Source organism: Caproicibacterium sp. NSD3 (assembly GCF_053613275.1).
Window position 1 is genome coordinate 1,952,842 of record NZ_CM132119.1, and the last position, 57,671, is coordinate 2,010,512.

The 57,671-nt window shown below is 44.7% G+C and carries 50 protein-coding genes, 4 tRNA genes and 2 rRNA genes (2 of these 56 only partly in view); 15 read left to right on the plus strand and 41 right to left on the minus strand.

The features are described from left to right. The 3 genes from ACVS9P_RS09660 to ACVS9P_RS09670 form a co-directional block, all read right to left on the minus strand. Positions 1 to 178: the 5' portion of a tripartite tricarboxylate transporter substrate binding protein gene (locus tag ACVS9P_RS09660; RefSeq protein ID WP_452103337.1), read on the minus strand. It extends 875 nt beyond the left edge of the window; the window shows 178 of its 1,053 coding nt (coding positions 1–178); the start codon lies at positions 176 to 178; the stop codon falls past the left edge of the window. Positions 179 to 241: 63 nt separating this feature from the next. Further along, on the minus strand, positions 242 to 943 hold the full coding sequence (locus tag ACVS9P_RS09665; protein WP_452103338.1) for an RraA family protein: 702 nt from the start codon (positions 941 to 943) through the stop codon (positions 242 to 244). A 17-nt stretch (positions 944 to 960) separates the two neighbouring features. Beyond that, positions 961 to 1,836, minus strand: a complete 876-nt coding sequence (locus ACVS9P_RS09670; RefSeq protein WP_452103339.1) for a DUF1932 domain-containing protein — start codon at positions 1,834 to 1,836, stop codon at positions 961 to 963. A 139-nt stretch (positions 1,837 to 1,975) separates the two neighbouring features. Between ACVS9P_RS09670 and ACVS9P_RS09675 the strand changes: the two genes are divergently transcribed. After that, positions 1,976 to 2,932 (plus strand): LysR family transcriptional regulator, encoded by a 957-nt coding sequence (locus tag ACVS9P_RS09675; RefSeq protein ID WP_452103340.1) that lies wholly within the window; start codon positions 1,976 to 1,978, stop codon positions 2,930 to 2,932. A gap of 141 nt (positions 2,933 to 3,073) precedes the next feature. Here the strand turns inward: ACVS9P_RS09675 and ACVS9P_RS09680 are convergent. From ACVS9P_RS09680 to ACVS9P_RS09730, 11 genes are all read right to left on the minus strand, one after another. After that, positions 3,074 to 3,149, minus strand: a tRNA-Lys gene (locus tag ACVS9P_RS09680). 80 nt (positions 3,150 to 3,229) lie between these two features. Beyond that, positions 3,230 to 6,061 (minus strand): 23S ribosomal RNA (locus ACVS9P_RS09685). Positions 6,062 to 6,226: 165 nt separating this feature from the next. After that, positions 6,227 to 6,303, minus strand: a tRNA-Ile gene (locus ACVS9P_RS09690). A 62-nt stretch (positions 6,304 to 6,365) separates the two neighbouring features. Beyond that, positions 6,366 to 6,441, minus strand: a tRNA-Ala gene (locus tag ACVS9P_RS09695). A 134-nt stretch (positions 6,442 to 6,575) separates the two neighbouring features. Next, positions 6,576 to 8,103: ribosomal RNA gene (locus ACVS9P_RS09700) — 16S ribosomal RNA — on the minus strand. The 16S and 23S rRNA genes sit together here with 3 tRNA genes alongside, the layout of an rRNA operon. 392 nt (positions 8,104 to 8,495) lie before the next feature. After that, entirely contained in the window at positions 8,496 to 9,143 is a 648-nt protein-coding gene (locus ACVS9P_RS09705; protein WP_452103341.1) for a sigma-70 family RNA polymerase sigma factor, read from the minus strand. After that, entirely contained in the window at positions 9,136 to 9,579 is a 444-nt protein-coding gene (gene spoIIAB / locus ACVS9P_RS09710) for an anti-sigma F factor (RefSeq protein ID WP_452103342.1), read from the minus strand. The genes ACVS9P_RS09705 and spoIIAB overlap by 8 nt, the downstream gene beginning before the upstream one ends. Further along, positions 9,563 to 9,901: an anti-sigma factor antagonist gene (locus tag ACVS9P_RS09715; RefSeq protein WP_452103343.1), complete on the minus strand. Its 339-nt coding sequence runs from the start codon at positions 9,899 to 9,901 to the stop codon at positions 9,563 to 9,565. The genes spoIIAB and ACVS9P_RS09715 overlap by 17 nt, the downstream gene beginning before the upstream one ends. Before the next feature lie 165 nt (positions 9,902 to 10,066). Beyond that, entirely contained in the window at positions 10,067 to 11,011 is a 945-nt protein-coding gene (gene metA, locus ACVS9P_RS09720) for a homoserine O-acetyltransferase MetA (RefSeq protein WP_452103344.1), read from the minus strand. Between the two features lie 22 nt (positions 11,012 to 11,033). Next, entirely contained in the window at positions 11,034 to 12,188 is a 1,155-nt protein-coding gene (locus tag ACVS9P_RS09725) for a toxic anion resistance protein (RefSeq protein WP_452103345.1), read from the minus strand. A 25-nt stretch (positions 12,189 to 12,213) separates the two neighbouring features. Continuing rightward, complete coding sequence (locus ACVS9P_RS09730) at positions 12,214 to 13,434, minus strand: 5-bromo-4-chloroindolyl phosphate hydrolysis family protein (RefSeq protein ID WP_452103346.1); 1,221 nt, start codon at positions 13,432 to 13,434, stop codon at positions 12,214 to 12,216. Positions 13,435 to 13,865: 431 nt separating this feature from the next. On the opposite strand from ACVS9P_RS09730, the gene dhaS reads away from it, so the two are divergent. Continuing rightward, positions 13,866 to 14,477 carry a dihydroxyacetone kinase transcriptional activator DhaS gene (gene dhaS, locus ACVS9P_RS09735; protein ID WP_452103347.1) on the plus strand — a complete coding sequence of 204 codons (612 nt, stop codon included), beginning with the start codon at positions 13,866 to 13,868 and terminating at the stop codon, positions 14,475 to 14,477. A 27-nt stretch (positions 14,478 to 14,504) separates the two neighbouring features. On the opposite strand, the gene ACVS9P_RS09740 is transcribed toward dhaS, so the two are convergent. The 4 genes from ACVS9P_RS09740 to ACVS9P_RS09755 form a co-directional block, all read right to left on the minus strand. Beyond that, positions 14,505 to 15,539 (minus strand): hypothetical protein, encoded by a 1,035-nt coding sequence (locus ACVS9P_RS09740; protein ID WP_452103348.1) that lies wholly within the window; start codon positions 15,537 to 15,539, stop codon positions 14,505 to 14,507. 134 nt (positions 15,540 to 15,673) lie between these two features. Continuing rightward, the gene (locus tag ACVS9P_RS09745; RefSeq protein ID WP_452103349.1) at positions 15,674 to 16,651 is read right to left on the minus strand and encodes a YitT family protein; all 978 of its coding nucleotides are present in this window, start codon (positions 16,649 to 16,651) and stop codon (positions 15,674 to 15,676) included. Positions 16,652 to 16,711: 60 nt separating this feature from the next. Then, the gene (locus ACVS9P_RS09750) at positions 16,712 to 17,608 is read right to left on the minus strand and encodes a LysR substrate-binding domain-containing protein (RefSeq protein ID WP_452103350.1); all 897 of its coding nucleotides are present in this window, start codon (positions 17,606 to 17,608) and stop codon (positions 16,712 to 16,714) included. A 168-nt stretch (positions 17,609 to 17,776) separates the two neighbouring features. Further along, positions 17,777 to 17,852 (minus strand) — tRNA-Thr (locus ACVS9P_RS09755). 107 nt (positions 17,853 to 17,959) lie between these two features. On the opposite strand from ACVS9P_RS09755, the gene ACVS9P_RS09760 reads away from it, so the two are divergent. Both ACVS9P_RS09760 and ACVS9P_RS09765 read left to right on the plus strand, forming a co-directional pair. Next, positions 17,960 to 18,370 carry a helix-turn-helix domain-containing protein gene (locus ACVS9P_RS09760; protein WP_452103351.1) on the plus strand — a complete coding sequence of 137 codons (411 nt, stop codon included), beginning with the start codon at positions 17,960 to 17,962 and terminating at the stop codon, positions 18,368 to 18,370. Between the two features lie 69 nt (positions 18,371 to 18,439). Then, positions 18,440 to 19,015 (plus strand): DUF4364 family protein, encoded by a 576-nt coding sequence (locus tag ACVS9P_RS09765; RefSeq protein ID WP_452103352.1) that lies wholly within the window; start codon positions 18,440 to 18,442, stop codon positions 19,013 to 19,015. Between the two features lie 133 nt (positions 19,016 to 19,148). Here ACVS9P_RS09765 and ACVS9P_RS09770 read toward each other — a convergent pair whose 3' ends face one another. The 12 genes from ACVS9P_RS09770 to ACVS9P_RS09825 form a co-directional block, all read right to left on the minus strand. Continuing rightward, the gene (locus ACVS9P_RS09770) at positions 19,149 to 19,406 is read right to left on the minus strand and encodes a pro-sigmaK processing inhibitor BofA family protein (RefSeq protein ID WP_452103353.1); all 258 of its coding nucleotides are present in this window, start codon (positions 19,404 to 19,406) and stop codon (positions 19,149 to 19,151) included. 74 nt (positions 19,407 to 19,480) lie between these two features. After that, the gene (gene rnr / locus ACVS9P_RS09775; protein WP_452103354.1) at positions 19,481 to 21,595 is read right to left on the minus strand and encodes a ribonuclease R; all 2,115 of its coding nucleotides are present in this window, start codon (positions 21,593 to 21,595) and stop codon (positions 19,481 to 19,483) included. Between the two features lie 135 nt (positions 21,596 to 21,730). Next, positions 21,731 to 21,982: a preprotein translocase subunit SecG gene (secG, locus tag ACVS9P_RS09780; RefSeq protein WP_452103355.1), complete on the minus strand. Its 252-nt coding sequence runs from the start codon at positions 21,980 to 21,982 to the stop codon at positions 21,731 to 21,733. A 267-nt stretch (positions 21,983 to 22,249) separates the two neighbouring features. Further along, positions 22,250 to 24,487, minus strand: a complete 2,238-nt coding sequence (locus ACVS9P_RS09785) for a DNA gyrase subunit A (RefSeq protein WP_452103356.1) — start codon at positions 24,485 to 24,487, stop codon at positions 22,250 to 22,252. Between the two features lie 33 nt (positions 24,488 to 24,520). Beyond that, positions 24,521 to 26,497, minus strand: coding sequence for a DNA gyrase/topoisomerase IV subunit B (locus tag ACVS9P_RS09790; protein ID WP_452103357.1), 1,977 nt, complete (start codon positions 26,495 to 26,497; stop codon positions 24,521 to 24,523). A 104-nt stretch (positions 26,498 to 26,601) separates the two neighbouring features. Next, a complete protein-coding gene (ftsH, locus tag ACVS9P_RS09795) occupies positions 26,602 to 28,611 on the minus strand; it encodes an ATP-dependent zinc metalloprotease FtsH (RefSeq protein WP_452104700.1) in 2,010 nt (669 codons plus the stop codon). A 33-nt stretch (positions 28,612 to 28,644) separates the two neighbouring features. Continuing rightward, the gene (gene hpt, locus ACVS9P_RS09800) at positions 28,645 to 29,184 is read right to left on the minus strand and encodes a hypoxanthine phosphoribosyltransferase (protein ID WP_452104701.1); all 540 of its coding nucleotides are present in this window, start codon (positions 29,182 to 29,184) and stop codon (positions 28,645 to 28,647) included. Positions 29,185 to 29,192: 8 nt separating this feature from the next. Then, complete coding sequence (gene tilS / locus ACVS9P_RS09805) at positions 29,193 to 30,587, minus strand: tRNA lysidine(34) synthetase TilS (RefSeq protein ID WP_452103358.1); 1,395 nt, start codon at positions 30,585 to 30,587, stop codon at positions 29,193 to 29,195. Continuing rightward, positions 30,580 to 31,950: a replicative DNA helicase gene (dnaB, locus tag ACVS9P_RS09810; RefSeq protein ID WP_452103359.1), complete on the minus strand. Its 1,371-nt coding sequence runs from the start codon at positions 31,948 to 31,950 to the stop codon at positions 30,580 to 30,582. The genes tilS and dnaB overlap by 8 nt, the downstream gene beginning before the upstream one ends. Before the next feature lie 81 nt (positions 31,951 to 32,031). Beyond that, entirely contained in the window at positions 32,032 to 32,478 is a 447-nt protein-coding gene (rplI, locus tag ACVS9P_RS09815; RefSeq protein WP_452103360.1) for a 50S ribosomal protein L9, read from the minus strand. Between the two features lie 12 nt (positions 32,479 to 32,490). Then, a complete protein-coding gene (locus ACVS9P_RS09820; protein WP_452103361.1) occupies positions 32,491 to 34,458 on the minus strand; it encodes a DHH family phosphoesterase in 1,968 nt (655 codons plus the stop codon). A gap of 46 nt (positions 34,459 to 34,504) precedes the next feature. Beyond that, complete coding sequence (locus ACVS9P_RS09825) at positions 34,505 to 36,412, minus strand: ribonuclease J (protein ID WP_452104702.1); 1,908 nt, start codon at positions 36,410 to 36,412, stop codon at positions 34,505 to 34,507. Between the two features lie 501 nt (positions 36,413 to 36,913). On the opposite strand from ACVS9P_RS09825, the gene rnhA reads away from it, so the two are divergent. The 3 genes from rnhA (at position 36,914) to nifU (ending at position 39,283) form a co-directional block, all read left to right on the plus strand. Next, the gene (rnhA, locus tag ACVS9P_RS09830) at positions 36,914 to 37,363 is read left to right on the plus strand and encodes a ribonuclease HI (RefSeq protein WP_452103362.1); all 450 of its coding nucleotides are present in this window, start codon (positions 36,914 to 36,916) and stop codon (positions 37,361 to 37,363) included. 205 nt (positions 37,364 to 37,568) lie between these two features. Next, positions 37,569 to 38,771 carry a cysteine desulfurase NifS gene (gene nifS / locus ACVS9P_RS09835; RefSeq protein ID WP_452103363.1) on the plus strand — a complete coding sequence of 401 codons (1,203 nt, stop codon included), beginning with the start codon at positions 37,569 to 37,571 and terminating at the stop codon, positions 38,769 to 38,771. 65 nt (positions 38,772 to 38,836) lie between these two features. After that, positions 38,837 to 39,283, plus strand: coding sequence for a Fe-S cluster assembly scaffold protein NifU (gene nifU / locus ACVS9P_RS09840; RefSeq protein WP_452103364.1), 447 nt, complete (start codon positions 38,837 to 38,839; stop codon positions 39,281 to 39,283). A gap of 89 nt (positions 39,284 to 39,372) precedes the next feature. Here nifU and ACVS9P_RS09845 read toward each other — a convergent pair whose 3' ends face one another. The 9 genes from ACVS9P_RS09845 to ACVS9P_RS09885 all read right to left on the minus strand — a co-directional run bounded on the left by ACVS9P_RS09845 (position 39,373) and on the right by ACVS9P_RS09885 (position 45,602). Continuing rightward, positions 39,373 to 39,597, minus strand: a complete 225-nt coding sequence (locus tag ACVS9P_RS09845; RefSeq protein WP_452103365.1) for a hypothetical protein — start codon at positions 39,595 to 39,597, stop codon at positions 39,373 to 39,375. Between the two features lie 19 nt (positions 39,598 to 39,616). Continuing rightward, positions 39,617 to 40,267, minus strand: coding sequence for an SdpI family protein (locus tag ACVS9P_RS09850; RefSeq protein ID WP_452103366.1), 651 nt, complete (start codon positions 40,265 to 40,267; stop codon positions 39,617 to 39,619). Further along, positions 40,264 to 40,533, minus strand: a complete 270-nt coding sequence (locus tag ACVS9P_RS09855) for an autorepressor SdpR family transcription factor (protein ID WP_452103367.1) — start codon at positions 40,531 to 40,533, stop codon at positions 40,264 to 40,266. Before ACVS9P_RS09855 ends, ACVS9P_RS09850 begins: the two co-directional genes overlap by 4 nt. 69 nt (positions 40,534 to 40,602) lie before the next feature. Continuing rightward, positions 40,603 to 41,013, minus strand: a complete 411-nt coding sequence (gene ruvX / locus ACVS9P_RS09860) for a Holliday junction resolvase RuvX (RefSeq protein ID WP_452103368.1) — start codon at positions 41,011 to 41,013, stop codon at positions 40,603 to 40,605. Further along, the gene (locus ACVS9P_RS09865) at positions 41,010 to 41,693 is read right to left on the minus strand and encodes a histidine phosphatase family protein (RefSeq protein WP_452103369.1); all 684 of its coding nucleotides are present in this window, start codon (positions 41,691 to 41,693) and stop codon (positions 41,010 to 41,012) included. The genes ruvX and ACVS9P_RS09865 overlap by 4 nt, the downstream gene beginning before the upstream one ends. Next, positions 41,687 to 42,601 (minus strand): dihydroorotate dehydrogenase, encoded by a 915-nt coding sequence (locus ACVS9P_RS09870; protein WP_452103370.1) that lies wholly within the window; start codon positions 42,599 to 42,601, stop codon positions 41,687 to 41,689. The genes ACVS9P_RS09865 and ACVS9P_RS09870 overlap by 7 nt, the downstream gene beginning before the upstream one ends. Further along, the gene (locus tag ACVS9P_RS09875; RefSeq protein ID WP_452103371.1) at positions 42,598 to 43,353 is read right to left on the minus strand and encodes a dihydroorotate dehydrogenase electron transfer subunit; all 756 of its coding nucleotides are present in this window, start codon (positions 43,351 to 43,353) and stop codon (positions 42,598 to 42,600) included. Before ACVS9P_RS09875 ends, ACVS9P_RS09870 begins: the two co-directional genes overlap by 4 nt. Beyond that, positions 43,350 to 44,282 carry an orotidine-5'-phosphate decarboxylase gene (gene pyrF, locus ACVS9P_RS09880; RefSeq protein WP_452104703.1) on the minus strand — a complete coding sequence of 311 codons (933 nt, stop codon included), beginning with the start codon at positions 44,280 to 44,282 and terminating at the stop codon, positions 43,350 to 43,352. The genes ACVS9P_RS09875 and pyrF overlap by 4 nt, the downstream gene beginning before the upstream one ends. Positions 44,283 to 44,321: 39 nt before the next feature. After that, positions 44,322 to 45,602: a dihydroorotase gene (locus ACVS9P_RS09885; protein ID WP_452103372.1), complete on the minus strand. Its 1,281-nt coding sequence runs from the start codon at positions 45,600 to 45,602 to the stop codon at positions 44,322 to 44,324. A gap of 370 nt (positions 45,603 to 45,972) precedes the next feature. Here ACVS9P_RS09885 and ACVS9P_RS09890 point away from each other — a divergent pair, with 370 nt between their 5' ends. The 6 genes from ACVS9P_RS09890 to ACVS9P_RS09915 all read left to right on the plus strand — a co-directional run bounded on the left by ACVS9P_RS09890 (position 45,973) and on the right by ACVS9P_RS09915 (position 52,698). Further along, positions 45,973 to 47,391 carry an alanine/glycine:cation symporter family protein gene (locus ACVS9P_RS09890; RefSeq protein WP_452103373.1) on the plus strand — a complete coding sequence of 473 codons (1,419 nt, stop codon included), beginning with the start codon at positions 45,973 to 45,975 and terminating at the stop codon, positions 47,389 to 47,391. An 80-nt stretch (positions 47,392 to 47,471) separates the two neighbouring features. After that, positions 47,472 to 47,792 (plus strand): DUF3870 domain-containing protein, encoded by a 321-nt coding sequence (locus ACVS9P_RS09895; RefSeq protein ID WP_452103374.1) that lies wholly within the window; start codon positions 47,472 to 47,474, stop codon positions 47,790 to 47,792. 155 nt (positions 47,793 to 47,947) lie between these two features. Beyond that, positions 47,948 to 49,318 (plus strand): dipeptidase PepV, encoded by a 1,371-nt coding sequence (gene pepV / locus ACVS9P_RS09900; RefSeq protein ID WP_452103375.1) that lies wholly within the window; start codon positions 47,948 to 47,950, stop codon positions 49,316 to 49,318. Positions 49,319 to 49,333: 15 nt separating this feature from the next. After that, positions 49,334 to 50,437, plus strand: a complete 1,104-nt coding sequence (locus tag ACVS9P_RS09905; protein ID WP_452103376.1) for a dipeptide epimerase — start codon at positions 49,334 to 49,336, stop codon at positions 50,435 to 50,437. A gap of 171 nt (positions 50,438 to 50,608) precedes the next feature. Then, positions 50,609 to 51,787, plus strand: coding sequence for a DUF819 family protein (locus tag ACVS9P_RS09910; protein ID WP_452103377.1), 1,179 nt, complete (start codon positions 50,609 to 50,611; stop codon positions 51,785 to 51,787). Between the two features lie 125 nt (positions 51,788 to 51,912). Then, on the plus strand, positions 51,913 to 52,698 hold the full coding sequence (locus ACVS9P_RS09915; RefSeq protein WP_452103378.1) for a serine hydrolase: 786 nt from the start codon (positions 51,913 to 51,915) through the stop codon (positions 52,696 to 52,698). Positions 52,699 to 52,862: 164 nt separating this feature from the next. Here ACVS9P_RS09915 and ACVS9P_RS09920 read toward each other — a convergent pair whose 3' ends face one another. Further along, entirely contained in the window at positions 52,863 to 54,248 is a 1,386-nt protein-coding gene (locus ACVS9P_RS09920) for a TrpB-like pyridoxal phosphate-dependent enzyme (protein ID WP_452103379.1), read from the minus strand. A 390-nt stretch (positions 54,249 to 54,638) separates the two neighbouring features. Beyond that, positions 54,639 to 55,418, minus strand: coding sequence for a YdcF family protein (locus ACVS9P_RS09925; RefSeq protein ID WP_452103380.1), 780 nt, complete (start codon positions 55,416 to 55,418; stop codon positions 54,639 to 54,641). Positions 55,419 to 55,631: 213 nt separating this feature from the next. On the opposite strand from ACVS9P_RS09925, the gene serC reads away from it, so the two are divergent. Both serC and ACVS9P_RS09935 read left to right on the plus strand, forming a co-directional pair. After that, entirely contained in the window at positions 55,632 to 56,717 is a 1,086-nt protein-coding gene (gene serC / locus ACVS9P_RS09930) for a 3-phosphoserine/phosphohydroxythreonine transaminase (protein ID WP_452103381.1), read from the plus strand. A gap of 85 nt (positions 56,718 to 56,802) precedes the next feature. Further along, positions 56,803 to 57,671, plus strand: the 5' portion of a protein-coding gene (locus ACVS9P_RS09935) for a 3-phosphoglycerate dehydrogenase family protein (RefSeq protein WP_452103382.1). It continues 298 nt past the right edge of the window; only the first 869 of its 1,167 coding nucleotides appear in the window; its start codon is at positions 56,803 to 56,805; its stop codon lies off the right edge, out of view.

Here is a 57,671-nt window from a genome sequence, read left to right on the forward strand (position 1 = left end):
TGACGGTAACGGTACCCTTCTTGGGCCAGTCGGTTTCAGCCGCACTAGCACTGGCGGAACCAGAGCTATTTTTGGCGCTGCCAGAGAGTGTGCTAGAGCCGCCGGTTTTGCCACAGCTTGTCAAAAGCATGGTGCAGGTTATGGTAAGCGCGAGGACACGAGCAAACATCTTTTTCATAGTAATTCTCCCTTTTGTTTATTTTCGCTTCTTCGTGTGAAACCTTTAGATAAGACAAAAAAGTTAGGGTCGGTATACGTCGTCGATGATCTCAAAGCCTTTTTCTGTCAGGATCTTTTCTACCCAGCCCCGCTTGGCGGTGCCGTCCTTGGCGGCGGCCAGCTTGGCCTCGTCGGCCGCCTGAAACTTCTTCGCATCCTCAATAATGACGGCAGCGTCCTGACGTGGGATGACGATGATACCATCCGGGTCAGCAAGGATGATATCGCCAGGGTTAACGCTAACTCCGCCGCAGGAGATCGGAACATTAATCTCTCCGGGTCCCTCCTTATAGGGGCCGCCGGGAGTAGTACCGGTACAATAAACAGGGAAGTCCCAATTTCCGATTTCATCAATATCGCGAATAGGGCCATCGAGGATAATTCCGGCAACCTTTTTGGTCTCTTTCAAATAAGTCATCATGACTTCGCCCATCAACGCACGGGTGTTGTCTTCCTCATTGGAGACCACCAGCACGTCCCCCTCCTGGCACAGGTTCAGCGCGGCGTGAAGGGCCAGATTGTCACCGGCCCGGCCTTTGACGGTGTAGGCGGGACCCACCAGCATCTGCTCCTTGGGCTGGCTGGCTAGCTTGATACGCGGGTTCATGGCACAGCTACGCCCCATCACATCTGCTGTATTAGAGGCCGGAACTGATTTAAACTGATTCATAATTTTAGGATCGGGCATCTCACGTTTAAGATAAATTCTTTTTCCAACAGGCATTTTTAAGCTCCTCCCTATTATTTCACACGGATTGTTTCAATAATTTCTTTCCATCCGGAAGGTTTCTTGTCCACATAACGCTTTGCAAATTCATATTCCTCGAGATCCTGCAAGCGTTGTTTCGTGGCTTTTGTCATATCGGAACTGAGATTTGCTTCACCTAACATGGCAATAGATCCCTTCAATTCCGCGGCACGCCGGGTGCAGTGAAGAGCTGAACCAGTAACAAGACGGTCAAGATGGCTTGTAAATGGAATTCCATCCATAGATTTTGAGATTGAAGCGATTACTTCTTCAGATACTCCATAGGCATCAGCTGCCTGAAGCATCTCGATCATTAATCCTGCAATCCCCTTCATGTAAATACTGCGCACCAGTTTGATGGCAGACGCCGCCCCGGCCTTTTCTCCGGCCAATGTAATCTTCATGCCATAAGGCGTCATCAGTTTTTTAAATTCTTCTGCTCCATTTCCGCTAGCAGTAATCGGAACCCGATGCTGATCTTTTGGCAAAGAGCCCAACATTGCGGCATCCGTAAAAAGGACACCTGTGTTTTTTACCTGTTCCCAGATTGCCTGCTTTATAGAAGGTGTCGAAGCACTCACATCCACATAAAGCTGACCCGGACGAAGGACACTTTCGATGTCCTTACACACATCCATTGTAAAAGAAGAAGGAACAGCTGCAAAAATCAGGTCTGCCCACTGTGCGATTTCTTTGTTGGAAGACACTAAAGTGACTCCTGCTGCTTCTGCACGAGCATGCACCTGTTCTCCCATGACACTGTCATTCATCATAGCATCGGTGGCCCTAATCCCTTTTAGTCCTTCTTTGTTTAATCCAAAAGAGATATTATAAGCGGCCTCTCCATAGCCAATAAAACCGATCTTCATAGAAACCCTCCAAATAGGAATTTTGTCAACAGCCGCGCGACTTGCATATCTGACAGTTACATGTTAATATAAGAGCTGGTACAAATCAAGCAGAATATTTTTTTAAGTTTCACAAATAAATTTTGTGGAGGAAAACGATATGGATCTTACAAGCCTCTATTATTTTTCAGAGCTAACAAAGGATCTTAACATGACGCATACCGCAAACCGGCTGTTTATTTCTCAACAGACTCTGAGCAATCATATTCAGCGTCTAGAGGATTTTTATGGCGTAAAACTATTTGACCGTAAACCAAAACTTAAGCTCACCTGTGCGGGTGAATTTGTGCTAGCTTTTGCGAATGTCGTTAATAAAGAACAAACAAACCTAAAAGATATTCTTTCTGATATCAAGCAGGAAGAGCGAGGCGTGCTGCGTTTTGGCGCCAGTACGCTGCGGATGAACGCATGCTTACCAAATATTCTCCCGAAATTTTCCGCCAGATATCCAAACGTGGAAATTCGGATTACGGATACAATTTCCTCAAAACTTGAGCCCATGGTTCTAGATGGAGAGCTGGATTTTGCGATTGTCCTATTGGAAGAAGAAAATTCCAAACTGCTCAATTGGGATCTGATGACTGACCAGATCTACCTCTGCGTGGCTGATTCGCTTTTACAGCAGTATTATAAAGAAGAGGCAGGGTCATTGAAAGCGTCGGCGCTTCACGGAGCCAATATCAGCGATTTTTCCAAGCTGCCATTCTGTATTCTTTCAAATCGAATGGGACGTAAAATTAAGGAATGCTTTGATAATGCGGGCGTAATACCAAAAGTATATATGACGAGTTCTTATACGCAGATCAGCTCGATTATTTGCTTTAAAAAACTGGCTGCCTGCTTTGCTTCGCAAATGTGCCTTGTGAATCAGCGAAAAGATATTCCGGAAGACATTAATATTTTTCCAGTCTACTGTCAAGGCGAGCCATTAAATCAACACTTATCTCTGATTCGTCATAAAGAGCGGTACCTGTCACATCCCTCAAAATATTTTCTAGAGCTTTTGTTCCAATATTTCTCTGAAACTGAACAAATTCATATAAATCGAATTGTCTAATAGTTGAAAGCATATAAAATTAAGCCCACCTGTTTTACAGGTGGGCTTAAAAAAATCCCCGCTGATTTAAAGTCAGCGGGGAGATAAAATATTAACTTAAAAAAAGAACCGGGCAGCCAAGCTGGCAGCCCGGAAGTAGTCTGGTGCACCATCAGGGACTCGAACCCGGGACACCCTGATTAAGAGTCAGGTGCTCTACCAACTGAGCTAATGGTGCATAAAACATGCACAATTTGTACACTGAAAACTGAATAAAGGTAAGTAGAAGAGAGAAAGAGCGCGAACCAAAGAAGGTTAATGGTCAAGCCCTCGACCTATTAGTACTGCCAAGCTACATACGTTACCGTACTTACACACGCAGCCTATCAACCTTGTAGTCTACAAGGGGTCTTACTGACTTACGCCATGGGATATCTAATCTTGGAGTCGGCTTCACGCTTAGATGCTTTCAGCGTTTATCCGATCCGCACATAGTTGCCCAGCTGTGCCATTGGCATGACAACTGGTGCGCCAGCGGTGCGTCCATCCCGGTCCTCTCGTACTAAGGACAGCTCTCCGCAAATATCCTGCGCCCACGACAGATAGGGACCGAACTGTCTCACGACGTTCTGAACCCAGCTCGCGTACCACTTTAATCGGCGAACAGCCGAACCCTTGGGACCGAATACAGCCCCAGGATGTGATGAGCCGACATCGAGGTGCCAAACCTCCCCGTCGATGTGGACTCTTGGGGGAGATCAGCCTGTTATCCCCAGGGTAGCTTTTATCCGTTGAGCGACGGCAATTCCACTCTCATACCGCCGGATCACTAACTCCAACTTTCGTTACTGCTCGGACTGTCATCCTCGCAGTTAGGCTCGCTTTTGCGTTTACACTCAAGAGCACGGTTTCCGTCCGTGCTGAGCGAACCTTTGAGCGCCTCCGTTACTCTTTTGGAGGCGACCGCCCCAGTCAAACTGCCCGTCTAACAATGTCCCCCGGCCGGATTCACGGCCGCAGGTTAGAATTTCAGCAACTTAAGGGTGGTATCCCAAGGTTGACTCCGCTCCGGCTAGCGCCGGGGTTTCCAAGTCTCCCACCTATCCTGTACATAAATTACCGAAACCCAATATTAAACTACAGTAAAGCTCCATGGGGTCTTTCCGTCTTGTCGCGGGTAACCGGCATCTTCACCGGTACTACAATTTCGCCGGGCGGGTAATTGAGACAGTGCCCAGATCGTTACACCTTTCGTGCGGGTCGGAACTTACCCGACAAGGAATTTCGCTACCTTAGGACCGTTATAGTTACGGCCGCCGTTTACTGGGGCTTCAATTCAATGCTTGCACATCTCCTCTTAACCTTCCAGCACCGGGCAGGTGTCAGCTCCTATACGTCATCTTACGATTTGGCAGAAACCTGTGTTTTTGCTAAACAGTCGCCTGGGCCTATTCACTGTGGCCACATCTCTGTGGCGTCCCTTATTCCGAAGTTACGGGACCAATTTGCCGAGTTCCTTAACTACCCTTCTCCCGTTGGCCTTAGAATTCTCTTCCTGTCTACCTGTGTCGGTTTGCGGTACGGGCGCCTAAGATATACAATAAGCTTTTCTCGCCCTCGTCTAAGCATGCTTCCCTACTCTAATTTCGGTCCCTTACGCCCGGGTCAACCAACGCCCGGGTCATGCCCTTTCAAGGTGTCACTTATCTTAAATCTTTTGGCGGCTACGGAATATCCACCGTATGTGCATCGGCTACGCCTTTCGGCCTCACCTTAGCTCCCGGCTTACTTGGAGCGGACGAACCTTCCTCCAAAAACCTTAGACTTTCGGCCAATATGATTCTCACACATTTCGCGCTACTCATTCCGGCATTCTCACTTCTATACAGTCCACCATCGCTTCCGCTATGATTTCACTCCGTATAGAACGCTCTCCTACCATGCATTGCTGCATCCCAAGCTTCGGTACACGATTTAGCCCCGTTAAATTTTCGGCGCAGGGTCACTCGACCAGTGAGCTATTACGCACTCTTTTAATGTATGGCTGCTTCTGAGCCAACATCCTGGTTGTCTGTGCAACCCCACATCCTTTTCCACTTAACCGTGTTTTGGGACCTTAGCTGTGGGTCTGGGCTGTTTCCCTTTTGACAATGAAACTTATCTCACACTGTCTGACTCCCGTACATCAATTATCCGGCATTCTGAGTTTGATAGGTTTTGGTAACCTTTCGGTCCCTAGACCATTCAGTGCTTTACCTCCGGTAATCTAATACAAGGCTAGCCCTAAAGCTATTTCGGAGAGAACCAGCTATCTCCGGGTTCGATTGGAATTTCTCCGCTACCCACACCTCATCCGCTACCATTTCAACGGGAGTCGGTTCGGTCCTCCATGGAGTTTTACCTCCACTTCAACCTGGACATGGGTAGGTCACCCGGTTTCGGGTCGAATATAACTGACTTCTTGCGCCCTATTCAGACTTGCTCTCGCTACGGCTCCAGACCTGAAGTCCTTAACCTTGCCAGTCACATTCACTCGCCGGACCATTCTACAAAAGGTACCCGATCACCCATTGACGGGCTTTCGGTGCTTGTAAGCACAAGGTTTCAGGTTCTATTTCACTCCCCTTCCGGGGTCCTTTTCACCTTTCCTTCACAGTACTCTTCACTATCGGTCACTGGGTAGTATTTAGGCTTGGAGGGTGGTCCCCCCATATTCCCACCGGATTTCTCGTGTCCGGCGGTACTCTGGATACAGCTTGGTGTTTCACCTTTTTACTTACGCGGCTCTCACGCTCTATGGCCAGCCTTCCCAGGCTGTTCTGTTAAAGTTCCACATCCATTATGCTGTCCGAACCCCAAAGGGATTTCTCCCTTCGGTTTGGCCTCTTCCGCGTTCGCTCGCCACTACTAGCGGAATCTCATTTGATGTCTATTCCTCGCCCTACTTAGATGTTTCAGTTCAGGCGGTTCCCCTCCTGACGCTATGAATTTACGTCAGGATGACTGGACATGTCTCCAGTCGGATTGCTCCATTCGGATATTTCCGGATCAATGCCTACTTACGGCTCCCCGAAACTTTTCGCAGTTTGTTACGTCCTTCATCGGCTCCCAGTGCCAAGGCATTCCCCTTGCGCTCTTTGTAGCTTGACCATGTGTTCTTCTTTAGTTCTCAGCTGGTGATGATTTCTCATCACCACTTAATGAAATTGTAGATTTGATAATAATTTCTAACAATGATTTTACTCATTGTTGCGTTCAATATCTGCTTCTACTTCTTTATTCAGTTTTCAATGTACAACTTACACCTTTCGGTGCTGGTGGGCTTAAGTGGACTCGAACCACCGACCTCACGCTTATCAGGCGTGCGCTCTAACCGGCTGAGCTATAAGCCCATGTTTCCGGCTTCCGGTTCTCACCGTCTGCCCATCTTTTCTTTTGGCTCCCTTTTGGAGCCTGGTGGAGATAAACGGGATCGAACCGTTGACCTCCTGCTTGCAAAGCAGGCGCTCTCCCAGCTGAGCTATACCCCCATAACTGGTGGCTGTTACCCTTCCACCTGATTGAAGTCCTTTTGCAAGGCCTTCAAAATTAAACAACGATTAGAGACTTAGGAAACCTGACCTTGGAATGTCGTCGAATGCTTCCATCCGACTGTTCTCCATAGAAAGGAGGTGATCCAGCCGCACCTTCCGATACGGCTACCTTGTTACGACTTCACCCCAGTCGCCAATCCTACCTTCGGCAGCGTCCTCATTGCTGTTAGACTACTGACTTCGGGTATTACCGGCTCCCATGGTGTGACGGGCGGTGTGTACAAGGCCCGGGAACGTATTCACCGCGGCATTCTGATCCGCGATTACTAGCAATTCCATCTTCATGTAGGCGAGTTTCAGCCTACAATCCGAACTGAGACCGTTTTTAGAGTTTTGCTCCACCTCGCGGGCTTGCTTCTCTCTGTTAACGACCATTGTAGTACGTGTGTAGCCCAGGTCATAAGGGGCATGATGATTTGACGTCGTCCCCACCTTCCTCCGTTTTGTCAACGGCAGTCCTGCTAGAGTGCTCTTTCGTAGCAACTAACAGTAAGGGTTGCGCTCGTTGCGGGACTTAACCCAACATCTCACGACACGAGCTGACGACAACCATGCACCACCTGTCTTACCGTTCCCCGAAGGGCACGCCCTAATCTCTTAGGGTTTCGATAGATGTCAAGACCTGGTAAGGTTCTTCGCGTTGCTTCGAATTAAACCACATACTCCACTGCTTGTGCGGGCCCCCGTCAATTCCTTTGAGTTTCAACCTTGCGGTCGTACTCCCCAGGTGGATTACTTATTGTGTTAACTCCGGCACGGAAGGGGTCAGACCCCCCACACCTAGTAATCATCGTTTACGGCATGGACTACCAGGGTATCTAATCCTGTTTGCTACCCATGCTTTCGTGCTTCAGCGTCAGTTAAAGCCCAGTAGGCCGCCTTCGCCACTGGTGTTCCTCCCGATCTCTACGCATTTCACCGCTACACCGGGAATTCCACCTACCTCTACTTCACTCAAGTCCCACAGTTTCAATTGCAGGCTATGGGTTAAGCCCATAGTTTTCACAACTGACTTGCAGAACCGCCTACGCACCCTTTACACCCAGTAAATCCGGACAACGCTTGCTCCCTACGTATTACCGCGGCTGCTGGCACGTAGTTAGCCGGAGCTTCCTCTTTAGTTACCGTCATTATCTTCACTAAAGACAGAAGTTTACGATCCGAAGACCTTCTTCCTTCACGCGGCGTTGCTGCATCAGGGTTTCCCCCATTGTGCAATATCCCCCACTGCTGCCTCCCGTAGGAGTCTGGGCCGTGTCTCAGTCCCAATGTGGCCGTTCAACCTCTCAGTCCGGCTACCGATCGTCGCCATGGTGGGCTGTTATCTCACCATCTAGCTAATCGGACGCGAGTCCATCTTTCAGCAGATTGCTCCTTTGATCTCTTCTCCATGTGAAGAAGAGATGTTATGCGGTATTAGCGTCCGTTTCCAGACGTTATCCCCCTCTGAAAGGCAGGTTACTCACGCGTTACTCACCCGTCCGCCACTAAACTTATTGGATTCCATCCGAAAACTTCATCCTCTAAGTTTCGTTCGACTTGCATGTGTTAGGCACGCCGCCAGCGTTCGTCCTGAGCCAGGATCAAACTCTCTAAAATATTTTATCAAAACGCTTACGCGCTCTAATCGTATTTCAGAGCTTTCTTATAGCTCATTTCGAAACACTTGCGTGTTTCTTTGTTTTGTCCGTTTTTTACGAGTTTTTCTTCTCGTTCCGTTCCAATTCCTCTCGGAATTTTTCCGGGTCCCTTTGTCTCTTTTCGTTGTTTAATTTTCAAGGTCCTGCGCCGTCATCTTGCACAAAGCTCATTTCCAAAACTCATCATATTTCGTAGGAGTGTTTGAATTTTTTTGCTCCGTTTTTTGACGGCTTTATTATAATATCATTTTAATTACTGATTGTCAACAACTTTTTTCATCTTTTTGCAAATTTTCTTTCACCTCTACATCTATGGATTTTTTATATCTAAAAGCACCAGATTCTGTCGCCTTACCCAAGCATCTGCCGTAATTCAGTCAGAATCTTCTTTTCTCTCCTAGAAACCTGCACTTGTGTCATTCCAAGTCTTTGTGCTGTTTGATTTTGTGTCTGATCCTGAAAATAGCGAAACCAAACCAGTTTTCGATCATTTGCAGGCAAATCTTTTAATGCTTCGCGAAGGGACATAGATTCCGTAATCCGTTCTTCTTCTGAGTCAGTCGGTAAATCCAGTTGTCCCTCTTCGTCGTTTTCTTCTGTTAAAGAAAGCGGCATTTGACCCGCGCAGAGAGCTTCGGCTGCCTCTTCTGAAGAAATCCCCAATCCGGATGCGACTTCGCTCACGGTTGGCTGCCGGCCTTCTTTTACTGCAAATGAGCTGCTCCAGCGATTTGCTTTACAGGCAAGGCTTTGCAACGTTCTCCCCATTTTAACAGTATTACCCTCTCGAAAGAGCTTTTTCATCTCGCCTAAAATAACCGGTACAGCATAAGTTGAAAAGCAGCAGCCACGATTCTCATCAAAGCGATCGGCAGCTTTTACCAGCCCTTCGCATCCAGCCTGAACAAGATCATCATAATCTGCGCCGCGCCCGAGAAATCGTCTGGCACAGGCATGAACCAGACCGATATTTTCCCGGGTGGCCTTTTCTCTATCCATGATGACGCGGACGGGGTGAAAAATCTTTTTCCATAACAACAGTCGTGCCTTTACCGACTTTGCTGCGCACTTTTAAACGATCGGTAAAACTTTGCATAACTGCAAACCCCAGCCCCGCACGTTCCTCTCCGCCAGTCGTAAACATTGGCTCCATTGCCTGTTTTATATTTTCGATTCCACAACCGTGGTCTTTAATTTTAACCTGGATCGTGTGTTCCTCATAAATCATGCAATCTATGTAGATCATTCCGATCGTATTCCGATACCCATGTACAATACAATTTGTTACAGCTTCCGAAACTGCAGTTCGCAAATCGCACAGCTCGTCCACAGTCGGGTCAAGCTGCGAGGCGAAAGCCGCAACCGTAGTACGGGCAAATGCCTCATTGCTGCTAGCGCTTAAAAAGCGCAGGTGCATTTCATTCGTCGGTTTCATTTTCTACACTCACTCCTTCTTCAATATCACATAATTCTGACAACCCCGCCAGAGAAACAATCCGTTTTAACTTTTCGGGCACATTTCGAATGGTAACGCGTCCTTTCCATAAATTCATCAGACGGCACCTTCCCAAAATCAGTCCTACCCCCGAACTATCCATAAAACTAACCCCGGAAAAATCCAAGATCAAACGTCTCGGGCGAATATGTTCCGCCGCTTCATCGATTTCTTCCCGAACCTTTCTGGCACAATGATGGTCAATTTCCCCATCCAAAAGTGCAGTAAGCTCGTCCTTTTTCAATTTTAGATCGACGCTCAAAAGAAGGCCTCCTTTATAAAAAATTCCTTATTCAAAAGAATAAAGAATTTTCACTGCAAAATTACGGGAACTAAGTCGAACTTCCATTATAAGAAAACAAAAAAGAAGAGTACCATTTTTATAATGATACTCTCATAAAGAACTTTTCTAATATTATGCCAACAATCACAACATTGCGCAGTCTAAAGAATTCCGCCCGAGCAAATCCAAATTAAAGGGCGTTGTTTGATATACAAAATAGTTAAGCCAATTTGTATAGAGAAGCTGTCCGGTAGCGCGCCATTGATCGATTGGCTTTTTAGAAGGATCGTTATCCGGATAATAATGTTTTGGCATGGAAATCGGCAGGCCGTGGCTGACATCCCGAAAATATTCCTCTCCGAGAGTACCGGCATCATACTCCGAATGCCCCATCACAAAAAATTGCCGTCCCTCTTGATCCCCGACAATATGGACACCCGCTTCTTCCGAAACAGACATTAGCTTTAGTTCGGGAACTTTTTGAATATCTTCTGCCATCACTTCGCTGTGCCGGGAATGCGGAACCCAATATTCATCATCAAATCCACGGAACAGTCTTGACTTTTTTGTCAGCGCATGATGCTTAAAAACACCAAACAACTTTTCCGGCAGAATGTGTTTTGGAATCCCATAATGATAATAAAGCGCTGCCTGCGCCCCCCAGCAAATATGAAAAGTGGAATGGACATGTGTAGTTGTCCATTCAAAGATTTTGCACAGCTCCGGCCAGTACTCCACCTCTTCATAATCCATCAGTTCTACCGGCGCACCCGTTATAATGCAGCCATCATAGTGACTTTCTTCGATCTCATCAAACGTTTTATAAAAAGCCAGCAGATGATCTTCCGGCGTATTCTTGCTCTGATGAGAAGCCATCTGCACCAAATCGACTTCAATCTGCAAAGGCGTATTTGCCATACAGCGTAAGATCTGTGTCTCTGTTGTAATTTTAATCGGCATCAGGTTTACCAGTGCAATCCGCAAAGGTCTGATATCTTGATGCAGCGCCCGACGTTCGGTCATCACGAAAACATGCTCACCCTGCAAGACGCTTCTCGCTGGTAAGTCATCCGGAATTTTAATCGGCATGCTCTACCATTTCCTTCTTTTTTTATTGCTGTGTCTGCAGGGAAAGCAGTTTCTGCTTCAATTCTCCCTCAATCTTACCCAGCTCCTGCTCTGCAGCAGCTCTCTTCTCGTGTCCATCTTTCTGAATCTGCATGACCTCATCCAGCGTTGTAATAAGCTGTTCATTCGTATGCTGCAGCGTCTCCATATCTACAATTCCCCGCTCGCTTTCTTTTGCAGTATTAATAGAGGCCATTTTGAGCGTATCCGCATTTTTCCTGAGTAACTCATTTGTCATATCTGTTACCTCACGCTGGGCCTTTGCGGCCTGCTGTGAATGTTCCACTCCTAGAGCAAGTACCATCTGGCTCTTCCAAAGCGGGATCGTATTGACCAGCGTTGACTGGATTTTCTCGCTCATCAACAGATCATTATTCTGTACCAGACGGATCTGCGGTGCCATCTGAATCGAAATTGTGCGCGTCAGTTCCAGATCATACAGCTTTTTTTCAAAGCGATTGCACATACTGGAAAGATCATTGACTGCTTGAGCGTCTTCCGGAAGATTTGATGCTTCTGCTTTTTTCTGCAAAGCAGGCAGCTGCTGCGTTTGCACTTCTTGAAGCTTTTTCTTGCCGGCCAAAATATACATGGTCAGTTCTTTAAAATAGACCTTATTAAGATCATACATCTTATCCAGCATGGCAATATCTTTGAGCATGGTTACCTGATGCCCTTCCAACGCAGATGAAATCTTATCAACGTTGGTTTCCGCCGTAGCATAACGTGTTTTTAACGCATTAATTTTATTGCCGCCGCGTTTAAAGAATCCCATGATTCCCTTTTCGTTGTCTTCAACCTGAAAATTTTTGAGTTCACAGACAACTCCGGAAAGCATATCGCCGACTTCGCCAAGATCTTTTGTTCTCACCGAATTTAGGGCAGCTTCCGAAAAATCCGCAACCTTTTTCTGTGCTCCGGAACCATACTGTAAAATCACATTGGAATTTGTCAGTTCAATTTTCTTTGAAAAATCATCCACCATTTTCTGCTCATCTGGTGTCAGATTCATTTTTTCTATGTCTTCCGGTTTCTGGGTAAGTTCGGAAGGCGTTACTGTCTCCAAAGTAGGTGCCGCCGGCGCTTCTTGTGCTCCATCGAGTACCAAAGTCGGCATTTCTGTTTTTTCATTACTCATAAGATCTTTCCTCCTTATTTTCTCTTTACAGCTTTAGTTCCGGTTCTTTCTGTGTTTCTTCTTTTTTAAAATCCTTGCCGGTCAGCCCCGCTTGGGCCAGCATAGTCTCCAAGGCAGAAATGTCGGTTGCCACATCCAATACATCGTCCTGAAAAAGTGTATCCAACAGATTTTCAAATGCAGTATTAATCGTATCCATCGTTTGCTCAATCTCTTTTTTCGCCTGCAGGATATTTTCTCCCTGCACCGGTTGACTGTCAAACTCCTGATAGGCGTTGACCAGTTTTAAAGTGGTCGGCAAATAATATTGCATAAAGCGCCGGATCTCCGGCAGCTTTTTTGGATGTTCCTCTACATAATCAAAAATCTTTTTACAGACTTCTTCCAACCGGTCAAGCTTGCGGCTGATCTCTTCTCCGGGAATTTTATCATTTGCTTCCCGAATGGCTCCAATATATTGACTCCCTTCTGCTTTTGCCTGTGCAAGTGCAGCAGCAGCCGGGTCCGAACGCAGGCGTTCTTCTTCCGCCTCTCGCTCCTTGCGCGCTTTTTCCGCCTGCAGATAGCTTTGATAGGTTTCGTCGCCCAGCATAAAGGTTGTTCCCTGCTCATCCAAATGACCATCTGGGAAAATTCCTTTGGAGATCATTTTTTTAAGATCCTTTGTTACATATTCAGGTGCTTTATGAATTCCATCCGCCAACTGTTTAATGGAACAAAAAGAGCCCCCTTGCATCAGCGCCCGATATTTTCGATACCGTCTGACTCTTCTGAGAAGAGAAGTGCCTTTTCCAAAAAGAAAAGCTCCAACAACAGACAAAATATAAAGAACTACACCGCCAACTGCAAAGACAGAAGCAGCAATCATCCCCATGCCAGTCATTACTGAGCCAACGATTGCCGTCACTAGGCAGGGAATTCCCACTGCCAATCCTGTTCCCAGCAGCACACCTCCTGAAACTTTTCCAGGAATCATCTCCGATCTGGTTTTTGCCGAACGGTACGGGCGACAATAGGGGGGATAATTCGAAGAGGGTTTTTGATAAGGTGGAGGCGGATAGGCAGACTGATTCTTCTGATGATCGCCAGACATGGAGTCACGCACATCTGCTTCTACGTCAGCAGTAACATCCCGCACGGTATTGCGCACGGTATTGCCAAGATTCTCAAAATTACCGGTGCGCATAGCGTCCCGAACGGCATGGCTAATATCACGACCGATATTGCGATTTCGATGCATTCCCATTATACCCTCCAAAAATACTTAATCAAATTTATTATATCGTATTTTTAAAAAAATGACAATAAAATGCCTTTGGAAATTGCTTCATTTTTTATAAAAACAAATTTCACCAAACAATCACTTAAAGTTTACCCAATTTTTACATTCCTCTAAACTAACGCACACATAGAAAGGGTATTCTTAAAATGTTCTTAGGAAAAGAAACCTTTTAATATAATAATAAGACTCTTGTGAAAGGGTTTCACATAAATTCACTCTTTTTCATATTTCTCCTTAAAAGCAGGAGCGCGGTTTTCTACCGCGCTCCTGCTTTTATTGTAATCAAACTTTATTATATACTGCTTTACTTCTCAGCCGTTAGAATTTAGGATTGATTTTTGTTTTGAAGGTTTGTTATAATAATACTATGTAGAAAAAGAAAGAGGTGTAAACAAATGTCGGATTCAGCAATTACTAAACGAGCGTTAGCATCTGCCATGAAAAGCCTCATGGAGAAAATGCCTTTTTCAAAAATTAGCGTCGGCGATATTTGTGAGCACTGCCAAATGAATCGGAAAAGCTTTTATTACCATTTTCAGGATAAATACGATTTGGTAAACTGGATTTTTTACACGGAATTTGTTGGCGCGGTTCATGATAAAAACTACGATGATGGCTGGTCTTTAATTGAAGACATCTGTGATTACTTCTACAAAAACCGTCATTTTTATATGAATGCCCTTGAAGTAACGGGGCAAAACTGCTTTCACGATTATTTTCAGTCTCTGTTGCGGCCGATTGTTTCGAATTATCTGTGGGAAATGATCGATAGCTCCGAAGATTCAGAATTCTTTGCTGTGTTCTTCTCTGATGCCTTTCTTTGCGCAATCGAAAGGTGGCTTCTTGCAAAAGAATGCATGCCGCCGGAAAAATTTGTCTCTCTTTTAAAATCCTCTATGAGCAGTGTTGCACGCAAAATTCTCTCTGATATGGAAGAAGAACCCCATCCCAAAGATCAAACAGACTCAAAATCTCTACATAAAATAAATGGCCTTGAAAATCTCTAACCGGATTTTCAAAGCCATTTTATTTTATCAAATATTTGCAGCTTCCTGCATATTTCCACCTAAAATCTGCTGCAAAGGGGTCCCATACGAATACAGTCCTAAGTTTCGTGTTCCATTTTTATCGTACAAAGTTACTTGTCCGGAAGGAGAAAAATGTAAGGAACAGGTATCAGGGGAAAATGCCTGATCAATCGTGATCATATCCATAGAAAATTCCACCGGAATGATAGGATAATCCTGGTAAAATCGCGTTTTTCTGATATAGCTCCAAACTTCTTTTCTTTCTTCTTGGCTGCAGTCCCCTTCTGCGGCCAAAAAAGCCATAGCAGCTCCGGAAGAAGAAATTTCTTTTAACCATGCGCCTGTCTCAATTTCTGAAATTTGGTCACTTGAATATAGGTGGTACGCTCCCACTAACATTTTATTTTCCACTAAATATTTAGCTGTTTCGATGGAATCTGGACAATCTCCACGCACAAAAATCATCAGATTATGCATTTGCCCAAATCTTTCCTGTGCTTCCTTCCCTTTTTGAGGTTCTATAAAAATTAAAAAAGCACAATCCGGCTCCGATTCAACTAATTGAGAGATTTCCTCTAAATGTTTGTCACAGCTGAAAAAGAAATACGTATAGGCTCCCCATGTCTTTCCCTGTTCAATAATCTCATAGCTTTGCTCAATCGGGAAAGAGGCATCCCCCTCTTCCATGCAGAAGCACATCGACCATGGAACGTGGACTCCATATTTCTCTTCTGTTTGGCGCATCTTTTTAGAGCCATTGGCACAGCCATTATAGCCTAGATTCATTCCGAATGTAAGCAGTGTTTCGTGGTCTACGTAATATACTAAATTCTTTACCAAAAGATAATAAGCACTGTCTTCGTTTTCTAACATAGACTGTACAATTTGAAAAAAGTTTTTCTGAAATTCTCCTTTAGAAAATCCATGCGCGATTTCTACCAAATTGCGAATGGTACGTTCCGGATCTTTTTCTAAATCATTCAATGCTTTTCTAACTGTAGTCTCAACGATCATGCGCAGTACTCCCTTAGACTGCCTCATCGGGATCCCGCCTCCCCTTATATCTGCCCGTTCTCATCAAACCAAAAATGACTATTTCTATCATACGTTTTTATTCAGTATGAATAAAGAGACAATTTTTTTATTTTGTCCAAAAAATATCTTTTAAATAAAAATTACTGTTCATTTTTGGGGCTATCAGCTGAATCCTGCTTTAATTTTCGATTTTCTCTTCTTTTTCTGTGAGAATTCAAAAGCTCCGGAAGTGTTTTATCTTCTTTTTTGGGAATATAAAATCCTTCTCCGTTAATCTGTCCTACATCTCCAATAATCATAAACGCATTTTTGTCCAATTCCCGAACGATATCCGTCACCTTATAAACTTCCGTCCGGCTTACCGCACATAAAAGAGTCATCTGCTCTTGTTCACTGTATGCTCCGCGAGAATGAATCTCAGTAACTCCCCGGTCTAATTCATGTAAAACTCTTTTGGCAATCTCGTCACTTCTTTTGGATATAATAAAGATCAGTTTGCCCGCACGCCCATCACTGCCATAAAGCAGTGCATCAATCACACGGGTCGAAACGAAAACGGCAATTGCCGCATAGAGTGCACTTTCAAGGCTCTGATAAACAATCGCGGAAACTAAGATAACCACGCCGTCTATCGCCATCATCAAATTGCCGATGCTCAGATGACGAAAATGGCGGGCTAAAAGCTTTGCAATCATATCCGTACCGCCGGTTGTACCGCCTCGCCCTAAAACAAGGGAAAGTGAAATTCCCTCCAATACTCCTCCATAAATTGCTGCGAGAAGCGGATTTCCATAATAAGGCGGTATGACAAATCCAATCAAGTCAATCGCAATAGACGAGCACAGGGTTGCAAAAATTGTTCTGGAAACCAACTTATATCCAATTTCAAAAATGCCCCAGATAAAAACAGGCAAATTAAGCAACATGATCATCGCGCCTATCGGCGAGCCAAATATATAATTAAGCATCGTAGAAACACCAGTCAGTCCACCGGGAGCGATCTGGTTCGGTGCTGTAAAGACACGTACGCTGATTGAATAAATAATGCCACTCAATATAAAAAAGATTATATTTTTTAAAGTAGTCAGCAATTTCCCAGTATGTTCCGAACGGCTCATTCTAATCTCCTCCTTTGAAAAAGTCTCTTTACAAGGATTTCCCTACTCTCCTAAAAAATCCTATGGCTTTTTATTTTTATGGTTTAAGGCTATTTGAAAAAAAGATTCATAGCACCCAGAAAAAGCACTATCTTTTTCCCAAAGAAATGTAAAATCATGTGCAATAGAAAAATCTTTAATCGGAATCTTTTTTAGGGTTCCCCTTTGCAGTTCTTCTTCAACTGCCCGTTCAAACAGAAAGGTAATCCCACAACCTCGTTCAGTCAGATGTTTTAAAGCATCCAAATTATTAATTTCCATTTGAGAATGAAAATCCGATATCTGAAGATTTCGGCGTTGCAAACATTTCTCTAAAAGTCTTCGGCTGCCAGAACCCTGCTCTCTCAATAAAAGACGTTCTTCCAAAAGATCTTCCAAATAGCAACAAGAGCAATGCAAAGGATAATCGGCTGCACAAACTCCGATAAAAGGTTCTCTGCTATAAACTCTTGTTTCATATTCATTCTGGGGAACAAACCCTTCCACAAAAGCAAAATTAATTTCCTGTGCATCAAGTTTTTTAAATAATTCCTGTGTATCCGCTATAACCAGTCGAATTTGCGTAAATGGGTTATCCCTCAAAAAATCCGCAATGATATCAGGAATCAGATAAATCCCAATCGTCAAAGTTGCCCCAATTACGATATGTTCTTCGTTTTTTGTCATTCGCTGAAGAGCCATACGCAGCAAAGAATCATGATGTTTCATGGTCAATGCAACAGAACGAACAGCTTGTCCGGCAGGTGTTAAAACGCATTTTTTGTCTTTTAAATCAAACAATTTCATTTCATACTCTTGTTCCAGAGTATGAATGTGATAGGAAACCGCCGGCTGGGTAATATTCAATTTCTGTGCTGCTTTTGTGTAATTCATAAATTCGCAGACCGTTAAAAAAGTCTCCATTCGAATATCCAGCATTTTAGCGCCTCCTATATCTATATAAATTGTGTTTATAGTCCCATAAATATTTATTATTTTATTTTTATATAAAAAAGTGATAAACTAAATTTAATAGTCTATAATGCTTCATGATGAGAAAAAACCGCATAGAAGCCACCTAAGCGACCTTCCATGCGGTTTCAAGTTTGGAGCTACTGATCGGACTCGAACCGATGACCTGCTGATTACGAATCAGCTACTCTACCAACTGAGCCACAGTAGCATGCATAAGACTAAATTAGTATAGCGGAATTTTCGCCCTTCGTCAAGTCCCTTCCTATCAGAAAAAATCCGTCTGGCTAAATTCCTTCTAAAGAAAGGGGAATTATATTGCCCACCAACCATTATCTCAATCATTTTTCTTTGACTCTGCGCCAATTTCGCCGCGAAAACGGCTTTACGCAGGAACAAATGGCGCGCGTCTTAGAAATAGACCGGAGCACTTATACTTATTATGAGACCGGAAAGACTTCGCCCAGCATTCATATGCTGCATCAGATTTCGCGAATTTTGAATGTTCCGCTGTCAGCATTTTTGGACTCTGAGTCCATTCCTTCACAGGTAGCAGATCCCGGAAGTCAGAAACCATTTGCAAAAGAAGAAATCAAAAAAATAACGGAACTTTCGTCTGAAGAGAGAGAGCTCATCGCACTGTATCGGATTTCTTCTGCAAAGCAGCAAAAAGAAATTTTAAAGGTCGCACAATCCTCATCCAATTTCTCTTCAAAAAAGAAAAGTTAACTTCTCATTTTCGTTGCGTATTTCCTTGTCTTTGTGCTAAAATAGAAATGGAACGGGGGGATGAGCCCAATGCCTTATGATGCCTTTACGGCCGGGATAGAACTCGGCGGACTGAGAAGTCAGGAAGAAATCCGAATTCTTTTATGCTATTTATTAACTTCGGTCAATTCTCCGCTTTCTCAGCAGGAAATATTAGGAAGCCTTCAAGGGGCCGGGCTTGCAAATTATTTTGAACTGAATGACGCTCTGTCTGGTCTGACTGAAAAAGGGATTCTGCTCTGTGATAAAGCTGGAAATTATTCTGCAGGGCCTTCTGCAGTCGGCATTGCACGTCAGCTCGATACTGCTTTACCTACAGCAGTACGGGAAAAAGCAGTAGCCGCTGCTACAGAACTTTTAGCATTTTCCCGCAATGAACGAGAAAATAAAGTAGAAGTTCACAAGCTCGAAAAAGGTTATGAAGTTTGCTGCCATATTTCGGGCGGAACTTCCGACCTGATGAGTTTTACCCTGCTTCTTGCTGATCACCGACAAGCCGAAATGGTGAAACGCAATTTTCACCGCTCACCAGAACGAGTATATCGCATGCTTCTTGCGCTTGTTTCCGGTGATACAGATTTAGCCGCTGACTTATTGAAAAAATAAACATAAAGGGGCGCCCAAAGGATTTTACAATTCTTTGGGCGCCCCTTTTTAATCCTCTCTCTTTCTATTTAGAGCGCAGACATTTGCTTGCACATTATATGCTAGATAATCCTATAAAAGTTCTTCACATGGTTTAAATTCCAAAGATCAGTTGCAGCAGCAATAAAGTAATAACGCCTGGAAAACTTGCAAAAGCACTTACCCCGATTACAACTGGTGAAAGCGGGAGGGTCACCCCGGTCATCATTCCGGTTAGATTCACGACCGCCAGCGCAAGCATTCCCCAAATTGCATTGATAAACGCACGCAGCAAAGGTTTTTTTGCATTTCCCCATTCCAGCAGAAGCGCTGCCACTAGAATGGAACCAATCAAAGTCATTAAAAAAATCAATGTCCCATACCCCCCTCTCTTTTACATAGATATGCAGGGTATGGGACATACTTTCTTATTTTTTAAAAAAGAAATCAAGCCGGAACAAAATCAATTCTTCCACTGGAAATATCTGCAGCAGCAGCTTTTACACGAATTGGATCTCCGATAGACAGCTTTTCGTGTGTTGTCACATCCACTTGAGAAACCATTCCGTCAAATTCAAAATGTTTTCCCTCAAAACTGATGCTGGGAACAAAGCCTTCTACCGTATTGGGCAATTCTACAAAGATTCCCCTCATCGTGCAGCCACTGATAATTGCATCAAACTCTTCTCCGAGATGCTGCTTCATATATTCTGCAGCATAGCAGTCATCCGCGTCACGTTCGCTGGTCATGGCTTTAATTTCCATTCTACTGGACTGTTTGGCGGAAGCAACCGCAAAATCGCTATATTTCTTTACGATCGTATCGTGGTCTTCTCCACTAAGAAAAGCCGTTAAAATGCGATGGATTGACGTATCCGGATAGCGGCGGATCGGTGAAGTAAAGTGGCAGTAATCTGCTAAAGCCAAGCCAAAATGTCCCACTGGAGAGACATCATATCTCGCTTTTGCCATTGTACGCAACAGCTGATGGGAAACGATCTTTTCGGCCGGCGTTCCTTGAGCCTGTGCCATAATTGCTGCAAAATCTTTCGTTGTTACATCGCCTGTGTGTTTGAGACTCTTTGCAGAAAGGCCTAAAGCTCCAACCAGTTCTGCCAAAGTATCAATTCGGTCAGGGTCCGGCTGCTCATGTACACGATATACAAACGGAAGCTTTTTTGCTTTTGCCAGCTTTGCCGCCGCCTGATTCGCAGCAATCATGAGCTGCTCAATCATTTTCTCAGAAGTGCCGCTGTGACGAGGCATAACATCAATACAAAGACCATTTTCATCCAACACAAATTCAGACTCACTGGTATCTAAGTCAAAGTTGCCTGCACGCTTTGCACGCTCCCGCAAAATATCAGCAAGTTCCCGACCACATTCCAGACTTTCTCTGACCGGCGCATATTTTTCTTTTAAAGCTTCATCGGCGGTTCCATCAAAAAGGGCGTTGACCTCTGTATAAACGCCACGTACTTTGCTGTCGATGACCGACTTATGGAACTCATAATGAACGATTTCTCCTTCGGGGTTGATATCCATAACCGCCGAAAAAGTCAGCTTATCGGTTCCCGCATTCAGCGAGCAGACTCCATTGCTGATTTCTTCCGGCAGCATGGGAACCACTCGATCAGGGAGGTAAACGCTGGTCGCCCGCAGCGCCGCTTCTTGATCCAGAGCAGAGCCTTCGCGCACATAGTGAGAAACGTCTGCAATATGCACGCCCAAACGATATCCTTCCGGAATTTTTACGCAGGAAACGGCATCGTCCAAATCTTTTGCACTTGCGCTGTCAATCGTACAGATCGGCCAGTCACGAAAATCAGAACGCCCAGAAAGCTCTTCCGGCGTAATTTTTCGATTTTTCATGGCCAATGCTTCCCTTTTCACTTCTTCCGGGAAGGGGATTCGGACAGAATTCTGGTCTAAAATCGAATCTGCACAAATTTTTGCGCAGTCCGCGCGGCCATATACCTTTGTAACCTTTGCCATAAAGCGGGAAGAATGCGGCAGACGGCGAATAACACACTGCACCTTATCACCGATCTTTGCACCACTGTGAAAGAAGTCTTCAATGGGCACATTAAAACGAATTGCCGCATCAGGATTGAGTTCTGCAGAAATTTCTCCCTGCACGATAGAACCGTTCACAACGGGTTCCGCCTTTTCCGTAATTTTCATCACTTCGCAGCTAGGCCCTTTTATGGACTGCTTAATATTTCCAAGTTCTACGTGGTCTCCCAAAAATGCGTCATGCAGATCTTCTGCGCGCAAAAACATATCATCTCCGCCATCGTCCGGGCGCGCAAAGGCAAAGCCTCTCGAAAGCGAGACAATCGTCGCCGGAATATTATGTTGCTCCTCTTGATGACGAAGCGACAAAATATGGTTCCGGTTTACGCTGACTAAATCATCATGCCGAAGCTGATTCACTGCCTGATAAAAAATCTCGCTGTATTTTTCTGTGATTCCCATTTGCCGCATTAGATCACGGGAAGCGATTCCTCCAGAAGTATCTTTTAGACACTTTAAGATTTCGTTTTTAATATCATCGATCATATTATTCCTCCAAGACAGGATTTTTCCTGTTTGTACGCAGCATCTCATTGCCGGATGCAACGCTTTTTATCTATTCTACCCTAATTTTATACATAAAAAGCCCCGCTTTTCCATAAGCGGGGCTTTTATTTTCTCTTAACCCTTATAGAAATACATAGTTGCATTAATCGCAATTACCACGATAAAAAATCCAACCGCGATAATTTTTGTCCAGCGTGAAAGGAACACATCTACGGTTCGAGCACGATTTCTACTAAGGAACGTATCTGCACCGCCATTGATAACTCCTGTATTCTGATCATGTCCTTCCTGCAGAAGAACCACAAAAATAATTGCAACAGAAAATACCAACAAAACAATTCCGAAAGCAATCTCAAATCCAGTCATAATGATCCTCCGACTTCATATCTTCATTTTAAAATAAAACAATTTTAATACTGAACGACTCAGTTATAGTTTATAATACCATAATCTTTTTTACTTTGCAAGTCTTTCCACCATTTTACGAATTTTCTTAAAAGTAAATGATTTTTGTATAGACTGTGCTTCTAGGACAAATACTACGGATACGACCCAATTGTTTTTTCGCGTTTGCACGATAGGGCCGGAGCCGCAGAACTGTGATCTTCCACTTTTCTGCGGCTCATTTTATTTTTAAAAGGTCAGCTGTTCCCCGGAAAGTTCTTCTTTTGAGGGCAGACTGCCGATTGCCGGAATCGTTTTTCGATAGCGCTGCGGATTTTTCAGCATTCCAGAAGATTCTATAAAGACTTCTGCTTTCTGCAGTTTAGCGCTGCGCCGCAGCGTCATCATCTGCACCCCCTGCGTTGACCGGGTCGTCTTTACAGGGACTGCACCTGTATGCACCAAAAGCATTCTTCCCTGCGTAGAAGTCAGGAGGATTTCAATATCTTCTGACAAACAGAACATTTTAACAAGCGGAGATTTATCGCTATAGGCATTGACGAGTTTTTTACGGTTCGTTTTTGTCTCATAAGAAGGAAGCTCTACTTTTGCAGCTTTTCCATTTTCAAAGAAGAATATCAAATTTCCCTGATAATCTTTTGTAGCCACCATGAACATGACATTTTCCCCTTCATCCATCTGTAACTTGGCAGGAATATAATCGCCCAGAACACTGGCTTTTGTATCAGAAAAGTCGTTGGTTTTCGCTTTATATACCTGACACCGATCGGTAAAGAACAAAAGGTCGCTGTTATTGGTGGATTCTATATGTTCGAGGACTATATCTCCCTCTTTTAGCTTTTGATCATTGCTCATTCGCAAGGACTGTGGAGTGATCTTTTTGAAATATCCATCCTTTGTGAAAAATAGATTGACTGGATAATCCGGGATTTCTTCCTCTTCCGACTCTTCTTCAATTTGATCTGCATAAAGCAGAATACTGCGCCGAGGCTGACCGTATAAGTCGACAACATTTTTTAGTTCCTTAATAATGACCGCTTTGATTCTATGATCACTGTCAAGAATTGCATTCAATTGGGCAATTTGTTTTTGAAGTTCCCCGATTTCGTCTGTCCTTTTGAGGATAAATTCCCTGTTGAGATGACGGAGCTTAATTTCTGCTACATATTCAGCTTGCGTCTCATCAATTCCAAAGCCAATCATCAGATTTGGGACGACTTCGCTTTCTTCTTCCGTCTCACGAACAATCTTAATTGCTTTGTCAATATCAAGCAGAATCGCCTGTAAACCCATCAACAAGTGGAGTTTATCCATCCTTTTTTGTAGGTCATACTCCGTTCGGCGGCGCACACAATTAATACGAAATTTTGTCCATGCGTCCAAAATTTCTCCGACTCCCATCACTTTTGGGGCTCCGTCTACCAGAATATTAAAATTGCAGGAAAAGCTGTCCTCCAAAGGCGTCATGTGAAAGAGCTTCGTCATCAGCTTTGTCGGATCGGTCCCTCTTTTGAGATCGATCGTGATTTTTAAGCCCGCAAGGCCTGTTTCATCGCGGATATCCGAAATTTCTTTTGCTTTTCCCTGTTTTACAAGGTCAATTACTTTTTCGACAATCGCCTCGACAGTGGTGGTTGGCGGAATCTGCGTAATATCAATACAGTTGGCGGTTTCATCATAACTATAACGGGAGCGAACCCGGATACTTCCGCGCCCCGTACGATAAACTTCTTCCATCTGTCGGCGGTCATAAAGGATCTGTCCGCCACCTGGAAAATCCGGTGCCTGCAGAGTCGATAAAACATCATGCTTTGGATTCTGAATTCGTGCAATTGTCGTCTCACAGACTTCCTTTAAATTAAAGGAACAAACATTACTTGCCATACCAACAGCAATTCCGGTGTTTGCATTGACCAAAACAGATGGAAATCTCGCCGGCAGCAAAGTCGGCTCTGCCATCGTATTATCGTAGTTTGGTACAAAATCCACCGTATCTTTATCAATATCACTAAAAAGTTCTGTGCAGATGGGCGCAAGCTTTGCCTCCGTATATCGGGAAGCCGCCCATGCCATATCTCTGGAATAAAATTTTCCGAAGTTCCCCTTTGACTCCACATACGGGTGGAGCAAGGCTTCGTAGCCACGGGACAAACGCACCATGGTATCATAAATTGCGGCATCGCCATGCGGATTGAGCTTCATCGTTTCTCCGACGATGTTAGCGCTCTTTGTCAGGGGACCGGTTAAAAGGCCCTTTTTATACATGGTATAAAGCAGTTTCCGGTGGCTGGGCTTAAACCCATCGATCTCTGGAATTGCACGGGACATAATCACACTGACAGCATACGGCATATAATTTTTTTCCAGCGTATCTACAATCGGCTGTTCCTGCACCTGTCCGGCGCCTTCAATAACGCCATGCACCATTGATTTTACCGCCGCAGCTGCTCTTCTTTTCTTTGGCATTCTTCATATCCTCCTTTCCAAAAAGATTTCCGATTAGGAAACATCTGCGTCCTGCATATATTCTGCCCCATGAGCCGCAATATGTTCTTTTCTTCCCGAAAGGTTATCTCCTAAAAGCAAGTTAAAGACTTCGTCCGTCTTTTTAGCATCAGCCGGCATCACCTTAATCAGCCTTCTGGTCTTGGGGTTCATTGTAGTCAGGTTCATCATATCCGGCTCATTTTCTCCCAGTCCTTTGCTGCGCTGCAATGTAAATTTTTGCCCGGCAAGCCTCTTTGTAATGCGGTCCTTTTCGGGATCATCATAAGCAAAGTACGTCTCGTCCTTGCAGCGAATTTCATAAAGAGGGGATTCTGCAATAAAAACTTTTCCGGCAGTAATAAGCTGCGGAGTCAGACGATAAAGCATCGTTAAAAGCAAGGTGCGAATTTGGAATCCATCCACATCTGCATCGGTACAAAGAATAATCTTATTCCAGCGCAGGTTGTCCATCTCGAAGGAAGAAATTTCTTTATTTGCCTTGGATTTTACCTGTACGCCGCAGCCAAGCACCTTGACCAAATCCGTAATAATATCGCTCTTGAAAATTTTATCATAGTCCGCCTTGAGGCAGTTCAAAATTTTGCCGCGAATCGGCATGATCGCTTGAAAATCCGGATCTCGCGCCTGTTTGCAGGCACCCAAAGCAGAATCGCCTTCCACAATAAAGATCTCACGTTCTGAAACATCTTTACTGCGGCAGTCAACGAATTTTGCCACTCGATTGGTAAGATCCATCGTGGAGGTCAGCCGCTTTTTAAGATTCAAACGTGTCTTTTCTGCATCTTCTCTGCTGCGCTTATTGATCAGCACCTGATTAGCAATCTTTTCCGCATCCAGTGGATTTTCAATAAAGTAGATTTCCAACTGATGCCGCAGCATTTCTGTCATAGCCTCTTGGATTCCCTTGTTGGTAATTGCCTTTTTTGTCTGATTTTCGTAAGATGTCCGATTAGAAAAAGAGGAAATACAAAGGATTAAACAGTCTTCTACATCCTGAAACGCAATTCGGCTCTCATTTTTATTATATTTGTTATTTTGTTTTAAATAAGCGTCAATCTGATAAACAAAAGCATTATGCGCCGCTTTATCAGGTGCGCCGCCATGCTCCAACCAACTGGAATTGTGATAATATTCCAGCATTTTATTCCGGTTGGAAAAAGTGACCGCCACATTGATTTTTACTTTATATTCCGGCTTATCGGCGCGATCCCGAACTTTTTTCTCTGTTTGCCAGAACTGCACCGCAGTGAGAGCATCCTCTCCGGCGACTTCCTTTACATGGTCGAAAATTCCATTTTCATACTGAAACTCCTCAGTTTCAAAACCATTTTCCGCCTGATTCTTTAAAACAAACTGGATTCCATCATTGACGATTGCCTGACGTTTTAAAATGTCTTGATAGTATTCTACCGGCACTGCAATATCGGTAAAGACCTGCAGGTCCGGCTTCCAATGAATCCTTGTCCCGCTTTTCGATTTAGAAGGCTCCTGGTGAAGTCCGCCGACGTTTTCGCCATGTTCAAAATGAAGTGTATATTTGGTCTCACCTGTATGAATTTCCACATCCATATATTCGCTGGAATACTGTGTTGCACAAAGGCCGAGACCATTTAGCCCCAATGAATATTCATAACTCGAATCGGCATCATTATTATATTTTCCGCCTGCATACATTTCACAGAAAACGAGCTCCCAGTTATAGCGCTGTTCCTTATGGTTAAAATCCACGGGAATTCCACGGCCATGGTCTTCCACCTCAACGGAATCATCCTCATAACGGGTCACCGTAATTTCGCGGCCATATCCCTCACGGGCTTCATCAATTGAATTCGATAAAATTTCAAAAATCGAATGTTCGCATCCCTCTATCCCATCAGAGCCGAAAATGACCGCGGGGCGTAGACGTACGCGGTCAGCTCCTTTGAGCATTGAGATGCTTTCATTATTATAAGCTGCTTTTCTCGCCATTTTTCCTCCTTCTTCCCTTTTTAAACAGGGAATCCCTGAAATTTTTTCCAACGGGAATTTTTCAAAAAAAGAAGGAGAATGATTTTGTTCATTCCCCTTTCAAATTATTCAGCTGAGGGGTTCTGAGGAGAATCCGGCTTTTGATCACTCGAATTTTCCTGTGCGTTTTCCGATTCAGAATCCGCTTTTGAAGTCTCTTCAGAAGATTTTTCCGACTGTTGTTCCGGCTTCTGAGAATTTTTCCCATCCGGTGGCAAAGCATTCGTATCATCTGAAGGAAGTTCCTGCATTTTTCCTTCCATTACTAGGCGGAACTCTTCTCCGCTCATCTTTTCATGTTTAAACAGAAAGACTGCGACATCATGCAGCTGACCGAGATGCTGCTCCAAAATTTCATGCGTTCTGGTGTAAGCATCATTCATGATACTGCGAATCTCTTTATCGATCGCCGACGCAGTCGCTTCGGAATAATCCCGAATATGACCCATATCCCGGCCAAGGAATGGTTCGCCCTGATCCTGCCCATAGGTGATGGGGCCCAAAGCTTCCGTCATGCCGTACTTTGTGATCATAGCACGAGCAAGCTTTGTCGCACGTTCAATATCGTTAGAAGCTCCCGTGGAAATATCGTCCAGCGTAATTGCTTCTGCAACACGGCCGCCTAAAAGTACGACCAGATCTTCCTTCATTTCTTTTTTCGTCTTGTAGGAACGGTCTTCTGTCGGGATTGACATTGTATAGCCACCGGCCATTCCGCGTGGAATAATGGAAATCTGATGAACCGGATCCTGCGTTGGGCAATAATAGGTTGCCACCGCATGCCCGCCTTCATGATAAGCTGTCAGTTTCTTTTCTTTATCACTCATGATATGGCTCTTCTTTTCCGTGCCCATCATGACTTTAATCGTAGCCTCTTCGATCTCTAACATTGTAATTGCTTTGAGACCTTTCCTAGCGGAAAGCAGAGCGGCTTCGTTCAAAAGGTTTTCCAAATCTGCGCCGGTAAATCCAGCGGTTGAACCTGCAATCGTTCTCAGATCCACATCCGGCGCCAAAGGTTTTCCGCGGGCGTGAACATGAAGGATTGCTTCTCTGCCCTTAATATCCGGATATCCAACCGTCACCTGGCGGTCAAAACGGCCCGGACGCATCAAAGCTGGATCCAGAATATCCGGGCGGTTCGTCGCCGCAATCATAATGACGCCTTCATTTGCACCGAAGCCGTCCATCTCGACCAACAACTGATTCAGCGTCTGTTCACGCTCATCGTGCCCGCCGCCAAGTCCGGCGCCGCGCTGACGACCGACCGCATCAATTTCATCAATAAAAATAATGCAGGGACTGTTTTTCTTAGCCTGTTCGAACAAGTCACGCACACGTGACGCACCGACACCGACAAACATCTCAACAAAATCAGAACCGGAAATTGAGAAAAATGGGACACCCGCTTCTCCGGCGACTGCCCGTGCCAGCAATGTTTTACCGGTACCGGGAGGCCCCACTAACAGAACGCCTTTCGGAATTCTTGCGCCCAGTTCATTATATTTTTGAGGATTCTTAAGAAACTCTACAATTTCAGAAAGCTCTTCTTTTTCCTCATCGGCACCGGCAACATCTGCAAAAGTCGTCTTCCTCTTTTCGTCAGACATCTTTTTGACCTTGGCTTTGCCGAAATTCATCTGTTTGCCCGGCTCGCCCATTCCGGCGCTGAGTTTTCTGAAGAAGAAATAGTAGATGACCGCCATACCAACAATTGCGATCAGCATTGGCGCCAAAGTAGAAAGCCAGCTTACCTCACGGGCACGGATATGCTTCTCCACCATAGGAGCATCCGTATGATCCGCATTGTATTTTTCAACCATCGGATCAATTTTCTGATAAAAAGTAATGACATTCGCTACTACATAATTAATAGTGGTATTGTCTTTGTCGTTGAGCTTCAATACCAGTTGGCCGGTACCGTAATCCAGCGAATATTCCTCTACCTGTTCCGATTTAAAATATCCAACAATATCTGAATAATCGTATGTTTTCGTCGTATTATTTCCATAAACCGAAGCGATTACAATCATCAGAATAATCGGGATACAAACCACAAGGATCAGGTTGCGCATGCCCTTTTTATTATTCAAGTTTTAATCAACTCCTTAACCGCCGTATACTTTCGGCTTTAAAATGCCCACAAAAGGAAGGTTGCGATATTTTTGAGCATAGTCAAGTCCATATCCTACAATGAACTCATCCGGAACGATTCCGCCCACATAATCAGCCTGTACATTTACGGTTCGGCGTTCCGGTTTATCAAATAACGTGCAAAGCTTAATGCTGTTCGGTTTACGGTCACGCATCATCTCTAAAATATAAGACAATGTCATCCCGCTGTCAAGGATATCCTCAACGACCAAAAGGTCATATCCTTCCAGATTGATATCAAGGTCTTTTGTGATTTTGACAACGCCGGAAGTCTTGGTGCCTGAGCCATAGCTGGAAACCGACATGAAATCGACCTCACAGGGTACGGTAATTGCACGCATCAGGTCTGCCATAAACACGACAGAGCCTTTTAAAACGCTTACCAAAAGCAAATTCTTGTTCTGATAATCCTCACTGATCTGTTTGCCGACTCTCTGTACAATTTTCTGAAGATCCTCTTCACTATACAAAACTTTCTCAATATCATCCAGCATATTCTGACTCATAAACCGTTCTCCTTTATGATAATCATCGCACTTTGCTGGCCAAAACCCGGCCGCGCGGATTCGGAAACTCCAAGCCCTTCGACCCAGAGGATTTCCCCTTCTCGTTCCAACAAAATGGAATTTTCCCGCAGATAAGGCGGAATATGTGCTTCATTCATCATTCGGCGCAGCGGTTTTGAAATTCCTCTTCCCGCTGGGCGAAAGCGATCGCCCTCCAACCGGGTCCTTACTACAGTATTCTTGCTAATTGTAGCATAATTCAGCAAATTAAAAAAGAACAAATTATGAAATTTCGAATCATTTTTCAGTTCTTTTTGAGAAATTTTCCGTACCAAAAGTTGTCTTCCATCCGGAAGAACCGTTTTAGGAAAAGACAAAGGAAGAGAAAACCTTTGTTTTTTAGGTTCCCCAAAAAACAGAAACCCCTGCTGAATCTCTGCGTGGAGGCCTCCTGTCAGCGTGATTTTTCCGCCTTGCCCAAGAAGCAAATCCAAGTTTAAAAGATGATCGGCAGAAAGTTCTCCCGCACCATTCTTTTTTGCGGCCAAAAAAAGCGCACGCAGCCGCACTGGGCGCGGCTGTTTCATCAAGTTGGAAGTCTCCCATCCGGGGCCGCGTGCCGCCTGTTCCAAAGAGCTTTTTGCCATCTCAAAAAGGCAGTCGTCATCTTCCCGCAGGCGAAAAGCAGCTCCTGAAACTGCAGTTTCCACCTTGGGATTTAACGTTTTTAAAACCGGAATCACCTGCTGACGAATTTTATTGCGAGAAAAATCGAGATCTCGATTTGTTTCGTCCTCACAATACGACAAATGATACCAATTACAATACGCTTCAATTTCTTCTCTTGTCAAGCACAAAAACGGCCGCACAATCTGCTCGTGAACCGGAGAGATCCCCGAAAGACCTCTCGCCCCGGCTCCGCGGCAAAGGTGCATCAAGACTGTTTCTGCCTGGTCCGAAGCCGTATGCGCTGTCGCGATGACAGCTTCCCGGTTTTCTTTTGCCAGGGCTTTAAAAAACGTGTAACGAACATATCGGCCGCATGCTTCCAGTCCCTCTTTGCGCTTTTTAGAAAGGGCCGCCACATCTTCATGCAAAACTTCGCAGGGAATTGCCCATTTTTGGCAGCATTCTTTGACAAAAGCTTCATCATGATCGGCGTTTTCTCCCCGCAGTCCATGATTAACATGCGCTGCAATTAGGGAAAGATTCCACTTTTCCGCATGATTATTTAAAAAATGCAGCAATGCAGTTGAATCCGCTCCCCCTGAAACGCCCACAATGACAGTTCCGCCTTTGGGAAACATTTTTTCCGAAACCACCAATTGCTCGGCTTTCTGCTCAATAAGCAAAATCTCCGCTTTTTGAGCGGAGATCAAATCATCATTCATTGCGCACTACCTCCTGCGCGGTAAAGCGCATAAATTCGCCCTGCCAATGCAGAGGAACCGCGCGCGTCTCGCCATGACGGTTCTTTGCAACAATACATTCGCCACTGTTAACATCGCTGTCAGGATCTGGCGCTTGAGCATTCTCCTGGTTGGCATAATACGCTTCGCGATACAAAAATAGAACAATATCGGCATCTTGCTCGATCGAGCCGGAATCACGCAGATCGGACAGCATCGGCCGGTGATCATTTCGTTTTTCGCTGTCACGAGAGAGCTGTGACAGGCAGATAACCGGAACATTGAGCTCCTTCGCCATAACTTTAAGATTTCGGGTAATCTGGGAAATCTCCTGTACTCGATTATCAATGTGCTTTCCGCCGGACATCAGCTGCAAATAGTCGATAATAACTAGGTCAACATCCCTCAGACGACGAAGTTTGGACTTCATTTCAGAAACTGTAATACCTGCATTATCATCAAAATACATCTGGGTTTTATTGAGAATATCGCCGGCTTCAATAATTCGTACCCATTCATCGTCCGCCAGCTTGCCGGTACGCAATTTCACACCTCCTACCATAGCTTCGGTGGAAAGCAACCGGGAAACCAACTGTTCTCTTGTCATTTCCAAAGAGAAAAAGGCGACTCTTTTTTGGCATTTAACCGCCGCATTGCGCGCAATATTAAGTGCAAAGCTGGTTTTGCCCATACCAGGTCTTGCAGCAAGGAGAACCAGATCGGTTCGGTTGAGCCCGGTAATGGTATCGTCGAGTGCTTTGATTCCGGTTGGAATCGCGCGAAACTGATCTTTGTCGGGAGAATTGAGCAAATCCAGACGATCAAAAGTCTGCATGAGGATTTCACTGATTTTCTGAAGCCCCTGCATATTTTTGCCCTGCCGGATATCAAAAATGCGCTGTTCTGCCGCATCCAGCAAAGTATCTGAATCGGTGGTACCAGCCCCCGCCTCTTCCAAAATTTCTCTAGCTGCAATAATCAGAGAGCGGACATCATATTTATCCCGGATAATCTTCGCATAGCTTTCCACATTATTGACGGAAGGCACCAGCTCCATCATCTGCAAAAGATAAGTTTTGCCATCCGCCTCATCAAAATTCTCTGTGGTCTTAAGCTTTTCAAGCACCGTTACAAAATCAATTGACTGCCCTAAGGAAGCCATGTCGAGCATAGCTCCATAAATCAGGACATTATTAGACTGATAAAAATATTCCGGTCTAGGCAGAAAATCCATCACTCGATCAAGGCAGGAAGAATCCAGCAGAATCGCGCCAAGAACAGACTGTTCTGCTTCGGGGCTAAACGGTAAATTCAGCCCATTATAGGAATTTGCAGTCTCTGCCATCAAAATTCTCCCTTTCTTGTATGGAATAAAAGCGACCGCAAACGAAAAGTTCGTCCGCGATCACCTCAGTATCATTTTTGTTTAAGCTTCTGATACAACAATATAAATTTTTGCAGAGACGCCATTATAAAGCTTGATCTCGCAATTATAAGTGCCGAAAGCTTTAATCTCTGTATCGAGGACGATTTTCCGCTTATCAGCAGTTACATTATAATCTTTCTGAAGCTTTTCTGCAATTTCTTTTGCAGTAACCGAACCAAAGAGTCTACCTCCCTGGCCGGCTTTCGCAGTGATCTTTAAACTTTTTCCGTTCAAAAGTTTTGCCGCCGCTTCTGCATTTTCTGTTTCTACCGCAATCTTGTGGGCTTTAGAAGCTTCCGCATTGCGGATTTCGTTCATCGCCTCTGCATTTGCTTCTTTTGCTAATTTATGGGGAAAAAGATAATTGCGGGCATAGCCGTCGCTTACATTCACCAGTTCCCCTTTTTTTCCGTGAGATTTTATATCTGCCAACAAAACAACCTTCATCAAAAAGCCCTCCTATTTTTTCTGAATCGTTCCGCGGCCGATCCCGGCGCGCAAAATTTCTATTAGCTGGCTGCGTACTTGTTCCACCGTTGCATCTTTAATTTGGGCTCCTGCCATGGTAAGGTGACCGCCGCCGCCCATTGCCTCCATCACAAGCTGAACATTGATATCCCCCATACTGCGGGCAGAAACATTCATGACTCCGTCTGAAGGATAGATTACAAATGAAGCCATTACGCCTTCAATCGTCAAAAGCTCATCCGCCGCCTGAGCGGAAGCAATTTTAAGATTTGGCAGCTCCTGTTCCGTATAAGCAACTGCACAGCCGTCCAAAAGATCTGCGCTGGAAACGATCCGATACTTTGTTTTATATGTATCAAAACTGTCGGAAAATAACCGTTTGACCGTTACCGTATCCGCACCCCGTCGGCGCAGATAAGCTGCAGCTTCAAAAGTACGCACCCCTGTTTTAAGAGAAAAGCTCTTGGTATCCAGCATAATGCCTGCCAAAAGTGCTTCTGCCTCTGTACGGGTCAACACATTTTCACCGATATACTGTACGAGTTCCGCTACCATCTCAGAGGTCGAGCTGGCATATGGTTCATGATAAAAGACCACAGCATTTTCGATATGCTTTACCATCAGGCGATGATGGTCGATAACCACCACTTTAGAAACCGCTTTCAGCAATTCCGGACTCTCTACGAATTCCGGACTATGGGTATCCATCACAACTAAAAGAGTACGGGGAGAAACTAATGCCAGTGCATCATTCGGAGAAAGAAAGCAATCCCCTTCTCCGTCATCGTTCATCTTTTGAATCAACGGGCCGGCAAGGCTCTGCGCTTCATTAACAACGACGTATGCAGGTCTTTGCAATGCGCGGGTAATTGCGCTCCATAATCCGATTGATGAGCCGATTGCGTCCAGGTCGCTAAACTTATGGCCCATAATCAGCACCGTATCGCTCTGTCTGATCCGATCGGAAAGCGTTGCGGCAATTACGCGGGTACGCACCTTATCGTGCTTTTCCACCCCTTTGGAAAGTCCTCCAAAGAACTCATAAGAATCATCTTTCTGTTTTACCGCAACCTGATCGCCGCCGCGTCCCAATGCCATATCCAGCGCGCGGCGAGCCCATTCTTCACTGGCCTGCTGAGAATTTGCACCTCTGCCGATTCCAATTGAAACGGTAGCACTTCGGTGATCCGCCGACTTAATATTACGGATGGTATCGAGAATCTGAAAACGATGTTCCATTTCCTCTCGGATGTGCATTTCATCGCTTAAAATCAGATAGCGCCCATTATTGATACGATAGGAAAATCCGCCCATGCTCTGTGCCCAGCTAAAAAGCACATTTTCCACTTCGGAAGCAATTCGGTTATCATCCGAGGAACTAATATCCCTCGCCAGCTCTTCCCGATTATCAAAGTATGCAAGGCACACCACTGGATGACGATCCACATATTCTCTGTTGATTTCCTTATAATAAGTATCATCAATAAAATAGAGTAGACAGCCTAATTTTGTCTTTGCAGCAAATACGGTATACTGACGTTGATCGATTGTCACATCTGTTCCTGCATTTTTGAGAATCTGCTCTAAAGTATGGGGATAAATAAAGTGCAGAACATTTTCACCCCGACACTCTTTATGCGGGCTGATCGTATTGACAAATGCGTCATTTACCCAGACAACATCGCCCGCTGGCCCCGAAAGCGCCACCGGCATTGTAAATTGCTGCAATGCTGACGTTTCATTCAGTGAAAGCACTTTTTCCGCTGCTTTTACAGAAGTCCCCACATAGCTGCGAAAATAGAAATTAGAGATTAGTACCACCATAACAGCGACGACTGCTAACCCCATCTCCACCGCGAATACTGCGCGGCTCCATGGAAAAGAGAAGCAGGCCATAACCAGCATGATGACCGCCAAAACTAAATAAATTGGCGAAGATACCCATACTCTGTGTTTCATAATTCTTTCCTTACCTCTTTTTGCAGACCTTATTTAAGGAAAAAGGTCAAACCTCCATAATTACCGGCAAAATCATTGGACTGCGGCGAGTACGGTCATACAGCAAATGGGAAAGGGCGTCCTTGATATGCGTTTTGAGCGTTCCCCAATCCCGAATTCCATTTCCCGCACAATTTTCAAGCACTGAATAAACAAGATCTTTCGCATCATCCATCAGGGATTCATTTTCTCTGACATAAACGAACCCTCTCGAAACAACGTCCGGCCCGGCTACTACATGTCCACTGTCGGCGGAAATTGTACAGACAACAACAATCAGACCATCTTCAGCCAAATGTTTACGGTCACGCAGGACAATACTGCCTACATCCCCTACTCCAAGTCCATCTACAAGGACGCGTCCTGCGGGGACCGGTGCCAGTTTTTTCATATAGTTTTCGTTGATTTCCACAACATCGCCGATATCGGCAATACAGACTTCCTGCGGCGTTTTTCCCATGGAATAGGCAAGGCGCGCATGTTTCTGCAGCATTTTCTGCTCCCCATGCACTGGAATAAAATATTTCGGTTTGACAATGCCCTGCATTAATTTGAGCTCTTCCTGGCAGGCATGGCCGGAAACATGAATCTCATACATGGACTCATAAACGACTTCGCAGCCGCGCTTCATCAATTCATCAATTACATTTCCAACTGATTTTTCATTGCCGGGAATCGGACGCGCAGAAATAATAATAAAGTCCCCCGGCCCTACTTCCACCTTGCGGTGATCGGCAAATGCCATACGGGATAAAGCGCTCATAGGCTCTCCCTGGCTACCGGTTGTAACCAAGACAATCTGCTCCGGCGGGTATTTTTTAATCAAATCAATATCGATTAAAACGCCTTCCGGCACATGGAGATAGCCTTTTTCCACGCCAATTCCCATCACATTAAGCATACTGCGCCCGGAAAGTGCCACTTTACGCCCATACTTTACTGCACAATCAATAATCTGCTGCACTCTGCCGATATTGCTTGCAAAAGTGGCTACAATAATGCGGCTTTTGTCTGCACGGCGAAACAGATTCTCAAAAGAAGTTGCAATCCGACTTTCCGTCTGCGTAAAACCGGGACGTTCTGCATTGGTAGAATCCGCGAGCAGCGCAAGGACGCCCTCCTCGCCAAGTTGTGCAAAGCGACCAAGATCGATCATGTCACCCCAAGTCGGCGTACAGTCGATTTTAAAATCTCCAGTATGGACAATCGTGCCTGCCGGAGAGTGAATCGCAAGTCCTACGGCATCTGGAATGGAATGGTTTACATGAATGAATTCCACTTCCATACAACCGAGTTTTACGCGGTCTCCGGGCTTCGTCTCATACATTTTTACTTTATTATTAAGGCCTTGTTCTTTTAATTTTCCTTCAATTAAGGCCAGTGTCAAACGTGTTGCATAAATTGGCAGATTTACCTTCTTGAGTAGATACGGAAGTCCTCCAATATGGTCTTCATGACCATGGGTTACAACAATTCCACGAATCTTATCTACATTGCGCTCTACAAATGTAAAATCCGGAAGGACCAAATCGACACCCAGCATATCGTCATCGGGAAACGCCATTCCACAGTCCACAATCATCATGTCATCGCCGCACTCAAAAAGGGTAAAGTTTTTGCCAACTTCATTGAGTCCGCCAAGAAAATATACCTTAATAGAAGGCTTCAGTGCACGATTCGTGCGTGGCCTTCTGCTGCGCTGCATATTCTGCTTTGTGTTTTGATTTTGCATATTCTTTGGTTTTTGTGCAGCCTCCGGTGCTCGATGCTCCGAAGAGACAGTCGCCTGCCCATTCACAACCGGTTCAATCTTTTTCGGTGCCGGTCTGCGCGGGCGACGATAATGATATTGCTTTGCTGCCTGATCTTTCGTGGGCGTTTCTGCCTTTGCTGGCGCCTCCGCCTTTTTTGGCATCTCTGCCTTTTTTGGCATCTCCGTCTTCGGAGTAGGCAGGACAATCCCTCCCCCTAAAAACTGGTCGGCAGGCTTTGCCTGTGCATCCACCTTCCCATAGAGGGGAGTTTGCTTTTGCATATTCTTTTTTTCAATCACAGAAGAAACCTCCATTTGGAGCCTATTTTTTCCTGCATCCGGTGCCAAGAAAAAACAAAATACTCCTTTATTTTTAATTTTTTAAAATAAGAACGCTTACCAAAAAATCCACTTTTATCAAAGAGGATTTGATATCAAGTTTTAGACAAAATTTCCTTTTTCTCACACAAAATACAATTAAGCCGAACACATATATCAAAACTATTGTACATGGATTCTAAAACGGTGTCAAGCCGTCGCATTTCTCTTTTTCGAGTATTCCCACAAAACGGGAAAAGTAATCGATTTAATGTGGAATCCATGTTATAATAAAAAAATAAAATTTATGTTTTTCGATATATTCTGAAAGGAACCTCTTATCTTATGAAAGAAGTCACAATTTTTACAGACGGTGCTTGTTCCGGCAATCCCGGCCCCGGAGGTTGGGGTGCCATTCTTTCTTATAATGGAAAAACAAAAGAGCTTTCCGGCGGTGCAGCTCAAACGACCAATAATCGCATGGAACTGACCGGCGTAATTGAAGCGCTCCACTGTTTAAAAGAACCTTGTCTAGTAACCCTGACCAGCGATAGTCGATACGTCTGCGATGGAATCAATAAGGGGTGGGCACGCTCTTGGAAACGAAACGGCTGGCGTAAAGCCGATAAAAAGCCGGCTCTTAACTCTGATCTTTGGGATCAGCTTTTACAGCTTTTAGAACGCCACAAGGTCACTTTCTGCTGGGTAAAAGGACACGCCGGCCATCCGGAAAATGAGCGCTGCGATCAACTGGCAGTTGCACAATCTGTTAAATACCGTTCTCAAAAGGAATAAAGTCAAAAAAATATAGAAAGATACTAAAAAAGATGAAATGTTTTTCGTCTTTTTTTATTTTTATTTTATATTTCTATTATTTTAGTAGGTTTTTTGAAAAAGCCCTTGAAATGTATACTAAAATGGTGTACATTAGTCTCGTAAAGAATTCAATTAGATCTGCAGAAGCAATTCTGCTCAATTTTAAAATGAAGAAGGTAGAAACATGGACAGACTAATTTATGTAGACAATTCCGCAACGACGCCGGTTTCTCCTGAGGCTTTAAAAGCCATGGAGCCTTATTTTATCGAAGGATTCGGCAACGCTTCCAGTCTCTATTCTGTAGGCCGCAAGGCAAAGAAAGCTCTGGAAGAGGCCCGTGCATCCATTGCCGGATGTTTCAACGCAGAACCTGATGAAATCTATTTCACTTCCGGCGGAAGCGAAGCAGACAACTGGGCCATCAAAGGGGTCGCTCACCTGATGGCCAAAAAAGGAAAAAAGCATATTATCACCAGTAAATTTGAGCATCATGCAGTTCTTCATACCTGTGCCGTCCTGGAAAAGGAAGGATTCGAAGTCACCTATCTGAATGTGCATCATAACGGTCTTGTGCGCCCGGAAGAACTGGAAGCAGCCATTCGCCCGGATACTGCGCTTGTCACGATCATGTATGCGAATAACGAGATTGGCACGATTCAGCCGATCCCCGAAATCAGTGCGATCTGCAAAAAGCATGGTGTCCTTTTCCATACGGATGCCGTACAGGCTGCAGGAAATATTCATATCGATGTAAAAGCACAGAATATCGACATGCTCTCCATTTCCGCACATAAATTTCATGGTCCAAAGGGTGTTGGTGCTCTTTATATTAGAAAAGGAATTATTCTGCCGAACTTGATTGAAGGCGGCGCACAGGAAAAAGGCCATCGTGCCGGCACAGAAAATGTCGCCGGAATCGTTGGAATGAGCGTAGCACTTAAGAATGCCTGCGACCATATCGATGAAAAGGCTGCCCGTCTCTCCAAGATGCGTGACCGTTTGATTGACGGCCTGCTCAAAATTGAGCGCAGCCACATCAACGGAGATCGTGAGCATCGGCTGCCCGGCAACGTAAACATGTGCTTTGAAGGTGTCGAAGGAGAAAGCCTTCTGCTGCAGCTTGATCTGCGTGGTGTCTGTGCTTCTTCCGGGTCTGCATGCACTTCCGGAAGTCTGGACCCAAGCCACGTACTTCTCTCCATCGGACTTCCGCATGAGATTGCTCATGGCTCTCTGAGAATTTCTTTCGGCGACCAGAATACCGAAGAAGATGTTGATTTTCTTCTCCAGGAAGTTCCCAAGATTGTCAACTATCTGCGCAGCTTCTCTCCGCTATGGGAAGAAATCAAGGAAGGAAAAGTGCATTTCCCAATCAATTACGACTGATAAAATTAGGCGTGAAGCTTTGGTTTGCTAAAAATATTTTTAAATGAATTTTAGGAGGAATCAATATGGCATATAGTGAGAAAGTAATGGATCATTTCGCACATCCTCGCAATGTTGGCGAAATTCCAGACGCAAATGGTATTGGTGAAGTAGGCAATCCCCGCTGCGGCGATATCATGCGGATGTATATTAAAGTAGAAAACGATATTATTACCGATGTTAAATTTAAGACCTTTGGCTGCGGTGCAGCAATCGCCACCAGCAGCATGGCAACAGAACTGATCAAAGGCAAAAGCATTCGGGACGCTTTGAAGCTGACGAACAAGGCAGTTATGGAGGCTCTGGATGGACTTCCGCCGGTGAAGGTACACTGTTCTGTTCTAGCGGAACAAGCAATTAAAGCAGCCGTCGGCGACTACTATAAGCGCAAGGGGATCGACCCGACTCCATTTGTCGGTGAAATTCCGGAATGCGAGTCCTGTGCTTGTCCGACTTCGATCCCAACAAAATAAAGTCCCTTAAAAGTTAAAAGCAGCCAATCAGTATCAAAGAACTGATTGGCTGCTTTTTGCTGCACTTATTCTTTTTTCTCGACTACTGCTCATCTAAAAAGGAGAACACAGGCAACCACCAAAAATGCAATTCCTGCTCCACCGCAAATCAGTGCCGAAAGCCGATAATTTTCTTTTGTTTTTAGCTCTTCCCGCTCTTTTTCCGAAGCCGAAAAGTAGGTCAGTGACCAAACAGGTCCCTTTTCCATTGCGCACATTCCCGCAAAAATTAACAAAACTGCCGCAAGAACCATTAAAACAATTCCGAGCGCCATTTTCTTTACTTCCCTTCCTTTAAGGTTTCGGATTCTGCTTCCGATAGCAAAAATAAGAATAAACGACCGGTGAAATTAACAAAATTCCCTCACCAACAAACGCCGCTGTCTTCCAAAAGGCAGGTAAAAAAGCTGAAAGAATCATCAAAAAACCGGCACAGAAAAAGGCCTTTCCCCCAAAGCGATGCGTACAATACCAAACCTCTTCATTCGCAAGTGTCCACGGTGTACGAATCCCGCAAAACCAGTTAACGCGAAATTTTGGCATCAGATTTCCTAAAATGACAAATAAGCATCCTACAATCAGCATAACGGCTGTTCCCATATCAAATTTCATGCCGCGGCACCATAAGATCACATAAATTTCCATCATCAGCATAAACAGACAAAGTACCAGCTGGATGATGTTATATTGCCGTCCAAATTTTTGATAGTTTTCCTTTTTGGGATCAATCTTTGGCAGTATCCGAAGGAAAATCAAAAGTGCCAACATGAAAAGCGGATAAAAAAAGATGGCCCATTTTCCATCTGTTGAATCTGCTTCTCCTGTAATACCCCAGTGCGTGGGGATCTGCTCCGGCAGACTGGGGTAAGAAACAGCCGCTACTATCAAACCGATTAAAACAATACTAATCAGTCCAAAAATATCTTTCTCAAAAATTCGTTTCACTTTTTCTCCCCCGTAAATTTGGTTACCCACGCCATCAATTCTTCAAAGACGCTTAGATTTAATTCATAATAAACAAATTTTCCTGCTTTTTTATCCCGAACCAGATCAGCTTCTTTTAAAATCGCAAGATGATGCGAAACCGTAGCGCCTGTCAGATCAAAATGATTTCCAATATCCCCCGCCGACCGGCTACCACTTTTCAACAGCTCCAAAATATCTCGCCGAGTGGGATCCGACAGCGCTTTAAACGTTTTTTGAAACGCCATATTAGACCCTCTCTTTCTAATCATTTAGATAATCATCTAATAATTAGTATATCAATTTTTGGATAAAAGTCAAGAATGCGCGCTCAAATAATCCTGTAAGATGATCGTTGCAGCGACGGCATCAACAACCGCTTTCCGCTTTTTTCCACGCACATTTGTATCGTTAAGATAAGTATGAGCCACCATCGTTGTACACCGTTCATCCTGCAAATGAACAGCAGCCGAAACCTTCTCCGAAAGCTTCTGCGCAAAATCTCGTGCGTTCTGAGCGCTTTCGCCCTCTGTTCCGTCCATATTTTTTGGAAGACCGACCACAACGGCACCGGCACCGGTTTTTTCCACCTGCTCTGCCACTTGAATCAAAAGTTTATCCCAGTTATAAGACGGCAGCACCATCAGAGGAGAAGCTAAAATTTCTCCTTCGTCACAGATCGCAAGGCCTGTGCGGGCATGTCCCAAATCGACTGCAAGAATCTTCATGACGGTTCCTCCATCTGATTTTCTTTTTTCCACCAACCCTGATGTGCAAAAACAGAAACTTCCGGAGTCAAATGAGAAGCATCATTTAAAAGCACAATTTTGGGGAGATCCTTTGGGGATGTAAACTTCAAAACGCTGACGGCTGTATTATCGCACCAATCCACCTCGTTGATCTGCTCTAGCTTTTTCCCCATTGCATGGCAGAGAAGATTCCGGATTGCGCAGCCATGGGAAACGACCGCAATGGTCTTCCCCTGATTTTTCTCCACAATGTCTTCCATTGCCTGCCAAGTTCTATCATAGACCTGCCGCATGGTTTCGCCATGAGGCGCCACAAATTTCCACGGCGCCTGATACCACTCTTGATTCTGCTGCGGAAAATTCTTGGAAAAATCATCCCATCGGGTTCCTTCGCAGTCGCCTCCGTTAATTTCTTCCAAACGGGGATCTGTCTGAATTTTGAGCTTATGATACCGACCGACAGCCTCTGCTGTACAGTAAGCACGTTTTAAAGGGCTCGAATAAATGGCATCCAACGGCAGATTGCGGCAGCGAATGCTGAGCAGATCGAGCTGTACTCTTCCATTTCCGCTGACATCACAGTCTGTATGCCCCTGAAAAGTACCATTCGTATTGCCCTGCGCCTCGCAATGCCGAATCAGATAAACTGTTGTCACCATGGCTGCACCTTCCCGGTTAGCTCACTGATATTAGAAATTCCGTTTTTGCTGAGATATTGCTCAAGTCCTTCCAGGATTTTTACCGGCGCATAAGGGTCATGAAACAAGGCTGTCCCAATCTGAACCGCAGACGCACCCGCAAGGAACATCTCCACCACATCCTGCCAAGAAGTGATTCCCCCTAGGCCGATCACCGGAATTTTCACCCGAGAAGCCGCTTCAAAGACCATTCGTACCGCTATCGGAAAGACAGCCGGGCCGCTTAATCCTCCGGTGTTATTGTGTAGAATTGGACGACGGGTTTTTAAATCGATCCGCATTCCGGTAAGGGTATTGATCAAAGAAATTGCATCGGCGCCGCCCAACTCTGCTGCTGCAGCGATATCTGCAATATTTGAGACGTTAGGTGAAAGCTTTACAATCAGCGGCTTTTTGCAAAACGCTCGCACTGCTTTTGTAATTTTCTCTACGCTTTCGCAGGAGGTTCCAAAAGCTGCCCCGCCTTCTTTAACGTTCGGGCAGGAAATGTTGAGCTCTATCAGATCGACTTCCGTTTGGGAAAGGCGCTGTGCCATCTGACAATAATCGTCCACCGTACTCCCCGCAATATTTGCAATGATAATGGGACCCTGCTGTTTGATCCATGGCAGATCTTCCCGAATAAAATGCTCTACACCGGGGTTTTGAAGCCCGACAGAATTAAGGATTCCGCTGGGCGTCTCCGCAATTCTCGGTGGTGGATTTCCCGCACGTTCCTTTAAGGTAAGCCCTTTGCAGGAAATTCCTCCAAACGTTTTTAACGGATAAAACTCTGCAAATTCCCGTCCGAACCCGAAAGTGCCGGAAGCTGCAATCAGAGGATTTTCAAAATCGACCCCCGCAATGTTTACATGCAGACGTTCACTCACAGAACCACCTCCTCTGAGAAAAAGACTGGTCCATCTTTACAGACATGGCCATAATAGCTTTCTCCGTTTGCTCTCTTAAGTTCCACGGCACAGCCAAGGCATGCGCCTATCCCACAGGCCATGCGTTCTTCCAAAGAAATCCAGCATGGCTTGTTCATTTGTTTACATAATTTTGATACTGCTTTCAGCATTGGTTTTGGGCCACAGGCATAACAAATATCAAACGAAGTTTCCTCCAAAAAATCGGCAGCAAACCCATGACGGCCAAAGCTGCCGTCATCCGTTGCAATTTTGACAGTACTCCCCGCAGCGGCAAAATCCTTTTCCAAAATCACTGCTTCTTTAGAACGGAACCCCAAAGCTGCGGTCCCGTTTTTTCCGTATTTCTGTGCAAGTCCCAAAAGTGGAGGAACACCGATTCCGCCCCCGACGAAGATGGCCTTTTTCTGAGGATCTTCCACCGGAAATCCATTCCCCAACGGAGCCAAAAAATCGAGCGTATTTCCTACTTGAAAATGGGAAAGGAGTTGGGTTCCTTCTCCACGGATCTGAAAAACAAAGCGCAAACAGCCATTCTCGGCGCTGCAGATTGAGATTGGCCGACGCAGAATTTTATTCGGCACCAAAATATTTGCAAACTGTCCTGGTTTCACCATAGGAGCCAATGTTGGAGCCTCTACGGTAAAATCAAAAATGTCCTGTGTCAATACTTCTTTCCGAATAACGGTCCCATGCCAAACATCATACTTCATGCTTTGATTTCTCCGATCTGAGAAAGAATATCCTCTTTCATACGCATTGCTTCCCGTGCCGCTGCTTTTGCAAAATATTGTTCTTCTGCACTGGCCTGCTGCCATGCGGTCATAATGCTTCTGGAAGCGTTGACGATCGCTCCAAGCCCTTTTTCGTCAAAGGCAGGTGCAACGTCTTTGGCGCCGCCGCCTTGCGCACCGTATCCCGGGACAAGGAAAAAGGTATGGGGAAGCTTTTTGCGCAGTTCCGAAAGCTGCGCAGGATAAGTCGCGCCCACAACACCACCAACTCTGCTATAGCCATACTTTCCGATCGTTTCGGCACCCCATTTTTCGCAGAGCATTCCGACTGTAGAATAAAGCGTCTTTCCTGTTTCCAATTTTTGATTCTGCAGTTCACCGGAGGAAGGATTACTCGTTTTAATCAGAACAAAGACATCACGATCGCGCTCTTCACAGACCGGCAGAAGTGGTTTAATTCCGTCCGCACCCAGATAAGGATTCACTGTCAAAGCATCGCTGTCAAAGGCTGGAACCAATTCTCCCTCTACCCCAACAACACCGAGATGTGCTTTTGCATATGCTTCCATGGTTGTTCCGATATCGTTTCTTTTTCCGTCTGTAATGACAAACAAACCTTTTCCCTGTGCATATCGAATGGTCTCATAAAGTGCTCTCATTCCCTGCCAACCATATTGTTCATAATAGGCGCACTGAGGCTTGACCGCCGGAACAATCGGAGAAATTGCATCAATCAACCCGCGGTTAAACTGCAGAATTGCGTCTGCCGCTCCCTCTAAATTTTTTCCGTATTTGGAAAAAGAGGCGTTTTTAATAAAATCCGGGATATAGCTCAATTTAGGATCAAGCCCTGCTACTGTCGGATTCTGTTTTGCAATGATTGCGTCGATCAGTCTATCCATTATTATCGCTCCTTTGAATTTTCCGATTTCGGGGAAAATAATCTCTTATGAATCTATAAATACACATTTTCCATTCAAAAAAGTACGCTCTACCTTTCCAAAAAGCGTTTTTCCTTTAAATACCGCATTTCGGCTTTTCCCGTGCAGAGAATTCGGATCTACCCGCCAGCAAAAATCCGGATCAAAAAGAATCAGGTCGGCAGGCGCTCCAACTGCCAGAGTTCCCGCAGGCAAGTGCAGAATTTTTGCCGGAATGGTGCTCATCTTCTCCAAAAGCTGCATCATGGAAAGGAATCCCGGCCTCACAAGATAAGTGATCCCCGCCGCAAGACTGGTTTCCATCCCGACCGCTCCATTTGGAGCCTTTAAAAAGTCTGTTTTCTCCTGCGGAGTATGCGGTGCATGGTCTGTTGCAATCACTGCAATCGTTCCATCCTGCAGACCCTTTATAATTGCCAGACGGTCCTTTTCCGTTCGAAGCGGCGGGCTCATCCGCGCATCTGCGTCTCTTTTCAGAAGTTCCTCCTCGGTCAGTGCAAAATAATGCGGCGCCGTTTCGCAGGTAACAGGAACTCCTCTTTTCTGATAATCCCGAATCAGAGAAACGCTCTCCTTGGTACTGACATGGCAGATATGCACGCCGACTTCATAAGCAGCTGCCAGTGCTAATTCCCTTGCAGTCCCGCAGTCTTCTGCTGCACGCGGAATTCCCGGGATACCCAGTTCTCTTGAAACAATCCCTTCATTGATCTTTCCATTTTTCGTAACATCGAGATCTTCACAATGTGCTAAGATAGGGGCTCTGAGCTTTTTAGCCTCCTGCATGGCAGACGCCATCATCGAAGTATGAAGAACCGGCCTTCCATCATCAGAAAACGCGATTGCTCCAGCCTTTTTTAAGGCTGCAAGATCTGTTGGGATCTCCCCTTTGAGTCCTTTGCTGATCGCGCCTGCCGGATAAACATGCGCATCTGCTTTTTCTGCTTTTTTCAAAACATATTCAATTGTTTCCGGTGAATCAAGTGCAGGATTTGTATTAGGCATACACAAAAGGCTTGTCACCCCACCCGCTGCAGCAGCACAGCAGCCGGACAAAATATCTTCTTTTTCCATAAAACCAGGATCTCTCAGATGAACATGCATATCAACTAGTCCCGGAGAAAGGATCAGTCCCTTACAATCAATCCGTTCTGCCTTTTCCGAAGCCGTCTGATCAGCTTCTCTGCAGAGCGCAGCAATCCTACCGTCCCTGCAGAGAAGGCTCCCCATTTGATCCAATCCGGCTGCAGGATCCATCAAGTGTGCATTGATAAAAAGCAGTTCCATGAGATTCTCCTGTTCTAATTAAATTTTTGTTTTTATTATACTATATTTATAGACTCTTTTACAGAGATTTTTCTATGAAATTCCTTCCTACCCCCAAGCGACACACTCTTCAAAAATGCGTTCTCGATAATTTGTTATATTGACTATAAATTGTTTTGACTGTTTATAATTTATTACAAATATTACACTTTCCTCTTGACAAAGAGATGTTACGGAACAATAATAAAGCCATCTTAGCAATCGGCTGCTTCATTTAATAAACGCCATAAGGTTACTCTTATGTTTCAAAAATGAAAACCAGCAAAGAAAAAGTAAAAAACTTTTTCTTTGCTGGTTTTTTATTTTTATTTCAGAAAAGAGAGAAATGCATATGGAAGCTGTTACGAACATTCTAACACAAATTCAATCCGTTGTTTGGGGGCCGCCTACTCTGATTTTACTAATCGGAACCGGGCTGTATTTCACCATACGATTACATCTTCTGCAAATTATAAAGCTGCCCCGTGCGATGAAAGCGATCTTTGAAAAAGAAGAAGGTGCAGGGGATGTTTCGGCTTTTGGCTCTCTCTGCACCACGCTGGCAGCCACCATCGGCACCGGCAGTATTGTTGGCGTGGCGACAGCGCTGCGAATCGGCGGACCGGGTGCCATGTTCTGGATGTGGATCTCTGCTTTTGTCGGAATGGCCACTAAATACGCAGAAGGATTGCTTGCTGTCAAATACCGTTCTCTTGATGAAAACGGGCACATCGCCGGCGGACCAATGTATTACATTCAAAATGGGCTTGGGGAAAAGTGGATCTGGCTTGCAAAAATGTTTGCATTATTTGGAGCAATCACCGCTCTACTGGGCTGCGGTACTTTTCCGCAGGTTAACGCCATCACGGAATCGGTACATGATTCATTCGGAACGCCGGTTTGGATCAGCGGTCTTATCATTACCATAACAGTCGCTGCTGTCATTCTGGGCGGTATCGGTTCTATCTCGAAAGTAGCAGAATTCGTAGTACCGTTTATGGCCGGGTTCTACATTTTCGGATCTCTGATTATAATAATACTGAATCGAGAAGCGATTCCGCAGACTTTTTCCAATATCTTTTACAGCGCATTTCACCCGACTGCTATGCTCGGAGGTGCGGCAGGCACCGGCATTATCTCGGTCATGACCTCAATGCGTACCGGTGTTGCGCGCGGCGTCTATACCAATGAAGCCGGTCTTGGTTCTTCTCCTATTGTAATTGCAGCGGCCAAAAGTAATTCCTGTGTACGACAAGGACTGATTGCCATGACCAGTGTATTTTTTACGACGATTATTACCTGCACAATGACAGGAATTGTAATTTTAACAAGCGGAATGCTTAACAGCACAGATTTAAGCGGAAGTCCACTTGCCAACGCAGCCTATAACAGCAGCCTTCCTGGTGGAATCGGGACATATCTCATCACAATCGGAATTATCTTCTTCTCCTTCACTACCATTATCGGTTGGTCTTATTACGGAGAACGCTGTATGGTTTATCTGACAAACAGCGTTAAATGCATTCGTCCTTTTAAAGCAGCTTATCTGATTGCAATCGCACTGGCTCCTTTTCTTTCTCTGGAACCCATCTGGCTTTTAGCCGATATTACAAATGCCTTGATGGCTTTTCCAAATTTAGTAGGCCTTTTGGGACTGAGAAATGTTGTAATCGACGAAACACATACTTTTTTCCATCAAATAACGCCTCACACAGAAATTTCCCTAGAAAAATCGGACTCAAAGAATGAAACCGTGATATGTAATGGATAAAGTGCACAAATCTTGCAATATTAAGTTGACTTTATAATCTATTTTAGATATAATTTAAAAAAGGAGGTCGGCAAAAGGCTATGGAAAAGCAGTCCCTTTTTATTGTAGGAGAAGCCAGAACCAATGTAGAAAATGCCATCACCAAAATATATGGTTCTTTTTACATGGTATTTGAAATTAACCCTCTAACGGATAAAATCATGGATATGAACTGTACACATTCTCTGGATTTGACAGAACGTTTTATTCAAAAAATTTTTATTGGAAAATCGATTACCGCCGACTTGCCTATTCTTGAAAAAGAACTAAACAGACGATATTATGGTTCTTCAGAAAAAGCTATCTTGGCCTCGATGAAAGATGCCAGTAAAAAATATTTGGCGGCAAAAGCAAAACTCTAAATACATCGTAATTAAATTTAAAAATTTGATTTTTGCTGTTTCATTCTGCGAATATGCTCTGCACACATATTGGAAGCTTTTTGAAAACCAGCAAAGACAGAACTCTTTTGCTCTGTCTTGCTGGTTTTCATTTTTATTTTTAGGAGGAAATTATCATGAATATAAACGATTGGATTGACTCTCAAAAAGATGCCCTCACCAAAGATCTGCAAAAATGCATTCAGATCCGCAGCGTCTACGAAGACGATAAAAGTGGATATCCATATGGGGAAAAAGTGCAGGAATGTCTACAGTATGTACTAAGCCTTGCAAAGGATATGGGCTTTGCGGTACAAAATTGGGAGAACCACATCGGTTGGTGTGAATATGGAAACGGTCCAAAAATGGTGGCTGTTCTAGGACATCTCGATGTAGTCCCAGAAGGGGAAGGCTGGAGCATTCCTCCTTATGAAGGCCTAGTAACAGACGGAAAGATTTACGGCAGAGGTTCTATGGACGATAAAGGGCCTACGATAGCAGCACTCTATGCACTCAAAGCAATCAAAGAATCCGGTCTTCCCCTCAAGCACCGCATCCGAATTTTATTCGGTGTAAATGAAGAAACCGGCAGTGCTGATATGAAATTCTACATCAAAAACGGCGGAGAGATCCCGGTAATGGGATTTACTCCTGATGGTGAATATCCTGTAATTAACGGCGAAAAAGGATTAATTACCGAAGAATATACAAAGAAGCTCACGCAAAGCGGTAATATCAAACTTCTTCATTTGCAGGGCGGCACCGCACACAATATTGTTCCTAATCATGCAACAGCTGAATTTACATGTTCTCCTATCCTTACCGAAAAAGCATTGGCTTTAAAAGAAGAGAAAGTGACTGTTTCTCGCACTAATACCGGATTTAAAATAGAAGCTGCCGGAATCGGTGCCCACGGCGGCACTCCATGGGAAGGAGAAAATGCGATCGGTCGATTAATGCTTTCGTTAAGCCATCTTCCTCTTACGGGGGACATCGCGCAGGCAATTCAATTTCTCGCAGAAAAAATTGGCATGGAATGCGATGGAAAATCCCTCAAAATTGCAATGGAAGATCAGGATTCCGGCCCGCTCACCTTTAATTTAGGCATTGTTTCGGGAGACGAGCATAAAATTTATGTAAAAATCAACTATCGTTATCCAGTCTCCAAGAGTTTCGACGACTGCGGCCCGATTGTAGAAAAAGCTTTCGCAGAAGCAGGTTTTGAGCGCACTTCCCTTACTCATAAAAAGAGCCTTTACATGGCACCGGATTCAGAACTAGTTCAGAAACTTTTGAAAGTCTATCGGCAGCAAACTGGGCAGGATGCGAAGCCGAAATGTATCGGCGGCGGTACCTATGCAAAGACGATCCCGAACACACTCGCTTTTGGTCCGATCTTCCCGGGAGACGAAGTGCGGGAACATAAGCCTGATGAATTTATGGAAATCAGCCGCCTCATTGAAAATTGTAAAATCATCGCAGCAGCGATGTATGAATTAGCCAAATAAGAAAGGAGAATTTATATGAAAATTACCGAAGTGAAATTAGGCATTCTTTCCGTTCCCCTGCGGGTCCCATTTAAAACAGCACTGCGCTCTGTCAACAGCGTAGAAGACGTCATCATGGAGATTCACACCGATACCGGTGCTGTAGGATATGGCGAAGCACCACCGACCGGCGTCATCACAGGCGACACGACCGGCGCAATTATTGGGGCCATGAAAGACCACATCATTAAAATACTGATGGGCCGTGATATTGACAACCTGGAGGATAACTTAAAGGCACTAAACAATTGCATTGTAAAAAACACCAGTGCTAAAGCAGCCGCCGATATGGCGCTATGGGATCTTTACGGGCAGCTTTACAAGATTCCCGTTTATAAGCTTCTGGGCGGCAGCCGGAACAAGCTCGTAACCGATATTACCATCAGCGTAAACGATCCAGAAGAAATGGCAAGAGATGCGATAAATGCTATTGAGCGCGGCTACGACACCTTAAAAATCAAAGTAGGCGCCAATCCTTCTCTCGATGTGGAGCGCCTAATGGCCGTACGCAAAGCGGTTGGAAATAAAACCTGCATCCGTATCGATGCAAATCAGGCATGGAGTCCAAAACAGGCTGTACGGATTTTAAATGAAATGCAGGATAAAGGGCTGGATATTGAATTTGTAGAACAGCCGGTTAAGGCGCTCGACTTTGAAGGCCTTAAATATGTCACAGACCGTTCCTATGTACCGGTTCTGGCAGATGAAAGCGTCTTTTCTCCCGCAGATGCACTTAAGATCATGCAGATGGGGGCTGCGGATCTTGTCAATATCAAACTGATGAAATGCGGCGGCATCTATAACGCGCTAAAAATCGCCTCGGCGGCCGAAGTGTATGGCGTAGAGTGCATGATCGGCTGCATGCTGGAAGCAAAGATCAGTGTAAATGCCGCGATTCATCTTGCCTGCGCAAAGAAAATCATTACCAAGATCGATCTTGACGGCCCCGTCCTCTGCAGCGAAGATCCTATCCTTGGCGGCGCTGTATTTGATGAAAAAGACATCACTGTCTCTAATGAGCCGGGGTTGGGGATCAAAGGAATCAAAGGTCTGCGCTATCTTAATGAAAGAACCAATTGATTTTGAACTGCATGGAGACTAATAAAATTGCGAAAGGAGGAGTATCTTAGGTGTTAAAATTACATTGAAAGTCTCAGCGCTTTGTTCAAAACCCTGTGCGTATGGTTTGATAACTAAACCATATTTGCTTCTTATTCCTAAAACTAAAACGATGATAAAGGGGAGAAAAAAATGATTACAGACGGCTTCACTTACATAGCATTTTTAATGTTTATCGCTGGTGCTTTATTGGCTGCGCAAAAATACGGCAAATGGAAAGTCTTTAATTACGTTCCGCCACTTGTTTGGATTTACGTGCTCAACATGGTATTCTGCACCATGGGGCTCTACAAATCCGATGCTTGTACCGCAACCTATTCGGCTTTAAAGAACAATTTGCTGTATGCTATGATCTTCGTCATGCTGCTGCGCTGCGATTTTCGTAAGCTTGCAAAACTTGGCGGCCGCATGGTGGCCATCTTCTTTGGCTGCTCCATAACTTTGTTCGTCGGATTTGTTGTCGGCTACCCAATTTTTAAGGGCATGCTCGGCAGTGATACATGGGGCGCTGTCGCATCGCTGTACGCTTCCTGGGTCGGCGGCTCCGCAAACATGGCGGCTATGCAGGCCGCTCTGCCGGTAGATGCCGGTGCTTACAGCTGTGCCCTGGCTCTGGATACAGTTTGCTATTCTGTCTGGATTGCACTTCTTTTGCTGGCCGTTAATTATGCCAACAAATGGAATAATGCGGTCAAAGCGGACACTTCCAAACTTCAGGCCGTTGCCGACGCCGCAAATGAGGAAGTCGCAAAAAGCAAAAAGAATGCAAATGCCAGTGATTGGCTTTTCCTAATCGGCTTATCTTTGGTGGTCTCGGCATTTTCTCAGGTAGTCGGTACCTCACTCAACGGCGCTTTAAAATCCGTAGGGTTGGGGATGTTTGATAAAGGTACCTTAACCACTTTATTTGTCACGATTTTAGGCCTCGTTTGTGCCCTCACTCCTCTTGGCAGACTGCCTGCCGTAGAAGAGCTCTCCAACGTTTACTTGTATACCGTTGTTTCCCTTTTGGCTTCTACCGCTTCGATTGTAGATCTGCTCTCCGCTCCAATGTGGGTCGTCTATGGCGTTTTCATTTTGGTTGTGCATGTGGTTCTCATGTTCCTGCTTTCCAAAGCATTTCATTGGGATCTGTGCATGGTTTCCACAGCCTCTCTCGCCAACATCGGAGGCCCTGCGTCTGCGCCAATTGTTGCCTCTGCATATGACCCGTCTTATGCCGGCATCGGTGTTTTGATGGGCGTTCTCGGCGCTGCAGTCGGCAATTTCTGCGGCTTAGGTGCCGGTGCAGTTTTGCATCTTATGGCTTAACGTTTTTAGCAAAATACCATTTGATTTTGTAATAAGAAACGCCCTTTACGGTTCACTCAGTAAAGGGTGTTTCTCTGTCCGGCAAAACCTTTATAAAAGTCACACAGAAAGGAGGAGTCACTCAGATGACTGCGCAGGAACTACTTAAAAAGGAAATCAAAGCCTTTATCAAAACACAAAATGGAAACATTGCAGTCTCCTTTTATGATTTGAATGAAAAATCTGGTTTTTCAATCGACGGAGAAAAAAAGATGCTTTCTGCAAGCACAATCAAGCTGGTAATCATGACAGAACTTATGCGCCGTGTTCATATAGGGGAAACTTCTCTGGAAAATAGGATTACGGTAACCGCTCAAATGAAAACAAGCGGCGACGGCATCTTAAAAGAATTAGAACCCGGACACTCCTTCACCCTTAAAGAACTCCTCACGCTGATGATTATTATCAGCGACAATGAAGCAACCAATATCTTAATTGATTTTCTTGGCATGGAATCCATCAATCAAATAGCACAAGCCATGCACCTCAAGCAAGCACACTTAGGGCGTAAAATGATGGACAGCAAAGCCAAAGAAGCTGGTCATGACAATTATATCTGTGCCGAAGACATTAAGGATGTTTTGAAAAGTATTTATGAAGGTACCTGTATTGACGAGGAATCTTCTAAAATGATGCTGGATATTTTAAAACAGCAGCAGCAGTCCGGCCGGCTGCAGCTCTATCTCCCGGAATCCGTTGTAATCGCCCATAAATACGGGGATCTCGATTGTTTGGAAAACGACGGCGGAATCTTTCTTTTCCCCAAGCATCCCTACATTTTAGTTGTGCTGACAAACGAAATGCCTACCAATAAAGACGGCAGAGAAGCAATCGGCAAAATTTCATGGATCGTTTACCATGCCCTATGCTGAAAGCTATCCTCAGTTGCAGTTACTTTCATTTTATATGTACAACTTTTTAGTTATGTAAACTAATTTTTTAAAGTCCCTGATAGAATAAAAAAGAGTGAGAAGCTTCCAAATGGAACTTCTCACTCTTTTAATTTTTATCACAAATAAGTTGGAATGATTCTCAATTAAAGTTCATTCCCTGGAAACTGCGGAATTCTGGAGAATCCTTTCTGCAGATCTTGATCGGTAGGAATCGAATCACCCATTTTGCCGTCATTAAACTGCTCATAAGCAACCATATCAAAATATCCGGTACCAGTCAGACCGAAAAGAATCGTTTTTTCTTCACCGGTTTCTTTGCATTTTAGCGCTTCGTCAATGGCTATCTTGATTGCATGACTGGATTCCGGGGCAGGCAAAATTCCTTCAACGCGGGCAAATTGTTCTGCCGCTTCAAAAACGGATGTCTGTTCAACCGTTCGCGCCTCGATCAAGCCCTCATGATACAACTGTGAAAGGATCGGGCTCATTCCATGATACCGAAGACCACCCGCATGATTCGGGCTCGGAATAAAATTACTGCCCAGCGTATACATTTTGGCAAGCGGACAAACCATTCCGGTATCGCAGAAATCATAAGCAAACTTTCCTCTGGTAAAGGAAGGACAGGAGGCTGGTTCCACCGCAATAAACTGATAATCTTTTTCTCCGCGGAGCTTTTCTCCCATAAAGGGCGAAATAAGACCTCCCAAGTTTGAACCGCCGCCTGCGCAGCCAATAATCACATCCGGAACAATTCCATACTCATCCATCGCTGTTTTTGTCTCCAAGCCGATCACCGACTGGTGGAGCAGAACCTGATTCAGCACCGACCCGAGCACATAGCGGTAGCCTTCATGAGTTGTCGCATATTCGACCGCTTCAGAGATTGCACAGCCGAGGCTACCGGTCGTTCCCGGGTGTTCCTGCAAAATTTTTCTGCCTACCGCTGTATCCATAGAAGGACTGGGTGTCACCGAAGCTCCATAAGTTCTCATGACTTCCCTGCGGAATGGTTTCTGCTCATAGCTGACCTTTACCATATAAACTTTACAGTCAAGGTCAAGATAAGCACAGGCCATTGAAAGAGCGGTGCCCCACTGACCGGCTCCTGTTTCTGTTGTAACGCCCTTTAGGCCCTGTTTTTTTGCGTAGTAAGCCTGTGCGATTGCGGAATTCAGTTTATGGGAACCGGAAGTATTGTTTCCTTCAAATTTATAATAGATCTTTGCCGGCGTCTGAAGTTTTTCTTCCAGACAATAGGCACGTACCAAAGGAGATGGACGATACATCTTATAAAAGTCCTGAATCCCCTGTGGAATCGGGATGTAGGGATCATCGTTATCAAGTTCCTGAGAAACCAGATCTTTGCAGAAAACATGTTCCAATTCTTCCGCCTTCATCGGCTGGTGCGTCCCCGGATTCAGAAGCGGGGCGGGCTTCTTTTTCATATCTGCCCGCACATTATACCAAGCCTTCGGAATTTGATCTTCCTTTAAATAAATTTTGTAGGGAATCTTTTGCTCTTTCATGACGTTTGCTCCTTTCAAATTTTTCTGCAGGGACAGATGATAGATATAAAAAAGCACTCTCCACCCCTGCAAATTTTGCAGGGACAGAAAGTGCTTAGATCATCACTTCTGCGGTACCACCCAGCTTGGTATTTTTCAATACCCACTCAACGCATACAAAAATATGCTGAATTTTTTTAACGGAGATTCTGACTCCGGCTCCCCTACTATTTTGTTCGGTTTGCCCTCAGAAGGCCATTCAGTCCTTATGATCCGTACCGCATTCCCATCATCAGCGGCTTTCTGAAACAAGATCTTAATAAGGCTTACTTACCCTTCCTCATCGGTTTATTGGCATCAGTTTAGCACTGCAAAGTAGTCATGTCAAGAATTATTTTTAAATTCTTAAAACTATCCAAGCACAAAATATTTCGTCACTGCAAACAGTTCTCTTGCAAAGAGTGCCGGAAAAATCCATGGTGGCGTAGAAGTGCCGATCCCCCATGCCGTAAACCCATTTTGTTTTGCAATCAAAAGTGCACGGTACAGATGATAATCATCCGTAAGGAGCAAAACTTCTTTATTAGGAAGATTGTTTTCTAAAAGCACTTTTTGGGCATAGAAAAGATTTTGCTCCGTATTAACCGATCGATTTTCCAAAAGAATCCGATCCGGCTCTATTCCTTTTTGAAGTAATTTCTCTCTGATCACTTCGGCTTCCGTAACTTCTTCTCCGGTTCCTTGCCCGCCGCAGGCAACTGCAATCGAGTTTGGATGAGACAAAAGCCAGTCTGCTGCTGTATCAATACGCTTTTGTAAATCTGCGCTCGGTTCTGTACCGTCGACTTTACTGCCAAGAATTAGAACGGGCAAATTTTCTTTTTCTGTGGGAATCTCGGGTTCTGCTCTGCTAATAAAAAAGCTTAACGCGATACACCAACAGATTCCGGTAGCAAAGAGACCGAGCAATCCATAAAATAGGATACGTCTTTTTCTTTTGGCACAGACAAATTGGAACACTTTTCCCCAGAAAATACAAACTGCTAGTCCAACCATTCCAAGTGCCAGGAAGCACAGGCTCCCTGCATTCCATGTGCGAAACAAAAGCGGGATTATCATCAAAACTGCAAGCGCTGAAAAAACGACGCCTAATCCCAAGCGAGTAATTCGTTCAAGTTTATTCTTTTTCATTTGGTCCCTATAAATTCCTTTTTAAGCTTATTATTTTGTTTAATATTTAGTATAACACAGCAATTATAATAAAAAACAGTATCTGTACTCTCATTTTTCTCCAAAAAAACACTCTGCAACAACTTGCTATTCACAGACAAAACCAGTATAATTGAGTTTATCGCATTTATGTGCGAAAATCTTTATTTTGACACATTGGAGGTAGACAAAGACATGAAACGCGTGTATAACTTTTCCGCTGGTCCTTCCATGCTCCCTGAGGAAGTTCTCCGCCGCGCAGCCGATGAAATGATGGATTACAAGGGCTGCGGTCAGTCAGTGATGGAGATGTCTCATCGATCTAAAACCTTCCAGAGCATCATCGACAGTGCGGAGAGTCTCCTCCGTGAAGTCATGAATATTCCGGACAATTATAAAGTGCTGTTCCTACAGGGCGGCGGCTCCACACAGTTTGCTATGGTTCCTTTCAACCTGATGACAGGTTCTGGAAAAGCAGATTATGTTCTGACCGGCCAGTGGGCTACAAAAGCTTATAAAGAAGCTGCCCGCTATGGTGATGCAAAGGCGATTGCAAGCTCCAAGGATAAAACTTTCACCTATATTCCGAAGTTGGATCCTTCTACTTTCACCCCTGATGCAGATTATTTTTATATCTGCATGAATAATACCATTTACGGCACAAAATATCATACACTTCCCGTTACCGGTTCCGTTCCGCTGGTCGCCGATATCTCCTCCTGCATCTGCAGTGAGCCGATTGACATCAGCAAGTTCGGTCTGGTTTTTGCAGGCGCGCAGAAGAACCTTGCTCCTGCAGGCCTTACAATCGTAATTGTCCGCGAAGATCTCGTCGGACACGCGATGGAAAAGACCCCAACCATGCTTAATTACAAGACACATGTAGATGGCGGAAGCATGTTTAATACTCCGCCCTGCTACACGATTTATATCTGTGAGCTTGTTCTTGAGTGGATTAAGAATACGATTGGCGGCCTTGAAAACATGAAGGCCCTCAATGAAAAGAAAGCAAAACTGCTTTATGATTTTCTCGACAGCAGCAAGCTTTTCCGCGGCACTGTTGTTCCGGAAGACCGCAGCCTGATGAATGTTCCATTCGTAACGGGCAATGACGATCTCAATGCCAAATTTGTCGCCGAAGCAGCTGATGCCGGTATGGTTAACCTCAAGGGTCATCGTACCGTTGGTGGTATGCGTGCTTCCATTTATAATGCAATGCCTTATAAGGGCGTTGAGACGCTGGTCGATTTCATGAAAAAATTTGAAAAGGCAAACGGCTAATTACCAATAACAACGAAGGCGCACTTTCTGAAACAGGAAGGCGCCTTCTTAAATGAAATAAAGAATCAGGAGCTGTGATTTTCTTATGTATCAGATTCAATATCTTAATAAAATTTCCAAGGCCGGAACCGAGCGCTTTACCGACAACTATACCGTCGGCGAAGAAGTCCAGAATCCGGATGCTATTATGGTTCGTTCCGCCAATATGCTGGAAATGGACCTGCCCCAAAAGCTTTTGGCAATCGCCCGCGCAGGAGCCGGCGTCAATAATATTCCACTGGATAAATGCAGTGAAAAAGGAATTGTCGTTTTCAACACGCCTGGTGCAAACGCTAACGCAGTAAAAGAGCTGGTCCTCTGCGGACTGCTTCTTTCTTCCCGTCGGATTGTTCCTGCCGCCGAATGGTGCAAAACACTCAAAGGAAAGGGTGCTGAAGTACCGAAGCTGATTGAAAAAGGCAAGTCCCAGTTTGTTGGTCCCGAAATCAAAGGAAAAGCACTTGGAGTAATTGGTCTGGGTGCAATCGGTGTTCTTGTTGCCAATGCCGCCAAATCACTGGGTATGGAAGTCTACGGTTATGATCCTTATCTTTCGGTAGATGCCGCATGGGGACTTTCCCGCTCCATTCATCATGCACAGACACTCGATGACATCTGGGCAAACTGTGATTACATTACCATCCATGTTCCTCAGACGCCGGACACCAAAGGCATGATCTGCAAAGAAGCAATCTCCAAAATGAAAAACCATGTTCGTATTTTGAACTTTGCCCGCGGCGGACTTGTTGATTCCGATTCTATTTTAGAAGGCATAAAATCCGGAAAAGTTGCTTCTTATGCTACAGACTTTCCAAATGATGAGATGATTAATGTCGATGGAATTATTGCAATTCCCCATTTGGGAGCTTCCACGCCGGAAAGCGAAGATAACTGCGCACGTATGGCAGCAAACGA

Coding starts and splice junctions, on each gene's coding strand:
- rnr (WP_452103354.1), bottom strand. CDS start 21,595: ATGATCGATGATATTAAAAACGAAATCTTAAAGTGTCTAAAAGATACT.
- ACVS9P_RS09765 (WP_452103352.1), top strand. CDS start 18,440: ATGCCTTATGATGCCTTTACGGCCGGGATAGAACTCGGCGGACTGAGA.
- ACVS9P_RS09670 (WP_452103339.1), bottom strand. CDS start 1,836: ATGAAGATCGGTTTTATTGGCTATGGAGAGGCCGCTTATAATATCTCT.
- ruvX (WP_452103368.1), bottom strand. CDS start 41,013: ATGAAGATTCTTGCAGTCGATTTGGGACATGCCCGCACAGGCCTTGCG.
- ACVS9P_RS09915 (WP_452103378.1), top strand. CDS start 51,913: ATGACTGCGCAGGAACTACTTAAAAAGGAAATCAAAGCCTTTATCAAA.
- ACVS9P_RS09790 (WP_452103357.1), bottom strand. CDS start 26,497: ATGGCGAGAAAAGCAGCTTATAATAATGAAAGCATCTCAATGCTCAAA.
- ACVS9P_RS09725 (WP_452103345.1), bottom strand. CDS start 12,188: ATGAGTAATGAAAAAACAGAAATGCCGACTTTGGTACTCGATGGAGCA.
- ACVS9P_RS09740 (WP_452103348.1), bottom strand. CDS start 15,539: ATGAGGCAGTCTAAGGGAGTACTGCGCATGATCGTTGAGACTACAGTT.
- ACVS9P_RS09865 (WP_452103369.1), bottom strand. CDS start 41,693: ATGGTGACAACAGTTTATCTGATTCGGCATTGCGAGGCGCAGGGCAAT.
- spoIIAB (WP_452103342.1), bottom strand. CDS start 9,579: ATGAAACCGACGAATGAAATGCACCTGCGCTTTTTAAGCGCTAGCAGC.
- metA (WP_452103344.1), bottom strand. CDS start 11,011: ATGCCGATTAAAATTCCGGATGACTTACCAGCGAGAAGCGTCTTGCAG.
- dnaB (WP_452103359.1), bottom strand. CDS start 31,950: ATGGCAGAGACTGCAAATTCCTATAATGGGCTGAATTTACCGTTTAGC.
- ACVS9P_RS09705 (WP_452103341.1), bottom strand. CDS start 9,143: ATGGATAGAGAAAAGGCCACCCGGGAAAATATCGGTCTGGTTCATGCC.
- ACVS9P_RS09885 (WP_452103372.1), bottom strand. CDS start 45,602: ATGGAACTGCTTTTTATCAATGCACACTTGATGGATCCTGCAGCCGGA.
- ACVS9P_RS09785 (WP_452103356.1), bottom strand. CDS start 24,487: ATGCCAAAGAAAAGAAGAGCAGCTGCGGCGGTAAAATCAATGGTGCAT.
- tilS (WP_452103358.1), bottom strand. CDS start 30,587: ATGAATGATGATTTGATCTCCGCTCAAAAAGCGGAGATTTTGCTTATT.
- ACVS9P_RS09890 (WP_452103373.1), top strand. CDS start 45,973: ATGGAAGCTGTTACGAACATTCTAACACAAATTCAATCCGTTGTTTGG.
- pepV (WP_452103375.1), top strand. CDS start 47,948: ATGAATATAAACGATTGGATTGACTCTCAAAAAGATGCCCTCACCAAA.
- ftsH (WP_452104700.1), bottom strand. CDS start 28,611: ATGCGCAACCTGATCCTTGTGGTTTGTATCCCGATTATTCTGATGATT.
- ACVS9P_RS09750 (WP_452103350.1), bottom strand. CDS start 17,608: ATGCTGGATATTCGAATGGAGACTTTTTTAACGGTCTGCGAATTTATG.
- ACVS9P_RS09905 (WP_452103376.1), top strand. CDS start 49,334: ATGAAAATTACCGAAGTGAAATTAGGCATTCTTTCCGTTCCCCTGCGG.
- ACVS9P_RS09845 (WP_452103365.1), bottom strand. CDS start 39,597: ATGGCGCTCGGAATTGTTTTAATGGTTCTTGCGGCAGTTTTGTTAATT.
- hpt (WP_452104701.1), bottom strand. CDS start 29,184: ATGCTGGATGATATTGAGAAAGTTTTGTATAGTGAAGAGGATCTTCAG.
- ACVS9P_RS09875 (WP_452103371.1), bottom strand. CDS start 43,353: ATGAAGTATGATGTTTGGCATGGGACCGTTATTCGGAAAGAAGTATTG.
- rplI (WP_452103360.1), bottom strand. CDS start 32,478: ATGAAGGTTGTTTTGTTGGCAGATATAAAATCTCACGGAAAAAAAGGG.
- ACVS9P_RS09665 (WP_452103338.1), bottom strand. CDS start 943: ATGCCTGTTGGAAAAAGAATTTATCTTAAACGTGAGATGCCCGATCCT.
- ACVS9P_RS09910 (WP_452103377.1), top strand. CDS start 50,609: ATGATTACAGACGGCTTCACTTACATAGCATTTTTAATGTTTATCGCT.
- ACVS9P_RS09825 (WP_452104702.1), bottom strand. CDS start 36,412: ATGCCAAAAAAGGCGGAGGCGCCAGCAAAGGCAGAAACGCCCACGAAA.
- ACVS9P_RS09895 (WP_452103374.1), top strand. CDS start 47,472: ATGGAAAAGCAGTCCCTTTTTATTGTAGGAGAAGCCAGAACCAATGTA.
- rnhA (WP_452103362.1), top strand. CDS start 36,914: ATGAAAGAAGTCACAATTTTTACAGACGGTGCTTGTTCCGGCAATCCC.
- dhaS (WP_452103347.1), top strand. CDS start 13,866: ATGTCGGATTCAGCAATTACTAAACGAGCGTTAGCATCTGCCATGAAA.
- ACVS9P_RS09745 (WP_452103349.1), bottom strand. CDS start 16,651: ATGAGCCGTTCGGAACATACTGGGAAATTGCTGACTACTTTAAAAAAT.
- secG (WP_452103355.1), bottom strand. CDS start 21,982: ATGACTGGATTTGAGATTGCTTTCGGAATTGTTTTGTTGGTATTTTCT.
- ACVS9P_RS09675 (WP_452103340.1), top strand. CDS start 1,976: ATGGATCTTACAAGCCTCTATTATTTTTCAGAGCTAACAAAGGATCTT.
- ACVS9P_RS09920 (WP_452103379.1), bottom strand. CDS start 54,248: ATGAAAGAGCAAAAGATTCCCTACAAAATTTATTTAAAGGAAGATCAA.
- ACVS9P_RS09855 (WP_452103367.1), bottom strand. CDS start 40,533: ATGGCGTTTCAAAAAACGTTTAAAGCGCTGTCGGATCCCACTCGGCGA.
- ACVS9P_RS09730 (WP_452103346.1), bottom strand. CDS start 13,434: ATGGGAATGCATCGAAATCGCAATATCGGTCGTGATATTAGCCATGCC.
- nifS (WP_452103363.1), top strand. CDS start 37,569: ATGGACAGACTAATTTATGTAGACAATTCCGCAACGACGCCGGTTTCT.
- serC (WP_452103381.1), top strand. CDS start 55,632: ATGAAACGCGTGTATAACTTTTCCGCTGGTCCTTCCATGCTCCCTGAG.
- nifU (WP_452103364.1), top strand. CDS start 38,837: ATGGCATATAGTGAGAAAGTAATGGATCATTTCGCACATCCTCGCAAT.
- ACVS9P_RS09925 (WP_452103380.1), bottom strand. CDS start 55,418: ATGAAAAAGAATAAACTTGAACGAATTACTCGCTTGGGATTAGGCGTC.
- ACVS9P_RS09820 (WP_452103361.1), bottom strand. CDS start 34,458: ATGAAACACAGAGTATGGGTATCTTCGCCAATTTATTTAGTTTTGGCG.